General features: G+C 67.2%; 26 protein-coding genes and 4 pseudogenes. 4 read left to right on the top strand and 26 right to left on the bottom strand.

Annotated features, from left to right (window positions below):
• Positions 1-185 precede the first annotated feature (185 nt).
• The gene (locus tag AB0M62_RS31315; protein ID WP_366077719.1) at positions 186-656 is read left to right on the top strand and encodes a hypothetical protein; all 471 of its coding nucleotides are present in this window, start codon (positions 186-188) and stop codon (positions 654-656) included.
• Between the two features lie 102 nt (positions 657-758).
• On the opposite strand, the gene AB0M62_RS31310 is transcribed toward AB0M62_RS31315, so the two are convergent.
• The 11 genes and pseudogenes from AB0M62_RS31310 to AB0M62_RS31260 all read right to left on the bottom strand — a co-directional run bounded on the left by AB0M62_RS31310 (position 759) and on the right by AB0M62_RS31260 (position 11498).
• Positions 759-1757 carry a hypothetical protein gene (locus AB0M62_RS31310; RefSeq protein ID WP_366077718.1) on the bottom strand — a complete coding sequence of 333 codons (999 nt, stop codon included), beginning with the start codon at positions 1755-1757 and terminating at the stop codon, positions 759-761.
• 42 nt (positions 1758-1799) lie between these two features.
• Positions 1800-1951: pseudogene (locus AB0M62_RS31305) on the bottom strand (ADP-ribosylglycohydrolase family protein); the annotation flags it as partial.
• 13 nt (positions 1952-1964) lie between these two features.
• Positions 1965-2366, bottom strand: a complete 402-nt coding sequence (locus tag AB0M62_RS31300) for a DUF6009 family protein (protein ID WP_366077717.1) — start codon at positions 2364-2366, stop codon at positions 1965-1967.
• Entirely contained in the window at positions 2363-3886 is a 1524-nt protein-coding gene (locus AB0M62_RS31295; RefSeq protein ID WP_366077716.1) for a phage/plasmid primase, P4 family, read from the bottom strand. The genes AB0M62_RS31300 and AB0M62_RS31295 overlap by 4 nt, the downstream gene beginning before the upstream one ends.
• A complete protein-coding gene (locus AB0M62_RS31290; RefSeq protein ID WP_366077715.1) occupies positions 3883-4998 on the bottom strand; it encodes a bifunctional DNA primase/polymerase in 1116 nt (371 codons plus the stop codon). The genes AB0M62_RS31295 and AB0M62_RS31290 overlap by 4 nt, the downstream gene beginning before the upstream one ends.
• A 541-nt stretch (positions 4999-5539) precedes the next feature.
• Positions 5540-5878 (bottom strand): hypothetical protein, encoded by a 339-nt coding sequence (locus tag AB0M62_RS31285; protein WP_366077714.1) that lies wholly within the window; start codon positions 5876-5878, stop codon positions 5540-5542.
• A 16-nt stretch (positions 5879-5894) separates the two neighbouring features.
• A complete protein-coding gene (locus tag AB0M62_RS31280) occupies positions 5895-6836 on the bottom strand; it encodes a replication-relaxation family protein (RefSeq protein WP_366077712.1) in 942 nt (313 codons plus the stop codon).
• Positions 6837-6851: 15 nt separating this feature from the next.
• Positions 6852-9035 carry an ATP/GTP-binding protein gene (locus AB0M62_RS31275; RefSeq protein WP_366077711.1) on the bottom strand — a complete coding sequence of 728 codons (2184 nt, stop codon included), beginning with the start codon at positions 9033-9035 and terminating at the stop codon, positions 6852-6854.
• Positions 9032-9490: a hypothetical protein gene (locus AB0M62_RS31270; RefSeq protein ID WP_366077710.1), complete on the bottom strand. Its 459-nt coding sequence runs from the start codon at positions 9488-9490 to the stop codon at positions 9032-9034. Before AB0M62_RS31270 ends, AB0M62_RS31275 begins: the two co-directional genes overlap by 4 nt.
• Positions 9491-9669: 179 nt before the next feature.
• A complete protein-coding gene (locus AB0M62_RS31265; protein WP_366077709.1) occupies positions 9670-9969 on the bottom strand; it encodes a hypothetical protein in 300 nt (99 codons plus the stop codon).
• A gap of 1064 nt (positions 9970-11033) precedes the next feature.
• A complete protein-coding gene (locus tag AB0M62_RS31260) occupies positions 11034-11498 on the bottom strand; it encodes a barstar family protein (protein ID WP_366077720.1) in 465 nt (154 codons plus the stop codon).
• A gap of 412 nt (positions 11499-11910) precedes the next feature.
• Here AB0M62_RS31260 and AB0M62_RS31255 point away from each other — a divergent pair, with 412 nt between their 5' ends.
• The gene (locus AB0M62_RS31255) at positions 11911-12117 is read left to right on the top strand and encodes a hypothetical protein (RefSeq protein WP_366077708.1); all 207 of its coding nucleotides are present in this window, start codon (positions 11911-11913) and stop codon (positions 12115-12117) included.
• 138 nt (positions 12118-12255) lie between these two features.
• Here the strand turns inward: AB0M62_RS31255 and AB0M62_RS31250 are convergent, their stop codons facing one another.
• The 14 genes from AB0M62_RS31250 to AB0M62_RS31185 all read right to left on the bottom strand — a co-directional run bounded on the left by AB0M62_RS31250 (position 12256) and on the right by AB0M62_RS31185 (position 38882).
• Positions 12256-12789 (bottom strand): SMI1/KNR4 family protein, encoded by a 534-nt coding sequence (locus AB0M62_RS31250; RefSeq protein WP_366077707.1) that lies wholly within the window; start codon positions 12787-12789, stop codon positions 12256-12258.
• Positions 12777-23210: a LamG-like jellyroll fold domain-containing protein gene (locus AB0M62_RS31245; RefSeq protein WP_366077705.1), complete on the bottom strand. Its 10434-nt coding sequence runs from the start codon at positions 23208-23210 to the stop codon at positions 12777-12779. The genes AB0M62_RS31250 and AB0M62_RS31245 overlap by 13 nt, the downstream gene beginning before the upstream one ends.
• Before the next feature lie 762 nt (positions 23211-23972).
• Positions 23973-25115 carry an NlpC/P60 family protein gene (locus AB0M62_RS31240; RefSeq protein ID WP_366077704.1) on the bottom strand — a complete coding sequence of 381 codons (1143 nt, stop codon included), beginning with the start codon at positions 25113-25115 and terminating at the stop codon, positions 23973-23975.
• Positions 25112-27382 (bottom strand): hypothetical protein, encoded by a 2271-nt coding sequence (locus AB0M62_RS31235; protein WP_366077703.1) that lies wholly within the window; start codon positions 27380-27382, stop codon positions 25112-25114. The genes AB0M62_RS31240 and AB0M62_RS31235 overlap by 4 nt, the downstream gene beginning before the upstream one ends.
• A complete protein-coding gene (locus AB0M62_RS31230) occupies positions 27379-29922 on the bottom strand; it encodes an ATP-binding protein (protein WP_366077702.1) in 2544 nt (847 codons plus the stop codon). The genes AB0M62_RS31235 and AB0M62_RS31230 overlap by 4 nt, the downstream gene beginning before the upstream one ends.
• 1 nt (position 29923) lies before the next feature.
• Complete coding sequence (locus AB0M62_RS31225; protein ID WP_366077701.1) at positions 29924-30514, bottom strand: hypothetical protein; 591 nt, start codon at positions 30512-30514, stop codon at positions 29924-29926.
• Positions 30511-30798 carry a hypothetical protein gene (locus AB0M62_RS31220; RefSeq protein WP_366077700.1) on the bottom strand — a complete coding sequence of 96 codons (288 nt, stop codon included), beginning with the start codon at positions 30796-30798 and terminating at the stop codon, positions 30511-30513. Before AB0M62_RS31220 ends, AB0M62_RS31225 begins: the two co-directional genes overlap by 4 nt.
• Positions 30799-30812: 14 nt before the next feature.
• Positions 30813-31919: a conjugal transfer protein gene (locus AB0M62_RS31215; protein WP_366077699.1), complete on the bottom strand. Its 1107-nt coding sequence runs from the start codon at positions 31917-31919 to the stop codon at positions 30813-30815.
• Positions 31916-32239 carry a hypothetical protein gene (locus AB0M62_RS31210; RefSeq protein WP_366077698.1) on the bottom strand — a complete coding sequence of 108 codons (324 nt, stop codon included), beginning with the start codon at positions 32237-32239 and terminating at the stop codon, positions 31916-31918. Before AB0M62_RS31210 ends, AB0M62_RS31215 begins: the two co-directional genes overlap by 4 nt.
• Positions 32236-33144, bottom strand: a complete 909-nt coding sequence (locus AB0M62_RS31205) for a hypothetical protein (protein ID WP_366077697.1) — start codon at positions 33142-33144, stop codon at positions 32236-32238. The genes AB0M62_RS31210 and AB0M62_RS31205 overlap by 4 nt, the downstream gene beginning before the upstream one ends.
• A gap of 1039 nt (positions 33145-34183) precedes the next feature.
• Entirely contained in the window at positions 34184-34447 is a 264-nt protein-coding gene (locus AB0M62_RS31200) for a hypothetical protein (protein WP_351461994.1), read from the bottom strand.
• A 427-nt stretch (positions 34448-34874) separates the two neighbouring features.
• Positions 34875-36527, bottom strand: coding sequence for a DUF2637 domain-containing protein (locus tag AB0M62_RS31195; RefSeq protein ID WP_366077696.1), 1653 nt, complete (start codon positions 36525-36527; stop codon positions 34875-34877).
• Between the two features lie 133 nt (positions 36528-36660).
• A complete protein-coding gene (locus AB0M62_RS31190) occupies positions 36661-37737 on the bottom strand; it encodes a ParB/RepB/Spo0J family partition protein (protein ID WP_366077694.1) in 1077 nt (358 codons plus the stop codon).
• Positions 37734-38882: a ParA family protein gene (locus tag AB0M62_RS31185; RefSeq protein WP_366077693.1), complete on the bottom strand. Its 1149-nt coding sequence runs from the start codon at positions 38880-38882 to the stop codon at positions 37734-37736. The genes AB0M62_RS31190 and AB0M62_RS31185 overlap by 4 nt, the downstream gene beginning before the upstream one ends.
• Positions 38883-38992: 110 nt before the next feature.
• On the opposite strand from AB0M62_RS31185, the pseudogene AB0M62_RS31180 reads away from it, so the two are divergent.
• A pseudogene (locus AB0M62_RS31180) lies at positions 38993-39329 on the top strand (IS5 family transposase); the annotation flags it as partial.
• Between the two features lie 26 nt (positions 39330-39355).
• On the opposite strand, the pseudogene AB0M62_RS31175 reads toward AB0M62_RS31180, so the two are convergent.
• Positions 39356-40346: pseudogene (locus tag AB0M62_RS31175) on the bottom strand (transposase).
• Between the two features lie 299 nt (positions 40347-40645).
• On the opposite strand from AB0M62_RS31175, the pseudogene AB0M62_RS31170 reads away from it, so the two are divergent.
• Positions 40646-41008, top strand: a pseudogene (locus AB0M62_RS31170) (transposase); the annotation flags it as partial.
• Positions 41009-41100: the final 92 nt, after the last annotated feature.

Here is a 41100-nt window from a genome sequence, read left to right as displayed (position 1 = left end):
CTACCCGGACCGGACTCCCACCGGCAGGCGACAACGAGCTTACGACCAAAGGTCACCTACAACATCAAGACCTCCAGTCTGCTGGGCGCGCGAAAGCGCGAGGCTAACCTGCGTTATGCGCTCCCATTGGAACGAACCTGCCCGGAACAATCTCCTCCGCTGACGGCATCCGGCACGCTGCCTTCATGGACCCCGCTGTCGTCGCCGCCCTCATCGCCGTGCCCACGGCTGTCGTTGCCGCCACGGCCGCGTATGCAGCCGGTCGCGCACAGGCTCACGGGGCGCACAGAGGACCCGTTGACGCCGTACGGCGCGAGGCTCAGCGCGAGGCTTACCTCGCGTTCGTCACCGCTGCGCGTTCCTTTAGCCGGGATGATCGCATTCCGGACGACCTGGAGGCCTTGCGGGAGACCTGCGCCGCCGTGGAGCTGGAGGGCCCCAAGCGCATCGCAGACCTTGCTCGGCATGTTGTCTCATGCGCCGAAAGTCATCTCGAATTCGTTCGTTTAGCCTATTCCACCCGGGCTATCCTAATTCGCCAGTTGAGGAATGCCGCCCCTAGCCCCGAGGTCTTGGCGACATACCTCTCCCTCGTCGAGGCAGTGCAGGGGTTCACGGATGCCGCCCGGGACCATCTCAACGGCGAGGGCGCGTGACGGCACGGTAGGCATCGAGTGACGCCGCGTCGGACTGATCCGGAGGGCGGCTCCGATTGTTCGCCCAGAACGATCCTGCGCGTAGCAGGAATCTGGCAGAGATCAGCCCCAAGTCCATCTCGACTCTTCCAGCTCTCGCGCCAGACTGACCGCCAGCATGAGAGCAACAAGGCTGTTGGCGGGTGTGTACTGCTTGGGCGAAACAGCGTGCGCCGTGGCGTGCCGCGAGTAAGTCTCCGGGACTGCTCCTCCATGAAACTCCTGCAGAGCGGACGCTACGGGAGAGAAGACGCACGTTGCCCGGATCTTGCCCACCAGGGTGTCGTCGTTGAACTCAGGGAGGTTCTTCGTGAACGTGGGGTAGTTGAACACCGGCCCGTACCTCCGTGTGTTCTGCAGCAAGCTCGGCGCGTGACGTGCCATCCCTCGTAGAAGGGTGTCCCAGACACTGGCCGCCAGCGACTGACAAGCATTCTGTGCACCCGTCTCGGCCACCCGGATGCACTCCTCCAGCATCGCTACGCAGCCGGCCAACTCCCCACGCTTGATCTCGTATAGCCGCTCGCGGCAACTCGTCAGGACGGCATCCTTGTTGGATACCAGGACGCTCGGCAGGTCAGCGTCGACTGCCGCGGTCAACTGTTGGACCACGTCGACCGGGGGAACCCACACCAGCGGAATGCCGGCTCGCATGACTCGCTTTATGTCCTCCAAGTCCTGGAGATCGTCCCAGTTCGGAGGAAGGGACTCGGCGAGGTGGGACCGGGCTTGGTCACTCAGCAGCCGAAAGAGCTTGGTCGGATTCGGAAGCTTGGCGACCGGAGGCACTACGATGCCGAGCCTTGGCGGCCTCACGCCCAAGCGGGCCAGGCGGGCCAAAGCATCCGACATTGGAGCGGCCTGCGCCAGCAGATCAGCTCTGATCTTCCGGTTCAGTTCCGCCAACGGTGACGGCGATGCCAACGACCGCAGGAAGTCTTCACGCTGCCGCTGCTGACGCGCCAGCATGGCCGCAATACCTTCATTCGGAGTCCTGATCTTCACTCGTGGCGTCTCGCGAAACAGGACTTGTCGTCTGACGTCTTCTTCATCATCGGTCATCAGACGATTATCGCCACCGAACTTGCTGCGGGGGGAGAGTCAGGGGATCGCATCCAGCCCGTAGTACGCCCCGCGAGACCTCCGGTCACCGCGGCGACCGTGCCCGTGTCCCCTCCGAGGTCGATCGCCGCGCGGATCGCGTCCTCGAAAGTGGTGGTGGTGCGCAGGGCCCAGACGGCGGAACCCAGGCAGGGCGAAACTCGGAGATCACAGCGGCAGAGTTATCCCGAGTTCCTGCATGGCGGTGGAGGGCGGGCCGCCTTCGGAGCGCTCGGTCTTTCGGCCCTTAGTGCCTGCGGCGAGCGTACGGGGGTCGACGGCTTCGGCCGGGGCGCCTGTGGAGTAGAGGCCTTGGGGGGCGGTGTCGCGGTCGTGGGGCAGCAGCCAGAACACACGGCGCCGAAAAGTTCCAGAAGACCGGGAAGGCTTGGCCTCCTGGCCAAGCAGGGCGTAGCCGACCATACGTCCGTCGCGGTGGTAGGCGGGCTTGCCGCGGCGTGTGGGCAGCCGGTCCAGGCTCTGGCGGACGTAGTCCAGTTCGTCGATGTCCTCGAGCCAGACGAGTTCGGCTTCGTGGCTGATCTCGTCTTCGGTGATGAGGGAGCTCATGGGGTCTCCTCGTCGGCGAGCAGTCCGATGCCCGGGTAGTACTTCCGCGAATTGGACAGGATCATTTCCTTGGGTGAGGCCAGCCCGATCAGCTCGCGGGCCCGTGTTGCGAACGCGCGGGAGGAGATGGCGGGTGCGCCTTCATTTTGGCACCAGGTCCTATAGACGGCGTAGAGGCGGGCCTGCTCGGCCCGGTGATCAGGGTTCAGGGAGCAGCATTCTTCGAAGAAGCGACCGGTGTGGTCTTCGGTCTCCGCGTAGGCGGTGGTGGCGATGCGGACGCGTTCGGGTCCGGTGAGGTCTTTGTCGCCGCGGAGGTATCGGCGTGCGCCGTCGATGAGCCAGTTGAGGATGCCGGGGCCTTCCTCGGTCACGAGGATGTCCGCCAGGTTGTCGATCTTGCGGCTGTCGGAGACGACGCGTTCAAAGGGGATCAGTCGCATGCGGCGCCAGAACGCGAATCCGCCGGTGCCGACTTCGGGGCGGTGGTTGCCGAGCAGCCACAATTTGTGAGTCGGTTCGAAGCTGAAGAAGTCCTGCCGCATGCGGCGGGCCTTGATGCGGTCACCGCCGGTCAGCAGTTTCACGCGGGCCTCATCGAACTTGTCGCCGGGCCTAACCTCGGAGCACACGATGACGCGACGGCCGTGGAGTTCGGCCAGGTCGGTGGGGTGGCCCTCATAGGGGCGGGCCATCAGGAAGCCGGGCGGGGCGGCGTCCGCGTAGTCGCCCAGAAGCTTCATCAGGACGTCGAGCAGGACGGACTTGCCGTTCTTGCCGGAGCCGAACAGGAAGGGCATGACCTGTCCGCCCACGTCTCCGGTGACGGAATAGCCGAGCAGCAGGTGCAGGAAGCTGATCATTTCCGTGCCTTCCGCGTCGTCGCCGAAGGTATCGGCGAGGAAGCGGTTCCAGCGCGGGGTGGGCATCTGCTGCGGGCCGGTGGAGGTGGAGCGGGAGTGGAAGTCCTTGTTTGGGTCCGCGGTACGCACGAGGCCGGTGCGCAGGTCGACAATGCCGGCGGGGGTACACAGGGCGTACGGGTCGGCGTCCAGGAGCGAGGCGTTGAGGACCATGCCGGGGGCCGAGCGGGCCTGGGTGAGCATGGCGTTCATGCCGGTCGTGCTCAGTGCCCGGCGGCGGTGCTGCAGCAGTGCCGCCGCTGTGTAGATGCCGCGGGGGTCGGCTGTGGCGAGGTTCTCGGCCAGGTCACCGGCCGCCCACAGGACGGTGTCGTCCTCGTCCATCTGCCACCGCGTGGCATCCCACCGGAACCAGCCAAGACCGGGAACATGCCGGTAGTCGTTGGCGTACAGCTTCACGAACAGCTTGGCATTGCCCCGGTCGGAGAGCGTGTCCGGCAGCAGGCCTGCCGCCGTGGCCGGCCCGCTCGCGACGGCTGGCAGGTGCGCCTCACCTCCCTGTGCGGGCACGGGAGTTGACGCATGGGCGAGGATCTGTGCGGCCACCGCGTGGGGATTGAAGTCGAAGAGGAAGCCCTCGTCGCCGGGAGCGGTCACGAGCGGCTCCTCGGGTCAAAGGGCCGCCGGGCGCCAGCCTTCATGCCGCTGCGGATGATCTGCTCGGCGCGGCGCTCCTGGCCGGGGCGGACCATCACGGCAACGTCCCGCAGGGCTTGCTCGGCAGCCTGCTCGGTGAGGTGGCCTGCCGCCACAAGTCCACCCACGGTGAAGGCCGCCCGGTTGAGCTTGTCCGAGAAGCCTGCTCCTTCGGTCACAGCGCCGCAGGCAGCGACTTCGGCGAGGACGGTGCCGAGTGTGCGGGCGGCTCGGTTGCGGCCGCCGCCGGCGGCGACGACGGCCAGCCTGGCGCGGGCCGGCACGGAACGCGGGGCTGGGACGGCCGGCGCGGGTAGATGCCCGGTGCGCTCGAGCTCCTGGGCCAGCCAGGCGGGCAGTGGCGCGGCTCCGCTGGCTTTCCCGATCGGGGTGTAGGTGCCGGCGGTCGTGCTGGTGCCGGGAGCGATGATGTAGCCGCCATGGGCCCGGACATCCACCTGCCAAGCCAGAGCGCGGCCGCCGCCGGACCCGGTGGAGCACTGCCACCGGCGGCCGTCCGTTGCCTGGTACCAGACGTGCAGGCCTCCGGACGGTGTCCGCACGCGCAGCGTCTTCTCGTCGTCCGCGGGGCTGGTGGCGCCCCGCAGGGCCGCCAGGATGCCCAGCGTGTGATAGCCGGTGGCCAAGCCGGTGAGGTCCACCTGACTCGGAATCGGAATGCCCGGCAGAAGCTGCTCCCGCGGCGGCGGCGTCTGCGGGTGGGCGTCGATGTCAATGACGACGAGTCCGGCAGGACCGCAGGCGACCCCTACGCCGAGCGCAGGGCTACGGGCCCACCACTGCTCGATCCGCGCCTGGTCGAGAGTGGCGGCGTGGAAGCCGTGGCACCAGCGGCCTTCGGCGCTGCAGTCACAGTTGCGGTGGGTGTGGCCGGGTTGGCGACATGCCTCGCAGTTCGCGGCGGGAGTCTTCCGCCCGGGTGCCAGAGGGTGCACGGGCCAGCCGCGGCTGGCGCACCACCTGGCGGTGGCCAGCGCTCCGGGCACAGCGACTGAAGCCGCGGGGGCTGACTGCTGTGAGTCGCTGCGTGAAAACCGCAGCTCAGCAGGCATGGTGTTCCCCTAACAGCGACCGAAGCGACTCAACAACGGACACAGAGTAGCGAAGTGCGCGGCAGTGCGCGCGCACCCCTGAAAAACGCTTCGCTTCCGTGTCGAGGAGCAGGCCTTAAGGCGTGCCTCAGCGACCCAGCAGAGTGGGCAGCGACCCAGAGCGCTTCGGTCGCTGCCAACCGCGGGAACCAGTAACACCAGGTCAGAGGGCACATCGGAAGTGGCACAGCGACTGAAGCGACTGAAGTCGTCTATATATGACGCACACGCGCACACAGGAAGGTCTTCATATACCCGGCATCTGAGTCGCTTCAGTCGCTGACCTTTCAGGTGCAAGGCTCTGACCTGCTCTTTGTGCGGGGATACTGGCAGCGACTGAACACTTCCTCGGTCGCTGCTCTTCAGTCGCTGAGCCCGTCCGGCGCGCGGAAGCGACCGAAGCGACTGAAGCGACTCAACGCGCCACACGCCTGCCCTCCAGGGCTGAGACCCCCAGCAGCCCCGGATTCTCAGTCGCTTCGGTCGCTTCACGCGTCGCCCGTCAGCAAGAACTGTCCGAGACAGCAGTCCCTTCACGCACCGGGGCGCCCTTGGGCTCCAACAGGAGATCTTCTATCGTGCCGCGCCCGCCCGTTTGGTTCTGCCAGCCCTCGATGATGTGGTGAATGACGGAGCGGGCGATGAGCTGGTATTCCTGCGGGCACTTCTCGTCCTGGGACAACGCTCCGAGCGGGCGCGTGTGGCAGTACAGGGCGAGCAGTTCCCCAACCAGAGGGGAGAACGGTTCGGCGACGGCGCCGAGTTCGTCGCAGGACCGGTAAGGGCTAGCCTGAGACGGCGCAGGTGCCGCGGTGGAGCGCCTGAAGCGACCGAAGAGCATGACGTGACCTTCCTGATCAGGCGGCGACGCTGATGGGCCGCAGCCAGGCCTCCGTGGGCTGGGCCGGCCCGAGAACCGGGGTGAAGATCGGCTCGAATGGGCCGCGGTACTGGAGCTGGCTCAGGGTGGTGACGCCGGCCCGTAGCCCGGTGCTGGTGAGCGCCGGGTCGCTGGCGGCGAGGCTGCGCAGGTCGGCGATGCGCCGGGCGAGCCGTGAGTCGGAGGCGCCGGTGAGGACCAGGAGCAGGCGCGGGAAGGCGGGGTAGCGGTAGCGCCAGGCCGGCATGGTGGTGCGTCGGCCGGCCTTGGCTCCGCGGCCGGACGGCTGCTGCGGAGTGAAGTCGTGGTAGGCCGCGTAGGCGTGGAGCTTCTGCGCGAGGCGCGCGATGGTCATCTGGGTTCGGTCGACCTCGATGAAGAAGGTGAGCAGGGTGCGCTGCTTCGCCTTCTGGTCGGTGTGGACGTAGTTGAGGACGGCGTCGGGGACGAGGCTGAGCTCTTCACCCGGGCGAGCATCGTCGCGGTAGAAGTGCGCGGTCTCGGGTGACCAGTCGAGCGGGCCACATTCGTGGCCGAGTTGGCGAGCCCAGTCGACGAATGCCAGGCCCGTTTCCACGGTGGCGAGGGTGTGTTCCTGCAGCGGTCCGAGAGCCGCCTCCGGGCTCATCCGGTACGGGCGCTGAGGCAGCAGACCGACCGATTCGACGGCGTTGGCGCCCTTCTCGGTAAGCCACCACAGCAGCTCGGTCTGGCCCGAGACGCGACGGCCGACCGTCTCGGCCAGGCCCGTCTCCCGCAGGGTGTGGAGTTGGCGGCGCAGGTATTCGGCACGGGTGTGGTGCGGGGTGATGAGCTGGTGCAGCTGGCGGGTGGAGACCAGGCGGTGCTGGTAGAGGACCTGGGTTGCCTGCTGGGCGATCTGTCCCAGGCCCGTGGGGCCCGTGTGTGGGTACGGCATTGCGATGCTCCTGCTTCAGTCGATGAGCGTGGTGGGGTCGCCGGCGCCGGTGGCGCCCGGGCGGCGGCCGGAGTGGTGGGCGAGCACGACGGCGTCCAGGTCCTCGAGCGCGGTGAGGATCTCGGCGACGGGCCGGCGCCGGAGGTTGGTGTCGATCGCCTTGTCCAGGTTGGGTACGCCGGCGGGGTTGTCGTAGTGGGCGAATAGCTCCTCGACCGGCAGGCCGCGGACTCTGAACGGTTTGGTCGGGGTGCCGTTCAAATTGATCGACATGACGTAGTGGTATTTCGGGAGCTCGGTGATGGTCTCCGGCGTGACGTGCCCGTTCCAGCGCCGGGCGACGAACGCGGCCTCGTCGAAGTCGGCCGCACAGGTCGACAGCAGGGACTGGTTCTGCAGCAGGGACTGCCGGGTGATTGCTGACAGGCGCAGCGCCATCTGCGTCATGCCGATGAAGCGGACTTCGTACTTGCGCAGCTGCTCGGCGATGGCGGCGAGGAAGCCTTTGCTGGAGGAGTCCAGAGCGGTGAGCTCGTCTCCCCAAGCCCAGAAGGTCCTGCGCTCGTCGCGCGGGGTGTCCTGGCGGGACAGGCCGGCGCGGTGGAGGTCGTGGATGAGCAGGCAGGAAACGAGAGCGTCGCTCTCGCTGCCAGACGGGCAGACGAACACGACACGGCTGGTGTCCATCGCCGTGCGGACGTCGTACGCCGAACGTGGGCTGCCGAAGAATGCCTGCAGCGCCTGGGAGGTGTCGAGCCGATCGATGGCGTAGGTGACCGTTGGCACGGCGTCGTTGGCGAGCTTCGGGAACGTCTTCTCCCAGTAGTCGCGCACCCGCTGCGGCAGCTTCGGGAGCAGCTGCTCGCGCCACTCCTCATCCGTCAGCCAGCTCCGCAGCTGGAACAGAGTGCACTGGGCGTCCGGCTGGCCGGCCTGGACGGCCTGATGGTTGAGCAGCGCCAGGGCCTGGGCGCCGCGGGCCAGGATGGTCCGGGCGCGCGGGGCGTTGTCGCCCCAGTCCTGGGCCGCCGCGATGCCCTCGGTCACCGAGCGGACGACATCCTTCACGGCGCTGAGGGTGCGGCCTTCCATGGACAGCGGATTCCAGGACGCCACCAGCTGGTCCGGCTCGGAGTGGGCCAGGTTGATCTCCCACACGCGCGAGGCGATGTGAGCGTGGGCCAGATACGGCTTCGCCCGCACCCACCCCTCGCCGTGAGGGTCGAGGAACCAGGTGCCATATCCGCTGTGGGCCATCGCGATGCACTGCACCAGCGCGGCCTCGGTCTTGCCGTGGCCGCTCTTGCCCAGCTGCAGGCCGAAGAGCAGGTCCTTCACGCGCGCGGCACCGATCCGCTCGCGTCCGTCGGCGTAGATGACGGCGCCGAGCGGTACCAGGTCCGGTTGGCCGGAGTAGATGGGCAGGTCTGACAGGGCCGGCGGGACCAGGCCGCCGGAGCGCACCACGCTGGAGGCACGGCACTTCACGGTTGGCGGCTTGAGGAAGCCGGCGAGCTCCGGGACGGTCAGCCACTGGCGCTTGCGGGGGGCGAACTCGCCGGTGGCGAAGCGCCGGTCGAAGTGGGCGATCCGCCACCGGGTGTGCGGTCGGCGGGGCTTGAGGTAGTTCTCGCCGGAGGTGGCGGCGAACGCGGCGAGCAGCTGGTTCATGCGGGCCAGGGCCGCCTGCGGGTGCGCGGCCTCGGTGCGCAGCAGCAGCTGGACAGTGAACACCGCGCCGGCCGAGGGCTCGAACTTGCCGACTCCGTCGCGCAGGTCGGTCATGCGGGGCAGCCGCTCGCCGCGGCCGCCGCTGACCGTCTTGCCGCCGGACCATGCGGCGAGGACCGAGCCCCACACCCCTCCCCCGCCGAGCCCGCCGGTCAGGCGCTCGCCGTATGCGGAGGGGCCGCGGCGTTTGGACTGGGCGAGCAGTCGGCGGCGGCGCCGGGCGAGCTGCCGTTCGCGGACGGGGACCAGGTCCAAGACGACGTCGGCGCGCTCGCCGGCCTCGGTGCGTACGGACGCCATGGCGGCGGCGAGCTGCTGGAGCGGGTCGGGGTTGAGGCCGAGGGAGGCCAGGGGCTTCTGGTCAGCCAGGGCCAGGGTGAGCTCTACGCGCTGCACGTAGCGGCGGGAGAGACGCCGGCGGCCGTCGCCATGGTTGGTGGGCTGGGTGAAGTCGACGGTGGCGGTCACTTCGCCTCCTTGGACTGCTGGCGGAAGCGGACCGGCTGGATGTCCTTCTGGGCGCGGTGGGCGCGGACTTCGACTTCGGCGAAGCCGGGCATGGACAGGACAGCGGCCGCGGTGGCCGGTCCCTCGAGGAAGCAGTGCATCTTGCCGTCCTCAGCGCTGTAGCGCAGACGGGCAGCCGAGCCGCGGGCCGGGACATTGCCAGCGGACTGGTCGACTCGGCCGAGCTGGCGCGCCCACCGGCCGACTTCACCCTCGCTGGGGTCGAACGTCGATGTGGGGACGACCTCGACGGTCACGCGGTCGGCGAGGGCTTCCCGCACTCGCTCGGCACGCCGCCAGGCCATCCAGATCCACGCGGCCAGGGCCACCGGTGCGATGGCGGCCAGGTACGTGACGGCGCCGGTGGCTGCGGCGTCGCCGAAGGCCTGGCCGCCCGGTAGTTCGGCGATGTTCATGCCCGCCGCCGGGCGGTCGTACGAAGAGCTGGGGTGTCGTACACGCTGGCCTCCTGGTCGGTGCGGGAAAGACTCCCTCTACTGGACCAAGTGCGGCCGGCGGGCCGATGCAGACACCGACCACGAGGCTTTACTATCGTTTTACTGTGCCTTAGCCCGGGTCCGCCCCGGCGCCTCGGTCAGTTCACCCGCATGGACACACGGGGCATGAGACCGGCTTCGCGACCCATCCTGTCGCGCCAGCCTTCAAGCCGGACATTGAACCGGTCATCCAGGCTCACCCGGTACCAGCCGCCCTTCGCCCTGTCGGCGCTGACCGAGTCGGCCGGGTACAGCATGCCGAGCGAGGCGTACTTCGTCCCGAGGCCGGTCCGCAGGCCAGCGCTGACTTCGGCTGGTACCCACAGGAGTGGAAGCCATGTCAAGGCTGTCGCCATGGTCGCGGGCGCGGGCGCGGGCAGGGACTGCGCAGTCGGCATCGTCGGAGTGGGAAGAGCAAGGGCGGCAGTTGCCAGAGCAGACGAGATCCAGTTTTCGCATGACTCGCTCAACTCGCCGCCGCGTGGCGCTCGTCATGGCAGGCCTGCCGCGATCACCCGCACGTGCGACGGCCGCCGGGCAGTCGCTTGAGGAGCTGAGGGCTGCTCGCCCTCAGTCCGGCACGAACCTCGCGTGCGTCCCGGTTCCGTGCCCGGGGTCCTGGTCCTGGTCCTGTCAAGGATTAACGGACCTGAGGTGAACTTCTACGCCGGGGAGTGCCGACCTCAGCGGTACTTGAGCCGGCAAGGCAGGGTGCTGCCGAAGCCTCGCTCCCGCAGGGAGTGGCGTGCAGGCTCGTGGTGAATGAGGCGAGACATGTAGGTAGCCGACTGTGTTGCGAATCGTTTCGCCCCGGAACGCCAGCTGCGAAGCCGCAGGTTACCGGCTACCCTTCGACTTTATTTTCAAATACTCGGCGCGTCCATTGACGAAGCGACACTCGCCACTGTTGCGATCCACCAATATAGGAAAATTTCCGCTGAGACGGATCGGCTTTCCATCCTTCCCAGTGTTGCTAGGAGGATAAATGAAGATGAAGAAACCCGAAAGTACAAGGGAGGCTCTTCCTGCGCTCTACAACCCCAAGCATTCCATTCCGGAATATGCAGTCTTCCGAATTCCTCGGCCAGCACCCGCGCGCTTTGCACTTCGATCATCGCTTTCCACCTCTCGACGGAGTCCGTAGAGTCATTCCTGGTTCGAGAATCTTCAGCCTTGAACCACGACTTTCTGGGTTCCATCCACGGATGTTCGCTTGTTGTCGTGAGTGAACTCGTCCCCTGAGCTGCGGAGATCGCCAGGGCACCTGGTGACTCCAACGGCCATTCCTCTGATGCGATCGCAGCTTACGAACTCGACAGAGATGGGCTGGCCCTGGAGTACTAGTGCCCACGAGGCGGGGCGCGATAAGTGCGCGCGCATCGGAAAGAGGACTGACAAACAGGGGCGGTCACATCTTGAAACCGACGCAACCGCCCCTGTTTGTCAGTCCTCCGGACGGAGCCTACAAGGATCTCAGGAGGCCCTCCAACTCGGGAACGGCTTCTGCGTCGCAGGACATGACGACCACGAGTTTGCTGAGTACAACACCCTCAGGTCGCTTCGTGTAAGACAATTCCTGGCCGGCTCGCAGAAGAGTACTGAGGAGCAGTTCCCGCACATCTACGTCGCCCTGGAGCACGCCCTCCGCAGCTTCGATGATGAGCACGTGGTGATCCGCCGAAAGCCAAGTGAGGTCACGCAGACAGTCATAAAGCGCGTTCCAGTTCCACCCGAAGTACTCGGGAAGCTTGATTCCGTCCCAGAACTGTTCGAAGACCGCGTCCGTGTTGCCCATCCGCCGGCCGTCGAGGCGGGCCACGTATGTTCGGCCCGATACAGGCAGAAGTTCAGCAAGAGGCACGCCGCCCTGATCGTCGACGATGTGCATCCAAGGAGAGATGCGCACTGCCGCTCTCTCTTCCTTCATCACTGCGCCCACCTGGTGGCCTCACCAATGTTGCATGGCTGCACCGGCCGATCACAGACGCCCGACGAACTGTGCTCACCCGTTGACTTCCTGAGTACGAACACGACGTGAGCCCGCCTCATCGCTGACTTCGCCTTTCGCTCGACAGATCCGGCTTCCGGGGCGGGTTCACTTGCTACCTCGGCCGATACGGGCTCGCCTTACCGTGCCAGCTGATGCGCAGAGTGTCGCGGGCGCGGGTGGCTGCCACAAACAATGAGCACGGAGAGCGCCTTGAGCTCTTCGCGCGCGAGGCGATGGGGGTCTGTATCGCGGTAGCGCTGGACGAGGGAGGCGCGGGGGATGACGCCGTCCCGGGCACCGACGATGGCGAGTTTCTGGTATTCGAGGCCCTTGAAGCGATGGTGCCCACGTGGACGTCACCGTCGCCCTTGACGCCGTCCTTGGTGAGTTCGGCGACGGTGAGGCCGGCCTCGGTCGCCAGGTAGTACATGACCTGGTTGACGGCTTCGCGGTCGGCGACGCAGACGGCGATGTTGCCCCGCGGGTCGCGGGCTTTGCCGTCGGCTCCGCCGGTGGCGAGTTCTTCGCGCCAGGGCGGATGGGGGGCGGGGCATGATAGTTGGACGGCCGTGTTCCGGAGATCGATTCGACCCCGAAGACAGCCGCGAAGTCGCGCGGTGGGCCCGTCCACCAGTGGTGGACGGGCCCCTTCTTCAGAGGATCACCTGGTCAGACAAGCCTGCCACTCGGCCTGTCACGCCAGGGCAACCACGGACGACTCAGCAGTGACAGCCTCGGGCGGCAGTTCGCCCGAGTCGCACGTTCCGTTGATCAGACCGACAACAAACTCGATCAGTCCGCAGTCGACGTCCCACCATGATCCGTTCGCTCCGCCTACAGTCACGGACCAGGAGAGCGGAGAGGGGTCATTCGTCCGCCAGTAGAACACGTCTCCTTCAAGGGACGCCCCCCATGGAAGGAGACCGCCCTTGGCGGGATAGGGAACACGCCCACCCGACTCTCCGTCCTCCGCGAGATACTGAAGGGTTTCAAGTTCCGTCTGGACCGCCTCAGCGTACTCTGACTCACCGCCTTCGGAGGGAATCCAGATCCGAAGAAATCCTCCGATCTCCATGGAGGGAAAGGCCTCGGCCAGTCCCATGAAGTCTTGCGGAAGGTCAGTTCCCATGAGACGGCTGAGCCGGTCCCAGTCCAGTCTTTTCGGCCTTTCGCTGGACACCCGCGCAAGGCCAGGCAATGCCGCGATGAGGTCCGTCAGCGTATGCATGTGGTCTGCCAATCCTTACTATTCTCAATTCGGGCGTCGAACAGCTTTCCGCGCTTAGTGTAGGCGGTCATTTGAATTCCGGTTGGGATCAACTCGGGACCGTCATAGGTGAGAGTTCCACTGTATGTCACCCAGTTCCCCGCCTTAAGCTCACGCTCCATCACCCGCTCACACCTTCGCATACCGCTCTTGTTCATGCGATCACGGCCGGGGAACAAGTTCTCACTGCGCGGATGTCCATAAAATTGATCGCCGATTATATGGGCCTTATTGTACTGGGCGACTCCAGGAGAGATCGCATTGTCCGCTGGCGATGGCATCCCCGCCACCGCGACTGATGCAATGCCGGCCCGCGGGGTCCCGGTGGGCTTAAGGTCCTGCCGTCCGCACATCAGCGCAGCGGCTCCCTGAGCCCGGTTCAAGTGGTCCAGTGGCAGATACTGGTAGCGCTCCTCACGGGGCCTCTTGCAAGGATCATCTTGACCGGTTCCGTTCGGTACGCCGGGGTCGCCGGCGGGGCTGGTGAGGACGGCGGGGCTCTCATCCGGCGTGTATTGGCCATCGCCTCCGAGGAGGTCGAGCATCGCCTGAGCGGAAAATGATGCCGCCCACCCCTTGCTTTTGTCCCAGTTACCGATCGTCGGGTCCCAGTCGACCTTGGCCGGAGGCCGCTCCGGGGCGGGTACCGGGTGTGGTCCGTTGTTGGGGTTCTGGTCAATCGGCGGCTTCGGAGGGATGACTACACATCCATTACGGCAGGCACCGCCGCCCCCGCTGCCCGCTTGCGTCGCCGTCCCCGACGTATAGCCTCTGCTCCTCCACGTGTAGCCCCCGGAGGTCGACAGTTCCTCCTTCACCGACCCTTGCCTAGGGGACCAACGGTTCGCCAGGGCGTTCCGTGCCGCAGCAAGGCCGCGTTCATATAGCGAAAAGATTCCGGGGTTATACCTGGGGGTGAACGAGTAGTGGCGCTGTACAGAGATTCCACCGAGAAGACCCAAGATTCCAAAACGACCAAACCGGAAACTGACCTTTGATTTGGTGGTTTGTGCCGTGTACGGCTTCGTGTACGGACGCGGCTCCTGGAAATGTCCGCTGGGATCGGTTCCGTTCAGTGGATCAGCGTTTCCGTAGGTGAACCGGTTCGTCTGAGCGGAGGAGGTTGGATCGAGCAGCCATGTGTCGCGGGAAGCGAAGCTTCCGGTGCCGGGCCGGTACCAGCGCGAGGCCATGTTGACGTCGCCATTGGTTGGGTCGGTCCAGCCAGACTGATAGCCGCGGGCGGCATTCGTTCCACTGGTTGCGGTGATGCTCCCGAAGGGGTCGTAGGCGGTGGATCCGCTGAGTGACCTGCCATCGGCCGTGAGGCCCGCGACAACGTCTGTGTGCTGGTCGCTGATAGCCCACTGTGCGTTCGTACCAGTTCCAATTGCCAACAGCGAACCATTGGAACTGTGGCTGTAGCGGTTGATGCCGTCTCTAGCGACGTTGTTGGACCCACCGTCGTAGGAGAAGCTCGATGTGCCGTGTTGCTGAACGCGGTCGAGCGAGTCGTACGCGTACGTCGTCGTGCCGTCGTTGATTTTGCGTTCGAAGGCGTCGAACTTCAGGGCGCGCGGGGTTCCGCCGGTGTCTATGGAGCTGAGAGTGCCGCGCGCGGTGTACGTGAAGGTCGCGGCTCCGTCGGTCAGCTGGCGGTTGCGTTCGTCGAAGGTCGCTGTTGTGGCGCCGGCCCTGGTGCGGTTGCCGGCGGCGTCCCACGTATAGGCCGTCGTGGTGCTGCCTTTGTCCCAGGAGGTCAATCGGCCTGCCTGGTCGTAGCCGTAGGCGTTGGCGCTCGCTCCGGCGGTGCCGCTGGTGGTCTTGTCCGTCAGCCGGTCATCGAGGTCGTAGTCGTATGTCGTTGCAGCTACCTGGGAAGTGCCGTCCGGGTTCGTGATCCGGTCCCGGGTCAGACGGCCGAGGTCGTCGTAGCTGTACGTGCGCCGCGCTGACTCGGTCCAGGTGGATGAGCCCTCGGGCTGTATCGCGTAGCGCTGGAGCGTGGCGTGTCCGGCGGTGTTGAAGTCGTACCAAATGTTGCCGCCGGTGATGGAGTCCCAGGTCCAGTCCAGTCGACCGCCGGCATCGTAGCCATAGATCGTGCTGCCTGCCTCGGTCTTGCGCTCGGTCAGGTTGCCGTCGGCGTCGTATTTGTAGTTGGACTGGCCGCCGGGCCCATCTGTGGCAAGCAGCTGGCCGCGATCGTTGTAGGAGAAGGTGTTGCGGGCAAGCAGGTCGTTGGTGCCCGCTGCGGTCATGCGGCCCGCGAGGTCGTACTCGAGGGAGCGGGCGGCGCTGGCGGCCTCGGCGCCAGCGCCAGTCTCCTTGGTCAGACGGCCGAGGCCGTCGTAGGTGCGTTCCCGCTTGACTCCGCCGGGCAACAATTCTGCGGTGGCCTGGCCTGCCGCGTCATAGACGGTGGTCCAGGTACGGTCGGCGGCCGAAGGATGTACCGCGGTGACGGGATCGATGGTAGACGCGGGTAGGTCCCAGGCGTTGAACGTGTAGGTGGTGGTGTTGCCCCGTCCGTCGGTCAGGCGGGTGCGGTTACCTGAGGCGTCGTAGCCGAAGGTGGTGGTGATCGATTGGGCGTCGGTCACCGGCTCGATCTGCTTGGTCATGCGGCCGACCGCGTCGTAGGTATAGGTGCTGCGGGACTTGGTGCCGGACGTAGCTGCAACGCGGTTGCCATCAGCGTCGAACTCGGCTGAGACCGTGCGCAGGATGGCTGTGCCGGTACCGTAGTCGGCTGCTGCGGTTACGTTGCCCAGCGCGTCGTATGTGCTGGTGCTCTTCCTGCCGGTTGGATCTACAGTCTCTGTCGGGCGGCCCAGTCCGTCGTAGCGAAGCTCGGTGACGCCTCCGGCTGGGTTGGCTGTGGTCACCACCTCGCCTGCCGCGTTGTACGTGGCGATGGTCTTTCGGCCGCCCGGCGTTGTCGAGGTGGTCTGGTTGCTGGCGTCGTCCCAGGTGTAGCGGCTGGTGAGGTTTTGCAGGGACGGGTAGCGCTCGATGGTGGTGGCGGTCAGCCTGCGGCCGAGTTCGTCATAGGTGGCCTCGGTGCGGGCGCCGGTCTGGTCGGTTACCGCAAGCGGAAGTCCTGTTGGGGTCCAGTTGTAGGCGGTGACACCAGCGCCGTTGACTTCGGTCGTCTCGCCACCCAGCGTGTTCCCGGGGGCTGTGAGTCCGCTGGGCGTCGTACCGGCCAGCGGGTCCGTCTTCTTGGACAACTGGCCAAGCTGGTCGTAGCTGTAGTGGGTGGTGCGGCCCAGCGGGTCCGTGATGGCCGACTGCCGGCCGAGGCTGTCATACGTGGTGCGGGAGACGGCAGTGATCTTCTCGCCACCGGGCGGCGTGTAGTCAGGCAGTGTCACTGCAGTGGTGCGGCCCAGCTTGTCCGTTTCGGCACGAGTGACCGCGCCCCGTGGGTCACGGCTCTCCGTGGTCTCGCCGAATGTGTTGTAGCCGGTGAGAGTCGTCGGCTTGACAGTGGTTGCCGGGCCGCCGTTCTCTTCGGCCTGGATCTGCGGCGCTGTCTGCTCGACGAGGCGGCCCAGTTGGTCGTACCGGTTGACCGTGGTGTAAGCGGCGGCATTTGCGCCGTTGATGTTGCCTCGGGGGCTGACCGCGGTCAGGACCAGACCTCGCTTGTCGTACGCCTGGGTCGTGGTGCGGGTGCTGGTTCCATCGGAAAGCGTCTGCTTGGTGGGGTTGCCCGCGGCGTCGTATTCCGAAGTGGCGGCAAGTTTCTTGCCAGATGCGTCGATCGACTGGGTCTGTTCGGTAACCCGGTTGTCGCCGTCGTAGGTGAAGGTGGTGACGCGGTTCAGACCGTACGGGTCGAGCACGGTGCGCGTGGTGCGTCCCGTGGAATCAATGACGTGCGCGACTGTAGTGCGGCCACCGCCGGTAACTTGCTGAGTCAGGTGTCCGGCGCCGTCATAAGCGTTGGCCTCCAGGACGATGTCGTGTTTACCGCCATCTGCCTGGGTGACCTGCCTGGCTGTGGCCGTAGCTGTCAGTCCATCGTCGAAGTAGCTGAAGCTGGTGGTGGCTCCCATCGCATCCGTGGTGGAGGCCAAGCGGCCGGCAGGGTCGTAGGCGTTGGATGCGACGACTAGGTCCCGGACCTGCCCGGAGGGGTCGCCTTCCCAGTCCTTCAGTACGGTCTCGGCGTGCTGGCCGCGACTGGTGTAGGCGTACGTGTACTGCGTCCCGAGGGCATCGGTCTCGCCGGACACACGGCCCAGGGCATCGTAGCTGTAGGTAGTCGTTGCGCCTTCCGCGTCGGTCGCGCTGTCGTTCAGACCGTGCTCGTCGTAGTGATGCGTGGTGGTTCGCTTGGCGTCACCGCCGGTGGTGTCCTCGGTCCATTCCGTCAGGAGGTTGCCGTCGGCGTCGAAGGTCCGGGTCACCTTCGCCGTGTGCGTGGTGTTGGTTATCTCGTTCTTCACGCCCGCACCGGATTCCGAGACGATCCGGGACATGCTGTCGTATACGTAAGCGGTGGTGACCCCGTCAGGGAAGCTGTCGGATATCTGAGTCTCGGTGAGCTTCCGGCCCAGGCCGTCGTAGGTGTATTTGGTGACGAGACCGGAGGGTGAAGTGACCTGTGCGATGTCTCCGTTAGTGAAGTATCCGTATGTCGTCGCGGCTCCGCCCAGTGTCCTCTGAGTGGCCACGAGGCCGGCCGGGGTTGTGCCGCCGCCTGCTGCGGGTTCGGTTCCCGTCGTGTAGGACGTTGTGGTGGTCCGTCCGTCCGCCAGGGTGGTGGCGGCGGGGAGGCCGAGCCCCGTGTAGGTCATCGCTGTCTTGAACCGGTCGTCTGACGGCTTCGTGGAGCGCGCATCGCGTACGGCGATCGGCTTGTCGTTCCGTGGATCCAGCGGGTCTGCTGTGTTGGAGTAGTAGTCCGTGAAGGATGTCCAGCAGGAGTTGGCGTCCCTGCACGTTGTCCGCGAGACGGTGTTGCCTCGCGCGTCATGGCCCTTGATGGTGGCGTGGCCGTTGGGATCGGTCACGGTGTGCAGGAAGCCCCCCGTGTCGTACGCGTAGGTGGTTTCGCCGCCTTCTGGATCGGTCATCGCCACTGCCCGTTGGCCCCGCAAGGCGTCGTACGCCGTGCGGGTCGCGTTCCCGGCAGGGTCGGTCACGGTGATCGTCGAAGCCAGACCGGAGATGCTGGATTGCGCACGGGCCGAGTAGTGGTCGCTTACCTGGTCCTGGCTCAGTCCGTGCTGGTAGATGGCGACTTCATCCAACTGGCCAGTGAAGTAATAGGTGCCGGGCGTGGTGACACCCATCCAGGCGGTGTTGGCGTACCCGGCGCCGAGGTAGGCGTTGACTCCCTGCAGGTGGCGGGCCGCTCGGCCCAAGGTGGCGACTTGGACTCCATCGAGGTAGAGCGCCTGGCTGGTGCCCGAGGCAGATAGGACGGCGTGGTGCCACTGGTTGTCGGTGACAGTCTCCGTCGACTTCATCGGGGTGGCGCCGTTTTGCTGCTCGGCCGTCCAGAATTGGCCCCGCAACAGGCCATCGGTGCCGACGTTCAGTACCGGCCGGACGTCAGTTGGTGTTGTCCCGATGGTGGCGTTCTGCAGGCCAAGCAACACTCCTTGCTTGGTCGTACGGAACCACAGTTCCACCGAGACATCTGTGGAGGCCGTAACGAGTCCGCTGGGGATGGCTACGTGTCCGTTGCCGGCGAATTGCGCGGCGGAGCCGTCCCCGGCTCCGAAGATTCCGGTGGTGGCGAGGGTGGCGTTGGTGTAGGCGCCGTTGCCGTTGTTCGCGGTGACCGTACTGACGGCTGTGGTGGCGCCTCCCGGTTCGTCCAGACGCCAGTAGCCGGCCGGGGCGTCGCCGGCAGCGGAACCACGGTAGTGAGAGCCATCGCCGGATACGAGTCCGGTGCGGGCCCGGTAGTGATTGCTAGCAGATCCAGCGCCCAGGGGAATCGTGTAGATGGCCGCCTCGTCGATCTGCCCGGCGAAGTACTTGGTTCCGGCGGTCTGGCCGTCCCAGGGGGTCGTAACGTAGCCCGCGCCGAGGTGGGCATAGGGCAACGTGATCGGGGGTACGGCGCCGGTGAGGCTGCCTACTCCTACACCATCCAGATACATTCCCTGCCCGCCGCCGTAGCCGGACAGGATGACATGGTGCCATTCATTGTCCGTGACAACGGTTTGGGACACCATGGCCGTTCCGGCCTTGCTCTTGTCCAACTGACCGCGAAGCTTACCCGCGCCGTCGATAAGCAGTGCGGGCGTGATTGACCCCGCGGTCGTACCCAATTCGGTGTTTTGGAAGCCGAACAGCACGCTCTGAGACTTAGAAGTCCGGAACCACAGCTCGATCGCCATCCCGGATGCGCTGGCCAGCGCGTCAGCGGGAACTTCTACGGCGCCTTCCACGCCATCGAGTTCAATGGAGGTGTCGTCTCCGTCGGAGAATACGCCCGGACTGCCGAGGCTGACTCCGTCACGGTAGGAACCGTCCGTGCCCTCACCGATAGCGCTCACGGCTTGCGCGCCCCTGCGGTCCCCCAGTCGCCAGTAGCCAGCGGGAGACTGGGCCTGCACGGCCTGTGCATAGGCCGCCGATCCGGTCGAGTACTCCGGGGCCGAGACCTTCCAGACCCCGCCGTTCTCGTCCGTGGTGCTCGTCAGTCGGCCAGTGGCACTGTCATAGGCGGCGGTGGCGTGAGTGCGCCCTGACGGCAACCCCACTTTGGTCATCAGTCCGGACGGAGCCCGGACCGCATGATGCTCGGAGATCGTCCAAGCGTCGAGAGGATGCTCGTATACCGCCACATCGTCGATCGAGCCTTCGAAGTAGTGCGTGCCGGCCGGGACGCCCATCCAGCCCTCGCTGCCGTGGCCCGCACCAACGTACGCGAATTGGCCATCACGGGCGGTAACAGTCCCGGTGAGAGTGCCCACCTTGACCCCATCGAGGTAGAGCGTTTGCGTGGTTCCGGCGCTGGTGAGAACCACGTGGTGCCACGCATTGTCAGTCACCGTCTGCGCCGAGACGATCGGCTTAGTTCCGCCGTACTCCAGGGTGTAGAACTGCCCCCGCAGCTTTCCGACCCCGTCCACGTTCAGATACGGGCTGTACTTAGACGGCTTCTGCCCCAGCTCGGCATCCTGCAGTGTCGCGAGTACACCCGGCTTGCTCGTTTTGAACCACAACTCAACCGAGGCGGACGTCGAACTGCGCAGTGTGTCCTCGGGCAACTCCATGGAGGAGTCGACACCGTCGAAGCCTGCCGAGTTGTCACTCGTCCCCCCTATGGCGGCCGCGCCGCCGAGAACGACGTCTCTGTACGCCGCCGCATTGAGGCCGGTCTTCGACGGCGCTTGGCTGGCTGCAAGCGACCCCTCGGTTTCCCCCAGCCTCCAGAAAGACTGTGGGTGAGCATCCAGCACGGCACTGCGGTACAGGGAGCCGTCCTGGTACTCGTACACCGTGCACGCGGTACTCGAGGCGGGCGGACACACCTTGGTGAGCCGGTCCCCGGCATATGTGTAGGACCAGGTGATGCCGCCATCCCCGGGAGAGACAGCGCTCGTGGTCACCGACGACACATGGCCGCCGGTCCAGGTGAGAGACAGGGAGCGACCGGAGAGATCGTCGGTGACTTTGACCAGCGGCCCACCGTCTGCCGGCTCGTGGCGCAGTGTCTGTCCGCGGCCCGCGCCGTCGGCAATCCGGACCAGACGGCCCGAGGTCCCGAAGTGATAGGTGAACCCGGATCTGTCGCGCATGACCCAACCGCCACTCTCGCGGGCGAGTCGGCTGGTGGAGCCGGACGGCTCCGCATAGGTGCCGTTCTGGTTTTCGCCGTACCGAGCCTGGGAGCCGTCGGCGAGGGTGACCAGGACCGTGCGTGTCTGAGGCTCTTCGCGCAGACGCATGTCCCAGCGAGTGGTCCAGCCGGCGCCAAACGCGCCGTCGGTGCGCGGATCGAGGGAGTTGTACGTGCGGGTCACGGCCAGTTCTGGGCCGACTGTGAAGAGGGATGCGTCGGTGGCCGCGGTGGCGTAGTTTCCTGCGCGGGCGCCGAACTCACGGCCGGAGTCGGAACCGCCCAGGTGGCTGGTGATGCCAGGCTGCGGGACGGCGGTGGTGAAAAGCGCCGGTCCGGGCCGGACCGAGGTTGCCGCGCCGTCGTACACGTATGCGTACCAAGCGTAGGTCTTGCCCCAGGTGAGCCAGTCGGCAGGGATGAGCCACTGTTTGCTCGCCTCGCGCGTGTTGAGGCGGCAGTTCTTGCGGGTGTCCTTACCCTCGACCTCGCAGACCTCGAACTGGTACTGGAGTGCCTTGGGGTAGCGGTCCGGGTCAGTGCCGTTCGCCCAGAGTGTCGGGGTGAGGGTGTCGAGAACGACTCCGCTGGCCGGGGATTCGGCGGTCAGCTGCGGGGGCACGTTGACGGCTGAGAACTTCACAGCGGGGGCGGGTATCCCCTGGCTGGTGAAGCGCGTGACGCCGGCCTCGTCCATCGTCCACTGGAGCGTGTAGGTTGCCGGCGCAAGCGGCGCGATCTTCGCGGACAGCGTCACACTCTCACCGGGCGAGATATCGCTGGGCATGGGGGTCCAGCGGATCTTCGTTGAGTCGGTAATTTCCTTGTTGCTGGCGTCGAAGAGATTGTATCGGAGCTTGAAGCTTCCGCCCTGGGGCCACGTCTGTTGCCCCTGGTTGGTTACGGTGACCTGCATCGCGCCCTCGGCCGTGGCGGTCACTGGCGTGAGGAATTCACCGAGCTTGTATGTGGCGCCGTACTTAGTCCAGGTGACGTCAAGGCTCGGCTTTCCGTTGGGGTAGTCGTCGGAGCCGAACTGCTTCCAGCTCTTTGAGTCGGAGGTTGACGCCTTGATGGCGAGGCCATAGTTCTTCTTACGGCCATGCGTCCAGTCGTCGACCAGCTGCCGGCCGGGGCTGCCGAGTTTGATGCTCTCCCACGCCGGTCCGCACGACCAACTGGTGGTGCCCTCGGGTCGCCAGCCGTGCGCGAAGCTCTTGGACGAAAGGGAGGAACCTGTGGCGGGGCCCGGGTACTTGGTGGTGGTGCTCTCCGACCAGTTGGAGGTGATCGGGTGAATCGTGACAGGGCGCGCGGTGCACGACTGGGACCAGGTGTTGTAGAGCGCCAGGTTCGCATTCAACACCCAGGCGTTCTTGAGAGAGGTCTCCACACCGTTGAATCGCAGGAATGCTGCGGCCTTGTGGCCGCCTCCGTCGTAGGTGCCGACCTTCATCACGGTGTTCGTGGAGAAATCTGTGTTGTAGGGGTGCTCGACGAAGGTCCCGGAGGCCGCATCGAACGACTGCACCGAAGGGTCAACGCGGACGGGGAAGACTCGTCCGGGGTCAGCCAGCCACTCCTTGTCCAGGGTGACGGTCAGAATCTGGTGACCTTCTTCTGTGGTGAGTTCGTAGTGGACGTTATCGGAGATGGCGCCTTCATTGGCATCATCGGCGATGTTGGAGTCTTCCATCCAGCCGCGCGGCATCCGGGCACGTTCGATGCCGTCTACGTCGGTGAAAGCAACGCCGCCCTGGGCGTCGAGGTGGGCGGTCAGCCCTTCGAGCTCCAGCGGGAAACGCCACTCTGTGGGGGCAGCCTTGCCCTTGAGGACAAGGGTCTCCTTCACCGAGTCGCTGCCGGAGAGCAGCTCTAGGTCGGAGGAGGTGCGCACTCCGGGATAGGTGATGGTGCTGCCCTTCACCTCGCCTTGAGCGCGGGCAGCACCCTCGACGGAGTAGCCGACCGAGAGCCCGTCGGCAACCTGCATACGGAGCAGGGGCGCGGCGTCGGCGAATTCCGCAAGGGAGATGGCCGCTTGCGTCGAACGCGGCTCCCAGGCGTTGCCCGAGACACTCATGCCGCGCGTGCCTGCTGGCTTGGTGAGTGCAGTGTCGATTTTCTCCCAGACGCCGTTGGCCTTCTGGAAGTTGACGGGCTCGTTGTAGAAGCGAGTGGTGTAGGTGCCGTCCTTGTTGAGGAAGGTCCGGGCACGCTCGACTCGCTCGCCTGCGATCTCCTTGCTCGTCCTCTCGTCGAACCCGGGCGCAATCGCTGGCACCGGTGCGGACACCGGCTGAGCCTTGCCCATCACAGGCGGCTTGGGCTTCCCGGGCAGCACCGGCTCCGACACGGCCGGCTCCGGGGCGAGTTGCCCAGGTGCGGTCAGGGCCCCGTCCCGGCCGCCCGTCGTGTTCGCTTGCGTACGAGCCGGAGATGCCTCATGGCTTCGTCCGTCCGCGCTTCCCCAGCGCTGACCGGGACGTTCACCGGCTCTGAAGGCTGGCTGCCCGGTCCAGTGGCCGACGGCGAGCGCGGCCTGTTCTGTGCCGGCGAGCGCGGCCATGACAAAGGCGAGCGATATGACGATAGGACGCGCGACTCGCACGAACCTGCCCCCCCACAATGGTGATCAAAGAGGAGACACTTCTAAGACTCCAGATAGGCGAAAGGCAAGGTCAGGGGGCATGACCGCGCACTTGTGTGATCTTTATCATCTAATTAACCGACAGAAAATATCGTAAAGCCACTGAGTCGTGTGCACCTTTTGTCCTGACCTACATGGGGAAGCTAAGGTCGCGGTTTGGAGAGCGGTGCGGCCCACAGCGCCCCTTCCTCGCCCACTCTCACCATCAGCTCGCACATCTGGGTACTTCTGGAAGGCCTGCTTCGCCCCCTTCATCGACTGCGGCAGGGGTGAGCCACACGCGGATGCCACTGGCGCGCTGGTGCGGTAGCGGCGCATGAATTGACCGCACCCGCTGTGCGGCCCGGCTTTCCTACGTCGGTCCCTGAGCGGCCGCTCCCCGGCGGGTTGGCCTGGCAACGTGCAGTTGGACCAGTGTTTGGGTGGGGCGACTTCAATCTCCCGCCGATCCTCATAGCAATGGAGGCGGCGCCGCTCCCTGCCGTTGCAGGGCCGCGCATCCGTTGGCCGGATGGCAGCACTGCCGGCATCTGCACCCGCAGGATCTGGCGACCACCAGCGGGGTCCCTGGACGCTGACGAGTACCACATGCATGGGAGGGGAGGGGCTCACGACCGCCCACGTTTCACATGCGCAGTCGCTCAAAATCACCTCGTCGGAGCTGCCTTGTCGCCCTCTCGGCTATGTGACGATGCGTCGGGCAATGAATACTTTGCCCAGCACGGCCACTTCCACCACCCGCCCCGGCCGTGGTGCGTGCACAACCAGTCCGTCTCCAATGAACATCGACACATGCTCGGGCCGGGACGCGGTGCCCTCGCTGAAGACCAGGTCACCCGGCTCGAGCGCATTGGCCGGCGCCGGACGCCCGTCATGGATCTGCGTGTACGTGGTACGGGAAATCTCGACGCCGGCCACTCCATACGCGCGCTGCATCAGGGAGGAGCAGTCGCACCGATCACGTGCGACGTTGCCGTGCGGGTTGGTGCAGGTGCCGCCCCACTGATAGGGCGTGCCGAGCTGGCCGAGCGCCCAGCGGATCGCATTGCGGGCCTGCATCGGGGCGTTGATGGGGATCTGGTAGCCGTCTGGCAACGTGCCCGGGGCAATGTTGCCGTAGTCGGTGCCGGCCTGCGTGACACAGCCGGCCGAGCCGAATCCGCCAGCCAGCGCGGGGCCCGCGGCCGGGGCGCCAAGGGTCGGCGCGATGGCTTGCTGTAGTGCGGTGGCCAGTGGCTCGTGCTTGGCGTAGGCGCGTGGATGCCCGGACTTTTGCACCTTCTGGGCGGCGACGGTGACCGGCATGTGCTCCCAGTCCTTCAGGGACTTGAGGGCCTTGTAGAACTTCGTGGACGCGTACACAGGGTCGAGGATCTGCTGGCGGGTGCCCCAGCCCTGGGAGGGCCGCTGCTGGAACAGGCCGATCGAGTCGCGGTCCCCGTGATCGAGGTTGCGGAGTGTGGACTCCTGCAGGGCGGTGGCGAGCGCGATGACCTGCCCGCGGGCTGGGATCTTCATCTGGATCCCGGTGGCCACGATCACCTTCGCGTTGGGGACCTGCTCCTTGGGTGACAACAGGCCGGACACGTTGATGTCTTTGGTGCTGTCGGCGAGAACGGCCTTCACCTGCTGGGCGACCTGGGCGGTGTCGACGTCCATGCCCGGCGCGCCGCCGGTGGTGCAGCGGGCCCGGGTGCGGGCGGCAGCTTCTGCGTCGCTCTGGGCGACACCGGTGACGTGCGCGGCGATTGCCCCCATGAGGATGATCGCCAGCACGATGAGTCCGGTGCCGCCCGCCAGCCACCTCTTGCGCTGCTTGCTCATGCACTTCCCCGCGGGGGCCTGCGGCGGCGGGCCAGCTCCTGCGCCTCCCGCTGGTCGAGCCAGGCGTCGAATCCTCCCGACCCACTGGCTCCGCGGTTGGGGGGCGGCTGGGCCGCTTGCTGGCGTCGCGAGACAGCGCGCTGGGCCTGGACGTACCGGCGGGACGGGTTCGCCGGGGCGGCTCCCTGTGTGCCGGTCGGCTGAGGAGCGCGGACGGTCCGCGACCGGGGGGTTCGGGCCGTACCCGGGTTTGGCCGGCGGGCGGGGTGGCTGCCGGGGCGGTGAGTCGGGCGCGGTGGGTTGGCGGGCTGCGGCGGGGCGGGGCGCTGTGCCTGCGGCCGGGCGCCCGGCCGCGTGCCCGGGCGCGGTGCGGGGCGACCGGCTGGTCGGGCGGCCGGACGCCGGCGGGTGCCCCGGCGACCGGCGTTGAGGCGGGAAGCCAGGACGGTGGCGCCAACGGTCCGCGGCATCGAGTAGCCGATCGCGGCGAGCGGGTTGCCTTGGGCGAGGGAGACGCCGACCAGGGCGGTTCGTACCAGACCTCGGGCGGTGGCCCGGGCGATCCGAGGCCGCTTGGTGACAGCGTCGGAAGCGGGCGGGCTGAAAATGGAGCCGTGCGTGCCGCCGACCCGGCCGGCTGACATCTTCGCGCGGAAGTTGCTCGCTACTTGCTTGGAGCGGGCGACCAGTTGCTTGCGCTTCTTGACCGCGCCGATGCACACGATGTCCACGATCAGGAACCGCAGGGTCAGCTCTCGACCCCAGTCCTCCTGCGCGGGATCGAGGACGGCCTGGACGATGACGATGAACACCGCCAGCGCGATGACGGAGGTGAGCATCTGCGCGAGCGAGCGCAGGACGGATGCGGCCCAGTCCCACAGGAAGGCGCGGCCGGCGCCCGGGATAGTGCCGGCGACGAGGGCGGGCTCGCCGCGGATGGCGTCCCACGCGATGCGGCACTGGGCGACCAGGAAGTTGCCGGCCAGGCCGGAGATGAGGACAGCGACGATGAGGGCGGCGATGAGGAGGAAGAAGCCGCCGCCGAGCTTGTCGAGCGAGGCCTTCTTCGCGGCGTCGGCGTCGCCGGGTACGCATTTGTCCTCGAAGGCGTCCATGGGCGGGTTGCCGAAGTGGTCGACCGCCCATCGTGCCGCGACGTCGACCTCCCAGTCCCGGACCGTGGATGTGATGCCGGTGGGGTCGATGTAGTCGGCCAGCCCGTTGATCTCCTTCATCTTGGCCGTGTACGTGGAGATCTGACGGTCGTAGGCAAGCTGGGCGAGCTTGGTCTCGGAATACTCGGTCGCGCACTCCCCTTCGAAGACGCGCCCGTACTGCAGCAGCATGGCCGGCTTGACGATGAAGGCGTCGGTGAGCGCGTCGGTCAGCGGCCGCGACAGGGTGTTGCCGGTTGCTTCGGTGGTGACCCCGGTGTCAGCCTGCGGCGTGGCCGGGTTGGCGTCCAGGATGACGTCGGCGACTTCCAGCGCCAGACCCCGGGTGACCGCGATGGCGCCGTCTTCCTCCCCCAGCAGTGTCTGCGGGGCGGAGGCCAGCAGCGTGGTGGTCAGCGCGGCAAGCAGGATGGACAGCGCGGCATCGCCCCAACCCCTGGCCTTGTCGCCAAAGAAGATCCGCGCGACACAGATGACCGCGCACACCGACAGGAACAGCGTCGGCAGGCCCATCTCCATAATCACCCTGGTGTGCAGGGAGTTGGCGACCGACAGCACGGGGGCGAGCAGGAGCTTGGCCAGGCCGAAGGAGAGTGCCCAGGCGATGAGCCAGCAGCAGAACGCGATCAGCCACTTGGTGACCATGAAGCACAGCTCGGTGAGCAGGTTCTGAATCCCCAGGTCCCAGTCCAGCAGGCCGCCAGTGTCGGACTTGACGGTGTAGGCGCTGATCGGCAGGCCGTTCTTGTCGGTGACGTTGAAGACACCCAGCACGCCGCCCTCGTCCGGCAGCAGCTTGCGCAGCCGTTCCTTCTCCGCCTCGAGCATCCCCTCCTGAGCTGCCTTCGACAGGCGCTCGCCCTGCTCGCGCATGATCTCCTCGATCGCCTCAATCTCTTGCGGCGTCGGGGTGCGCTGACCTGGCGCCGTAGGCACGCTCGGCGAGGGGGCAGGCGTGGGCTCGGCGTGGGCGGGCAGCGCTGTGAGGAGGGTGAAGGTCGTGGCGGCGAGCGCGGCGATGAGCAGCGCCAGGCGTAACCGCCCGGAGCCCAGCATCCGCAACCGCGTCCGCCAGTTGAGAAGCGTGGTCATGCCGAGGTCTGATAGTTGCTGGGTGTGGTGTGGATGACGCGCATGACGGCCGGGTCCATCGGGATGAGGACCTTCATCAGGCCGATTCGTCCGGCCAGGTCGCGGTAGAGGCACTCGCCTGCGCGGGCCAGCTTTTCCTCTTCCGGCAGGTCGATCGGGGAGAGGCCGACGGTGACCAGGTCCAGCAGGGCGGCGTCGGTGGCATCGACGCCGAGGAACTCAAGGCCCCGGGAGGCCAGCGCACCTGTGGTCTGGCGGAAGAGGAGCCGGTGCGGGATCAGGCCGCGGATGATGGCGCCCTTCTCGCTGTCGGCCGGCCCGATGTCGTGCGGGTCGTGGCTGCCCACGTACGCGGCCGCGTTGTGCTTACGGCCGTCGCGCATGAGCTCCAGCAGCAGCTCGAGGCCTTCGTCCGAGCTGGTGAGCCACCAGCACTCGTCGAAGACGGCGACGCCGAACTCGTCCTTGTGCCGCATGACGGTCTCGCGCGCCACGGCGGCGATCAGATACATCAGGGAGCGGCCCAGCACCTTTTCGAACTCCAGGCGCTCGATGCGGTGCTCGGAGGCGAGCTCGCTCTTCTTGGGCAGGGCGAGGGAGTTGACGAGGAAGACGACGCTGTCGGCGCGGGCTGTGTCCACGACCGGCAGGCTGTCGTCGAACACCACGGCGGCCAGGTCCTTGCGCGAGACGGCCTTGAGTTTGCGGGCCAGGTTGCGAGCGGCGCTGTCCTCAGCCCCGCGGGCGGTGAGTTCATCGACCAGGGCGCGCATGGAGGGCTGGGCGCGTTCCAGGACGGCCTGGACCGCCTCGGACAGTGCGACGCCCTCCAGGTCCATCGGCTTCACGCCGAGCAGCAGGGTGAGGAATGACTCGCAGAACCGGGCTGCGACCTTTGGGCTGTCCTTGACGTACAGCCGCAGCGGGTCGAGGGTGACTTCGGCGCTCTGGTCGATGCGGATGACCTGGGTCGTGCCGGGGCAGGCGGTGGCGAAGCGGGCCCATTCCTCTTCCTTGGTGCGGTCGACGATGACGGCGCGGCCGCGGCTGTTGGGCTTGCCGGGCTGGTGGCCGCGGGCCAGGACGTTGTAGACGGCGGACTTCAGGCCGACGGATTTGCCGGCGCCGAGCTCGCCGAGGAACGCCATCGACGCAGATGCGTTCTCGCGGGGGCCTCGGGCCGGGTCGAGCATGACCGGGCGGGCGCCGCCGGAGGCCAGCTGCAGACCGAACAGGCCGCCGCGCTCGTCGCCGAGCTGGGGGCCGCACCAGGGCATGGCCATCGCGAAGTCCCGGGCGAGCAGGTACTGGGCGTACCCGGTCATCACCCTCGGGGTGCGGCAGCCGGGCAGCATGGCGTGCCACAGGTTGGCCTGCTCCCCCACCGGGCGGGCGAAGGTGTAGTCGGTCGCGCCGAAGTCGGAGGCGAGGGCGGCCGCGCGGTCCTGGGCGTCGTCCGGGCTGGTGCCCCAGACGGCGAGGGTGACCATGGCGCGGATCTCGACCTCGCGCGCCGAGGCGGTGAGCCGGTCACGGAATTCGTCGTTGTCTGCCTCGTTCTTCGCGAGCGCGGCGGGCGGGCCGGCCGGGTCGCCCTGGTACTCGGCGGCCTGGGCCTTCAGGTGGCGTGCGCGCTTGCGGGTCTTGGCCTCGGCCTTGGCGCCCGGGGTGATGATCAGGCGGGCGGTCCAGTCGACCGGGTAGGCCAGATCGTCCAGCTGCTGCAGGTACGCAGCCCCCGGCAGGGCGAAGGCCTCCGGCATCTCGGACAGGGCGAGCATTGCCTGGTAGGAGTCGCCCCACTCGGAGGAGACCTGCAGGAAGCGCCGCTCGAACGGGTTGCCTGGCAAGGCCTTGCGGTCGTGGAAGTTGGCGCCGCCCTCGGCGAGTAGCACCTCCCCCAGGGCTGTGACGGTGCGGCCGCGGCCGCGCAGGGCGGGTTCGGTGCCGTCGGGCAGGAACGGCTCCGCCAGCCCGCGGCGCGCGCTGTGGCCGTAGATCCATAGGATTTCCGCCTCGGTGGCCGGCCGCATCGTCACGCCGGTCGGCCACTGGGCGTGCATCCGCTTGGCCTGCTCGGTGCGCCGCTCGATCTCGCCGGCGGTGATGGGGGCGGGCATCAGGCCGAGCTGGAGCGCGACTTCGCTCTTGGCGGCGGAGAACGCAGACAGGGCGGCGTCCTTGCGGGACAGCGGCGGCAGCGGGATCGCCAGCCAGTCGGTGCGGCCGGTGAGCTCCATGTTCTCGAGCTGGTCCAGCACGGCGTGGCCGAGCCGCTCGTAGCGCGGCGACTTCTTCAGGTCTACGTCGGCGATCATGGCGCGGACGACGGCGATCGGGTCGACCTGCGGGCACAGCGACATCAGCATCGGCTCACCCGTCAGGCTCTTGAAGAGCGACTCGAGCGCCTTCAGCCGGCGCTTCTTCGCGGTCGCCGGCGCATGGCTGTAGTTGGCTGCGGCCACCCGCCAGATCGCCCAGGTGGTGCCGTGGGTGGTGAAGACGAGGTTGCCCTCGACGTGCCGGATCGGCAGGCGCATCTCACTCCTCCAGCTGGGTGCGTACGGATGCGGCGCGGCGGGCGAGCAGGGCCTGCACACCGGACGCCACGGGGACGCCGGCAGCTGCATCAGGTGCGGGTGTGGCCGGGGCTGGCCGGGGCGCCGGCCGGACCGCAGCGGGGGCGGTATCGGCCCGGGCGCCGTCGGCGGCGAGGGTGATGAGGGTGTCGCCCCTGACCGAGCGAAACGGGCGGAAGGGCCGGCCGTGGAGCAGCCCCCAGCGCGGGCCGGTCATCATCACGGCGACACTGGCCGCGGCTGCGGCCGGGTTACGGCCGTCGATGTGCAAGTGCCGCAGCAGGAACGCGGCGCCGAACGGGCAGCCGAGCAGCACGATGACCTCCATCAGGCCGTGCCCGCCCCACAAGGGCCGGGACAGGATCAGCGCCACGAACGTGGCGACGATCGCGGTGAGCTGGGTCAGGGTGTACGGGCCGCCGGGCAGGCGCAGGCTGCGGCCGGCACCTCCGGGAACGGATCCGACGACCAGTGGGGTACGACGCGCCTTGGTGTAGCAGCGTCCGATCAACTCGCTGTCGACGTCGGCCGGCTCGACCAGGGCGGCGGTCACTGGTCGCCGCCCATCGGTGTGATGGTGCCGCCGTCGTACTGGGTGATGTCCTCAGTCGTCTTGTCCTTGAGGGTGTCCATGTTCGCGGAGCCGCCCCAGACGATCGCGGCGAAAATGACGGCCATGATCGTCGGGCCGGGCGCCTTGGTCTTCCAGCCGACGATGACCACAAAGGCCCCGCACAGCACGGGGATCGCGACGTTGAAGATGAGGTCCTTGATGTCGTTGCCGAGGCCGGTTCCGGTCTGGATCCAACCGGCGGCGAGCGTGACGGTGTCGTGCATAACGTTTCTCCTTGTCAGGGCGTGGGGGTGGTGCCAGCGGAGGGGGCGGCCGTACGGACGGGCGCGGGGGCCGGGGCTCCGTCGAGGGAGGTGATCTCCCAGCGGCTGGCGCGGGCCTTGAGGGTGAGGGCGTAGGCGAGCGGGGCCCGAACCTCGTCGTGGCCGGTGGCGCGCAGCGCGACCATCAGCCGCAGCTGGGTGCCGTCGCCGGGCACGGTCGTCACGGGCTCGGTGCCCTTCTCGCCCTCGATGGCCAGGCTGTCGACGGCGATGCCGGTGTAGGGCGCGGGGGCGATGGCGGTGAGGTTCGTGCCGGGGGCGAGGTAGCGGTCGAGCTCCCCGGCGCCGGTGAGGTAGGCGGTCAGGAACTCGGTGACGGCCTGCGTGCGCGGGTCGGCGGGCAGGGCCGGCCGCATGGGCCCGTAGACGAGTGCCGGGGCTTTGATGTGCTCCGGGGCGGCGACTTCGGCCAGCATCGCGAGGGCGGTGTAGCCGCTTGCGCCGTCGGCCGTGGGGGCGGTGGCGACGGGCACCTGGAAGTACCGCACGGCCCGGGCCGCGGCGGCCTTGGCGTCGCCCTTGTCGTCGGGCCGGTCGCCCGCCGACGGGTTGGCCGGGGACATGGTGTCGGTGACGCGAGCGGCCACCGTGACCGACCAGACACCGCGGTCGGTCTGCCGCAGCCGTACGACGGTGAGCTGCTCACCGCGGCGCCGTCCCGAATCGCCTTCCAAGCGAAGGCCGATGGCGTCCGGGTAATAGGCGGCGAGCTTGGCCTGGTCGCCCTCCCCCGCCTCGATGCAGGCGGCGACGAAGAGCTGGGCGAAGCCGGCCGCGCCCTGGGCGCCGGTCGTGGCCGGTGCCGCCTGGGCGGGCTTCTTCTGCGACGGACCGGCCTGCGCAGGCGCCGACAGGTACGCGGCAGCTCCCAGCAGCGGGCCGAGGATGAGCAGCCCCCAGGCCGTCCAGCGGATCACGGCTGACATGTTCGCCTGGGCGCCGGTCGACCAGCCGGCCACGTCCTTGGGCCCCTCGTCGATGTCCCAGTCCTCCGGCTCGCCTTCATCGGGCCGTGTGGCAGCGCCCTTCGGGGGGCGGCGGATCCATGCGGCCTTCTTCATGCCGCACCTCCAGCGGGAAGCAGGTTGTGGCCGACCAGCTCGGCGACGCGGCGGCGCAGTTCGGCCTCGGGGCGCTGCTGCAGCGCCTGCAGGGAGGCGAGGACGTCGTCGGCGTCGTCGGCGAGGAAGGCCCGAAGCTGGTCGTGGGTGCGGGTGTCGAAGGGCTTGGAGACCAGGGCGGCGCCCAGATAAATGAGCAGACGCTGGGCGCGGGTGACGCGCTCCTCGTCGGCGTCCAGGGGCGCCTTGACGGTCGGGGGCATGCAGATCTCCTGTCGTGGCAGCGGGCGGACGGTGGCCGGAGAGGAAGTCGAGGTCATGCCGCGCACCTCAGCTGGAGCGCGGCCGTCAGTCGGGCCACGGCACGCGAGCGGCGGCGCTGCCAGGCGCCGGCCGTGGTGCCGGTGCGGGCAGCGGCCTCGGTGTCCGGGACGGCGGCGGTGTAGTGCCAGGCGATGGCGCGGCCGTCGGCGGGCGAGAGGGCGCCGGCGTCCATCGCGTCCAGGATCAGCTCGAGCAGTTCCAGGCGGGCGCTCGTTGCCTCGGCCTCATATGCCGGCCCGGCGGGGGTCAGGCCGGCGGCCGTGGCACCGGTGCGGACCTCGGCTGCCTCGGCCATCCGGGCCGGTCCCGGGGCGCGGTCGGACAGGTCCTCGGCGGCGGCCAGGTCCTCGGCGCGGGCTTCGCGGTCGGCGGCGAGCTCGGCGCAGACGAAACGCAGCGTGTCCAGTGCGAGGTTCGCGGTGGGCCGGCCGGGACGGGTGTGGATCCGGCCGGAGCGCGCCACTTCGAAGAGCGCGGCCACCGTCATGTGGCCGATGTCGTCGAAGAAGCGGCCGCCGAAGGGGCGGACCTGGCCGCGGGTCATCCGGACGGCGGCTGGGATCATCGCCTGGACGACGATGCGGGCGGCGAGGGTGGCCGATCGGTCATGGCCGGCCGCACGACGCAGCAGGGCACGCAGGATGGCATCGGTCAGCTCGTCGGTCAGGCGACCACTGCCAGGCCGGAGCGCGGCGAGCAGCTGCGCGGGGCCGAGGGTGCGCACCCAGGAATCGGTCACGGCACCGGTCACGGCGGCGACGTCGTCGGCCAGCCGATCGGTCACCAGCCAATCGGCCACGGCGGCCTGGACGTCGGCGTCAGCGCACAGCGTTGCCCACTCCGCATCCAGGCGGTGAAAGATCCCGCCGGCGGTGTGGGCGGGGTGCTGTACGTCGAGCACGGCACGTCTCCTTTCGGATCTCGTGCCGTGAACTCTCCTCAGCGCGGCTTGCCCGAAGGCTTGCCCAGCTCCCTAAACGAGCAGGTGGCAGGCTTGCCCATCCGCTGGGCAAGCCTCCGGTGACCGATTGGGCAAGCCTGTCCGGGGGGTGGGCAAGCCTTGGTGACCGGTCGATGCAACCCTGGGTAAGCCCCCATTGGGGGGTGGGCAAGCCTGCGCTCGGCGCGCTGGAACCACGTACGGGCGGGCGGGGTGAGGGGTGACCGATGCGCGGTGGATCGGTCATGACCGATGGCCGATGAGGCCCGGATCGGTCATCGGTCATGACCGACGGGATCGGTCACTGGGCCGTCGGTCATCGGTCACCGGTATCGGTCACGGCTCATCGGTCACCCTGCAGTTGGTGGGGACATGAGAGTGGCCGATGACCGGGCACGGTCATCGGCCACTCACGGAAGGACGGTCGGTCAGCTGCTGACCGACCGGAGGTGTGCGCGGCCCTGTTGCCGGCGCCGCTCTTTTGAGAGACTCCGCTGCGGCGTTCACGAGCCGCTGCCAGGTCTTCGGGGACAGTCCGAGCCGAGGGGCGACTTCCGCGCCGGAGAGCTTCTGCCCGGCTTCCTCGGCCTCGGCCAACACTCGGCGCCGGTGACGGTCTGTTGCTGCACGGGGTACAGGTTTGGCTCCTGGGTCTGCTGCTCGGGCAGGCGCGCCGTGGCCGCGCCTGTGTCGGTGACCGAGGCCTCCCATGCGGCCGGCTCTCCCGCGGCTGCCTCTGCAGCCACACCCGTCGGGACATCGAGAGAGGTCTGCTACGGCACTCCCCCGCCAGCCATACGGTCGCCTGCCGCCGATGCGGTCGGCACCGACACCGGCTCGGCCGGGTACGGCTGCGAAACCCGTTGGCGGTCGGCTCGGCAGCTTCCTCGAGCCGAGTGATAACGGCGTTATCAACTGCCGCTCTCTGCGGCCACGCTGGGTGGAGAGAGCGGCAGTAGCTGTCCGTTCGCAATGAACTTGGGCGAAGTCGCCCACAAGGTCACTCGGAGTTGTCCCGCTCACCGGCGTCATCCGCGGAGGGGCGAAGGCGACGACGCGCCGCCTCCAGACGTTCGGAGTAGTCCGCTGCAAAGATTCCGGGGAGGGCCTTGTCCAACGTTCCTGCGAGCCTGTGGATTGGAGCCCACACCGCTTCATCGTCCACGAGACGGCTGAGGTCCGTCATCTGCACCCGCTCCAGCCAGTCCGACAGGACCAGGGCCTCATCTGGGGTGAGCTTGATAGTGATCTGCTCGTTGTCCACAACCAGAACATAGTTCTAGCCATGCCACCCTGGCACGGCTCGCTTCCCGTCCTGAGCATGGGGGGCAAAATCCCATGGCTCTCGACTGTCGAATCAGCCAAGGTGCAGTAGTGAGCACTGAAGAGAGTCCCGTCGAACACGAGGACCGGTGGATCCTGAACCTTCGCGGCATGAGCGTCGCCAAGATTGAGATTGGCCGGTCGGGTGCCGTCGGCCACAGCAGGGCAGTGGCCGACGGCCGCCGAATCGGTCATGGCCGATGGCCGGTGGAGATCGAGTCGGCCACGCGTGCCAGGATCGGTCATGTACGGATCGGCCACGCGGTCTTCAGCCAAAGGGCACGGCCTGGGGCTCGGTCCTGACTGGTGGGCGCGACATGGCTGTGGCCGATGCCCGGATCCGGATCGGTCATCGGCCACGAGGTCAGTCAGGGACGGTTGGTGACCGACCGCAGGTGCGCGCGGCCCTGCTGCCGCAGCTGCTCCTGCCGGTACTCCTTCGCTTTGCCGAGCAGACGTTGACCGGTGCGTGGCGACACCTCAAGACGGCGGGCAACCTCCGCGCCTGACAGCTTCACGCCGGCTTCCTCGGCCTCGGCCAGCCACCCGGCGACCGTCTCGATCCGCTGCTCCTCGGCATCCAACTCCGGGACCCGCTGCTCCGGCACCCGCGCGGTGGACTCACCTGTGTCGGTCACCGTCGCCTCCCAGAGGGCGGACTCCCCCGTCGGCGCGGCAGCTGTGGCCGATGACTGGGGGGCCGGCGCGTCGAGGGACGGCTCCTGCTGAACTCCGCCGCTAGCCATCGGATCATCGGCCACCGAGGCGGTCAGTGTCGGCACCCGCTGGGCCTCGTACGGCTGCGGCTGCGCTGCGCCGACCGTCTCGATCGACGACGTACCGAAGAACGGATGGGAGTCCGCAAAGCTGAGAGCCGCAGCCGGATCGGTCACGCCCTCGTGGTTCAGCAGATCGGGCACGGCATCGGTCATGACAGATTCGTCTGCCACCGGCTCCGTCACCTGTTCGGCGGCGTACTGGCGGAGTTCGTGCAGCACCGGACGCAGCTGTGCCTCGGTCAGTGGTCCGCCCGTGACCGGGTCGACGACGCCGTAGATCTCCGCGAGGAACAGCCCGAACTGGCGGGCGTTGGGGAAGTCGCTGTGCTGGGTGACGTAGTGACGGAAGGCCTCGAAATAGTCCACCGGCTCAGCCTCGTGTTCGGCGGCTGGCTCATAGGCGGCCGGCATCCCAGGCTTCCGTGGTGTCGCCCGCTCCTGATCTTGGTGACCGGCCGCCTCAGAGTTCTCCCCCGCGTCCAGCGCACGGTCATGGCCATACGGCGGCTGTGCATCGGTCGCGGTGTCGACCCGCTGGACCGTCACGATGGGAACTTCGATGCCGGCGGCGGCCAGTCCCGCGGGTGCCGTTTGGGCGAGCGGGACGCCGTACCGGGCGAGCCGCAGCGGCATCAGGGATTCGATCGGAATCTTGCGGCGCCAGCTGCGGCCGTACCGGGCTTGGAGGCGGGCCTGGTAGATCAGTCGGTCCTGTTCGAGCTGGATGATCTCTTCGTAGCTGCGGATCTCCCACAGCTTCATGCGGCGCCACAGCTTGAAGGTGGGGATCGGGGAGAGGAGCCAGCGGGTCAGCCGCACGCCCTCCATGTGCTTGTCTGCAGTGATGTCCGCGATCCGGCCGACCGCGTGCCGTGCCGCCTCGACGGAGACGACGAAGAGCATCGGGATGACGGCGTGCATGCCGACGCCCAGCGGGTCGGGCCAGGAGGCCGCGCCGTTGAAGGCGATGGTGGCGGCGGTCAGCAGCCATGCCGTCTGGCGTAGCAGCGGGAACGGGATGCGCATCCAGGTCAGCAGAAGATCCAGGGCGAGTAGGACGCAGATGCCGGCGTCGATGCCGATCGGGAAGACCAGTGAGAAGTTGCCGAAGCCCTTCTGTTCGGCGAGTTCGCGCACGGCGGCGTACGATCCCGCGAAACCGATCGCGGCGATGATCACCGCTCCGGTGACGACGACGCTGATGAGGATGCGGTGTGTGCGGGTCAGTTGCATCGCGGCCACCCGCGATCCCCTCCCTGGTTTGTGTTCAACAGACGCTCCTTAACCGCTCCTTGGATCCTGTGAAGATCCACCCTGACACGACGGACGCCCATGTCTCAGGGATGCGGAGAGACAGGACGCCCAATGTTCGTGATCAGTCCTGGGCCAGGAGCTTGGCCAGGATGTTCCGGTCCTCTTCTGTCATGTGCTCGCGGGCCAGGCGATTGAGGGCCTGAGGGTTGTGCCACGGCACCTGGCTCACAGCGACCGGCTCGAAAGTGGAGGTGCCTGCTGTGGGCCGGGTGATTACGGCGTTATCACTGTGCGGGCCGTCTGGAGCCTGCTCTTGGTGCGGCGCGGTGATTACGTCGTTATCACCACGACCCGCAGCAGGCGTCCGTTGCCCAGAGGGCCTGGGGGTGATTACGGCGTTATCACTCGCCCGAGGTCCATCGGCTGGTGCCTCGCCTGGGACGGTGATTACGCCGCTATCAGCGGTCGGCGTCTCTCGCGCTGCCAGGCGCTGCTGCTTCTTCTCCTGGGCCTGCTTCGCTCGCGCGTCAGCTGTGGCGCGCTGTTCAGCGGGTGAGAGCTTCGCCAGTCCCCGAACGTGCTCGACCTTGCGGCGGCCGGCTTCTAGGTCTGCCTGAAGCTCCGGTTCAAGCTCAAGCAGGGACAAGCGCTGCGAGATGTAGGGCTGAGTGACGCCGAGCCGCTTCGCTGCCTTGTGCTGCGATCCGTAGAAGGCGACCAGGGTCTTCAGTGCCTGGGCCTCCTCTAGATCGGAAAGATTTTCCCGCTGTGCGTTGGCGACGAATGCGGCTTCCAGCAGTGCCTCATCCGTGGAGACGCGCGCATCATCGACGGTGATCTTTACGGACGGCAGCCCCGCCTCTCGTGCTCCGGCGAGACGGCGGTGGCCATCCACGACCACATACTCGGCTCCGGGATCCAGTTGTGAGGCCCGTTCGGGGCGATCGCGGAGGTAAGCCTCGACCGATGCCACGGTGATGGCCTGGATCTGGCCGACCTCCAGCAAGCTGGACGCCATCCCTGAAATGTCCCCCAAGCTCTCGCGTGGGTTGTCGGGGTTCGCGCTGATGAGGTCCAGAGACAGCACGCTCGGGTCACCGCTGCCGAAGGCCGCGTCAGCCAGTTGTCGCCGCACACTGCGCGCTTGTCCTGCCCTGGCGAAGGACGACGATGCGCCGAGCTGGTCCGCCTTACTCATGAGATCTCCCTGGCGATCTGCCGCATGAGTTCCGACTGGTCGCTGTGCGGGGCGTACGCCAGCAAGGGCCGGTGCATCCGTACGGCTTCGCGCTGCTCCTTGAGGTCACCAATGACGGCGAGGACGCGCGGGTCCCCGATCTCCCGCCATTCCTTTAGGGAGGAAGTGGCGACATAGCCGCGGCGGCTGTCGTAGAGGTTGACGACAAGCCCCAGATACTCGATCTGCAGCCTCAGGTCCTCGCGCAGAGATTCGATCTGCTCGGCGAGCATGCTGTATGCGGTCGCGGATGAGTCCTCTGCGAGGACGGGGATGACCATGCCGGAGATCCCCTGACCTTCACCCTGGCGGCGGCGGCCGTAGTAGATGGCCGCATCGGTCGCCATACCCAGGCTTGGCGGGCAGTCGACGACGATTGCGTCGAAGTCCTTCTCCAAGGGCTGCAGAGCGCGCTCCAACGCAGCTTCCTTGTTGCGCATGCGAGCGACAGCAATCTTGGCGTCCAAGAGAAAGCCGTCGGGACAGGCCGGCAGGACGTGCAGGCGCTTTTCGAACCGTGGTTCCTCGATGCCCACGACCATGTCCCGCAGTGAGCCCTTGCCTTCGCCGCACATGTGCAGCACCAGGCTGTCTGCCCCGGGGGCAATCTGCTCGACGCCTAGCTGGTCGGTGAGGTGCCCCTGGGGGTCGTAGTCCACAAGCAGGACGCGCATGCCGTCTTCGGCCAGAGCTTCGGCGATGCCCGCAGCGATGGCCGTCTTACCCACCCCACCCTTCTGGTTTATAACGACTTTCCGCTGAGGGATACCAGTGACCGGCCGGTGCTTGGGGGAGGGGTGAGTGCTCAACCACAACTGAACGGCCTGGGCGAGTCCTTGGACGAAGGGGATACCTCGCTCGGTGCAGGTGGATCTGAGCTCCTCCCACTGGCCCGGGGGAAGCCACGTAGAGAACGAGGTGGAGCCAGCAGTGTCGATGGGGGAGTAGTCAGCATCTGTGGAGTGCCAGGCAGAGATTCCCTCTGACACGGCGTCCTGGATGTCGACGCTGAGTTCGGCAGCGCGAACCTTCAAATCCTGGCGCAGCCAGGACGGCAACTTGGAGACGACCTTCTCTCTGTCTCCACTGGGACTAGGAGTGACCATGGGGTCAGCTTACTAACTTCCCTCTTCCGTGTACGTGACCCGGGGTCCTGAAGCGTGTCGCGGACTAGGGTCTGTTTTGGAAGTGGATCAAGGTCTGGAATGATCATCGGGTGGGACGTGGTGATCTGACGGATGAGCAGTGGGCCCGGCTGGAGCCGTTGTTGCCTGTGGGTGTGAAGCCGGGGCGGGCCCCCGAAGTGGTCGAAGCGGCAGTTGATAGACGGCATACGGTGGCGGACCCGGGCGGGCACGCCCTGGCGTGATGTGCCTGATCGGTACGGTTGCTGGCAGACGGTGTACGGGTTGTTCCGCCGGTGGCAGCGCGATGGAACGTGGGCGCGGATTGTCACTCAACTGCAGGCCGATGCCGATGCGAACGGCTTGATCACGTGGGACGTGTCGGTAGACTCCACCGTCTGCCGGACCCACCAGCACGCCGCTGGTGCGGTGAAAAGGTGCCTCTATGGCTTTCGTCAAGCTGAAGTGGGTGTGGGCGGCTGGTAGAAGGTGCCGTCTCGGAGCATGGCGAAGAGGACGTCGATACGGCGTCGGGCCAGTGCGATGAGGGCGGCGATGTGGTGCTTTCCCTCGCGGCGTTTGCGGTCGTAGTAGGCGCGTGATTCGGGCTGGGACAGTGAGGCGAACGCGGCGAGGTAAAAAGCCCGCTTCAGTTGTTTGTTGCCGCGTTTCGAGGGATGCTTTTCAAGCACTGCCTGGAGTGAGCTGGCGAGGCTGGGCACTATCAGCGCGGCCGCGTTGGTGCCGGGGACGACGACGGTCTGCTCGTCGAGTGCGGCGAAGATGTCGTCGACCAGCCGCTCGGCCATGCGGGGTGCCTTCGGCCGTATCAGCGTGACCAGACGTCGTTTTCCTGCCTTGCGGATCCTGGCCGGGGAGCCGAACTGGTTCCAGCAGCCTGAGCACAGCCGGATGCTGGATTCGTGGTCCCAGGACCCATTCCAGGGACGGATGGATCTGGGTCAGGAGGCCACGAAGCCGGTTGGCGATCCGGGTGGACTCGCCGGCGAGGTCGTCGTCGAAGCCCGTGATCATGGCCAGTTCCGCGACTGTCTCGTCGGCGAGATCGAGGGTCCGCAAGGTGTGGGGCATCGCTCTGGCGGCATCGGCGATGATGAACGCGTCACGGGCGTCCGTCTTGGCCTCGCCGGGATATAGATCGGCGATCCGCCGCATCGTCAGGCCGGGTAAGTAGGCCACCGGGCAGCCCACATCGCGGGCAACCGCCAAGGGAAGAGCCCCGATAGAAGCCGGCTGATCGACGACCACCAGCACCGTCCCGTGCTTGGCTTGCAGCTTCTCGAACAGCTCTCGCAGCTTCGGCTCGCTGTTGGGAAGCGGCTTGTCGAACACCTTCTTCCCGGCCCGGTTGGCGGCGGTGGCGTGGTGTTCACCCTTGCCGACGTCCAGACCGAGATAGACGTCGATGCCATCGTCAGTGGTCATGCCCGTTGCTCCCGTGCTTGTCTTTTTCCCCGGCCTCACCTGCGGCATCAGCGTGCCGGCATCCACGTTACGAAGAGACTGCCTCGCCCATCCGTGGGTCCGGCGCTCGTGCCTCTAATCAGCGGTCTGCCAATGCCTCCGACACCGGCGACACCACCTTTTCGATCGTCATCGACTGGGGGATCGAGTCATACCGGGGCCGAAGGCCGGGAGCCCCATTGCGAGGCCACGAAAACGGTAACGGGGATCTCCAGAAGGAGCCGCCGGGCGGCGCTTCGGCGGAGCCGGACCATCATGGGCTTGGCCGGTCACGCGGAGGTCTGACCACCAAGGTCCACCTCGCGGTCGAGCACGGACAGAAGCCTTTGTCTCTGGTCATCACTCCCGGCCACTGGCACGACAGTCCTCAGTTCCAGCCGGTCCTGGAAGGCATCGCAGTGCGCCGCAGCGGGCGGGGGCGGCCCCGCACCAGACCCCGCAAAGTCCGCGCTGACAAGGCCTATGGCTCCCGCGCCAATCGCTCCTACCTGCGCAGACGCAAGATCCGGTGCACGATCCCGGAGAAGAAGGACCAGATCCGCAACCGCTGGAAACGCGGCTCCCGCGGAGGCCGGCCGCCGAAGTTCGACCGGGCCGACTATCGCGAGCGGCATGCCGTTGAGACGAGCAAGCCGCAGTGCTGTCATACCTGTGGCTCGATGGCATCGTCGTCGGTTCCTTCCGATCCGGTGTTCATGATGGTCTGCTGATGATG

This window comes from Streptomyces sp. NPDC051219 (assembly GCF_040682335.1).
Lineage (GTDB): Bacteria > Actinomycetota > Actinomycetes > Streptomycetales > Streptomycetaceae > Streptomyces.
The sequence above is the reverse complement of the archived record's forward strand: the minus strand, read 5'-3'. Positions and strand labels throughout refer to the sequence as shown.

Bases quoted from the DNA above. Each gene is read 5' to 3' on its own strand.
- AB0M62_RS31240 (WP_366077704.1), bottom strand. From the start codon at position 25,115: ATGAGCAAGCAGCGCAAGAGGTGGCTGGCGGGCGGCACCGGACTCATC.
- AB0M62_RS31270 (WP_366077710.1), bottom strand. From the start codon at position 9,490: ATGAACATCGCCGAACTACCGGGCGGCCAGGCCTTCGGCGACGCCGCA.
- AB0M62_RS31315 (WP_366077719.1), top strand. From the start codon at position 186: ATGGACCCCGCTGTCGTCGCCGCCCTCATCGCCGTGCCCACGGCTGTC.
- AB0M62_RS31185 (WP_366077693.1), bottom strand. From the start codon at position 38,882: ATGGTCACTCCTAGTCCCAGTGGAGACAGAGAGAAGGTCGTCTCCAAG.
- AB0M62_RS31235 (WP_366077703.1), bottom strand. From the start codon at position 27,382: ATGACCACGCTTCTCAACTGGCGGACGCGGTTGCGGATGCTGGGCTCC.
- AB0M62_RS31280 (WP_366077712.1), bottom strand. From the start codon at position 6,836: ATGCCGTACCCACACACGGGCCCCACGGGCCTGGGACAGATCGCCCAG.
- AB0M62_RS31250 (WP_366077707.1), bottom strand. From the start codon at position 12,789: ATGCATACGCTGACGGACCTCATCGCGGCATTGCCTGGCCTTGCGCGG.
- AB0M62_RS31230 (WP_366077702.1), bottom strand. From the start codon at position 29,922: ATGCGCCTGCCGATCCGGCACGTCGAGGGCAACCTCGTCTTCACCACC.
- AB0M62_RS31265 (WP_366077709.1), bottom strand. From the start codon at position 9,969: ATGCCGACTGCGCAGTCCCTGCCCGCGCCCGCGCCCGCGACCATGGCG.
- AB0M62_RS31260 (WP_366077720.1), bottom strand. From the start codon at position 11,498: ATGAAGGAAGAGAGAGCGGCAGTGCGCATCTCTCCTTGGATGCACATC.
- AB0M62_RS31300 (WP_366077717.1), bottom strand. From the start codon at position 2,366: ATGAGCTCCCTCATCACCGAAGACGAGATCAGCCACGAAGCCGAACTC.
- AB0M62_RS31190 (WP_366077694.1), bottom strand. From the start codon at position 37,737: ATGAGTAAGGCGGACCAGCTCGGCGCATCGTCGTCCTTCGCCAGGGCA.
- AB0M62_RS31285 (WP_366077714.1), bottom strand. From the start codon at position 5,878: ATGCTCTTCGGTCGCTTCAGGCGCTCCACCGCGGCACCTGCGCCGTCT.
- AB0M62_RS31245 (WP_366077705.1), bottom strand. From the start codon at position 23,210: ATGGCCGCGCTCGCCGGCACAGAACAGGCCGCGCTCGCCGTCGGCCAC.
- AB0M62_RS31310 (WP_366077718.1), bottom strand. From the start codon at position 1,757: ATGACCGATGATGAAGAAGACGTCAGACGACAAGTCCTGTTTCGCGAG.
- AB0M62_RS31290 (WP_366077715.1), bottom strand. From the start codon at position 4,998: ATGCCTGCTGAGCTGCGGTTTTCACGCAGCGACTCACAGCAGTCAGCC.
- AB0M62_RS31210 (WP_366077698.1), bottom strand. From the start codon at position 32,239: ATGACCTCGACTTCCTCTCCGGCCACCGTCCGCCCGCTGCCACGACAG.
- AB0M62_RS31215 (WP_366077699.1), bottom strand. From the start codon at position 31,919: ATGAAGAAGGCCGCATGGATCCGCCGCCCCCCGAAGGGCGCTGCCACA.
- AB0M62_RS31220 (WP_366077700.1), bottom strand. From the start codon at position 30,798: ATGCACGACACCGTCACGCTCGCCGCCGGTTGGATCCAGACCGGAACC.